Raw genomic sequence first — 57,671 nt, 5'->3', positions numbered from 1 at the left:
GTCGCGGGCCTCGACGATGTACTCGAAGGCGTGGAACGCGCCGTTCTCCGCCTCGGGGGTGCGCAAGGCGAAGCGCTCCGGCTCCTGGATCTCCACGTCCATCCCGTCCTGGGAGGCATACGGATCGGGGGACCAGGCGGCCTGCCCCTCGGGGGTGGCGATCGCTCGCCAGACCTGCTCCGGCGTCGCCTCCAGGACGACCTCCTTGCGGACCTCGAACTCCTTGGACATGGCTGTTCTCCTCATTGGTGGGTGGTAAGCGGTGCGTCAGTGGATGGGCGGGGCACTACGGTCGGCAGGCACGGCGGGGTGCGTCGCCACGACGAGGCGGTAGAGCTTCCCCTCTCCCCCACCCTCCGCAGGCTTTTCGCGGTGGTACTTGGCGACGAGGTCGGTGATCGTGGTCGTCAGCTCCTCGGTGAAGGCGGCACGATCCGCGGCCGAGGCGAAGCGGATCTCCCCGTCCATCGCGCAGGTCGCCACCGGCCTGTTCGCCCTCTGCGACCCCGTCAGCAGCGTGCCCACATCCCGCACGAGACGGGACGAGAGTGCCAGCAGCCAGCGGGCCGAGAGCCGGTCCGGCGAGCGTGCCGGATCCGGCTGCATGTCCCCCAGCGCGCCGGGAGAGATCACGTACGAGGCGGCCGATGCCTGGAGCACCCGTTCGGTGAAGTTGCCTCGCCGGCGCTCCTCGACGAGCTCGACCAGGCCGTGTTGCTCAAGCACGCGCAGGTGATAGTTGACCTTCTGCCGCGGCATCCCGAGCCGGGCGGCGAGCGTCGAGGCGGAGCCGGGCTCGCTCAGCGCCGCCAGCATCCGCCCCCGCAGCGGGTCCAGCGAGGCCTCCGCCGCGGCGGCATCGTCGATCGTCTCCACATCGTGCATGACCCTAGACTCCGCCCGACAAATTAATTTGTCAAGGCCCGTCGTCCCGTCGCGCTCCGAAAGGTTCCCCCTGGATGGAACCTTTCGGAGCGCGGCGCCCGAGCCGGCCGACAAGCCGCCTGAGACGAACCGCCGATGCGTGCTCCCGCGGTCAGCCGGCCGGGGTGGCGTCGGGGTCCACGGCGGAGATCTCACCGGTCACGGCGGTCGAGACCTCCAGCAGCGACTCCTCCTCATCCGGGTCCACGCCGGCGGCGAACTGCGACCAGTAGAGGCGGTGGTAGGCGCCCTCGGCCTCGAGCAGCTGCTCGTGGGAGCCCTGCTCGACGATGTCGCCGTGCTCCATCACCAGGATCACGTCGGCGTCGCGGATGGTGGAGAGGCGGTGGGCGATCACGAAGCTGGTGCGGTCGGTGCGCAGTGCAGCCATCGCCTCCTGGACGAGGACCTCGGTGCGGGTATCGACCGAGGAGGTGGCCTCGTCGAGGATCAGCAGGGCGGGGTCGGCGAGGAAGGCGCGGGCGATGGTGATCAGCTGGCGCTCCCCGGCGGAGATGTTCGCGCCCTCGTCCTCGATCGCCGTCTCGTAGCCGTCGGGCAGGGTGCGCACGAAGCGGTCCACGAACGTGGCGGTCGCCGCGGCGATCACCTCGTCGTCGGTGGCGTCGAGCCGGCCGTAGCGGATGTTGTCCATGATGGTCCCGCCGAACAGCACCGCGTCCTGCAGCACCATGCCGATCTGGCTGCGCACGGCCCCGCGGTCCAGGGCGCGGATGTCCACCCCGTCCAGCCGGATCTGGCCGGCGTCGATCTCGTAGAACCGCATGATCAGGTTGACCAGGGTGGTCTTGCCGGCGCCGGTGGGGCCGACGATGGCGACGGTCTGGCCGGGCTCGGCGGTCAGCGAGAGGTCGGTGATCAGCGGGGCGTCCGGAGTGTAGGAGAAGGCGACGTGGTCGAACTCGACGTGGCCGCGGGTGGGGGCGGCCAGCTCGGCGCGCTCGATGCGCTGGGTGGCGGGTTCGCCGTCGGGCCCGGTGACGGTGGTGGTGATCTCCCCGTCGGCCTCCTGCTCCTCGGCGTCCAGCAGCTCGAAGATCCGCTCGGCGGAGGCGACGCCGGAGATCAGCATGTTGGCCATGCCGGCCACCTCGCCCAGCGGCGCGTTGAACTCGCGCGAGTACTGGATGAAGGCGGTGACCTGGCCCAGCGACATCTGGCCGGCAGCGATCCGCAGCCCGCCCACCACGGCAATGCCCACGTAGCCGAGGTAGGTCACCCACTGCATGATCGGCATGATCATCCCGGAGTAGAACTGCGCCTTGAACGACGCCTCCCACAGCTCCTCGTTGCGGGTGTCGAACTGCTCGCGCATGCTGTCCTGCCGGTCGAAGACGGTGACCAGGTCGTGCCCGGTGAAGGATTCCTCGACGTGGCCGTTCAGCCGTCCGGTGTGGCGCCACTGCGCGGTGAACAGCTTCTGGGACTTCGAGCCGATGAAGCCGATGACCACCCCGGAGATCGGCAGGGCCACCAGGGCGATGAGCGCCAGCTGCCAGGACAGCCAGAACATCATCGCGGTGATGCCGATGATGGTCAGCACGGCGTACACGAGCGAGGCGAAGGCCTGCTGCAGGGCCTGCTGGACGTTGTCGACGTCGTTCGTGGTGCGCGAAAGCAGGTCGCCGCGCTGGCGGGTGTCGAAGTAGCTCAGCGGCAGCCGGTTGACCTTGACCTCGATCCGCTGGCGCAGCCGGTAGACGATCCGCATGACGATGTCGTTCAGCAGCCGGCCCTGCAGCCAGTCGAACACCGAGGCGATGACGTACATGCCGATCACGATCAGCAGCAGCCGGCCCAGCTGCGGGAAGTCCACTCCCCCGTCGCCGAAGGCGCCGTCGGCGATGACGTCCATCGCGTTGCCGAGAATGGTGGGCGCCCACACGCTGAGGCCGGTGGAGATGAGCCCGAAGACGAGCACCACGGTCAGGGCCAGCTTGTGATCGCTGAACGTGCCGACCAGGCGCAGGGTCGAGGGCCAGAAGGCCTTGGCCTTGCGGGGCGCGGACTCGCCCCACTCGCTGCTGACGGAGTCCTGGAGCTCCAGGATCTCGTCCTCGGTCAGCTCCGAGCCGACGGCGGCGGTGCTCGAGGCGACGGCGCCGGGGGCGTTCTGGGGGGCCGACGGGGAGCTGGACACCGGCGGCTCGCTGTTCGCGGTCCGGCTCTCCTCGACCTGGCCCTCATCCTCCGGCCGGTCCTGGTTCTCGGGGCTCATGCCGGCTCCTCCGCGGTGATCTGGGAGTCGACGATCTCCCGGTAGGTCTGCGAGCTCTCCAGCAGCTCGTCATGGGTGCCGCGGCCGACGATCCGGCCCTGCTCGAGCACGAGGATCTGGTCGGCGCCGGTGATGGTGGAGATGCGCTGGGCGACGATGATCGTGGTCGCGCCCCGGGTGCGCTCGGCCAGCCCTTCGCGCACCTTGGCGTCGGTGGTGACGTCGAGGGCGGAGAAGGAATCGTCGAAGACGTACACCCGCGGCTGGGCGACCAGGGTGCGGGCGATGCACAGCCGCTGGCGCTGGCCGCCGGAGACGTTGGTGCCGCCCTGGGAGACGGCGGAGTCCAGTCCGGTGCGGGCCTGCTCGCCCTCCCCCGTCGTCCGGGCGGCGACGAAGTCGGTGGCCTGCGCGGTCTCCAGGGTGTGCCAGAGCTCGGCGTCGGTGGCGTCAGGGTCGCCGAAGCGCAGGTTGTGGCCGATGGTCCCGGAGAACAGGTACGGCTTCTGGGGGACGAGGCCGACGGTCCGAGAGATGGTCGCGCGCGAGAGGTCGGTGACCGGGACGCCGTCGAGCAGCACCTGACCGGTGGTGGCGTCGTGCAGCCGGGGGATCAGATTGACCAGCGTGGTCTTGCCGGATCCGGTGGAACCGATGATCGCCGTGGTGCGACCGGCCTCGGCGGTGAAGCTGACGCCGTCGACGACGGGAGCGTCTGCCCCTGGGTAGGAGAAGGTGACGTCGCGGAACTCGACGGTGGCGCCGCCGCCGCGGGCCGGCAGCTTGACCGGCTCGGTGGGCTCGGCGAGGGTGGGGACGGTGTCGAGGACCTCGGCGATGCGGCGCCCGCTGATGATCGCGCGCGGGAACATCATGAACATGAAGGTGCCCATCATGACCGCCATGAGGATCTGCAGCAGGTACTGCATGAACGCGGTCAGCGAGCCGACGTCGACCAGGCCGTCGGCGACCCGGTGACCGCCGAACCAGAGCACGGCGGCGGTGGCCAGGTGCAGCACCACGGTGATGGCGGGGCCCATGATCACGAACAGCCGGCCGATCCGCACCGAGGTGTCGGTCAGGGTGGCGTTGGCGTCGGTGAAGCGCTGAGTCTCGTGGTCCTCGCGGACGAAGGCGCGTACGACGCGGATGCCCATGATCTGCTCACGCATCACGCCGTTGATCGAGTCGATGTTGGCCTGCATGCGCTGGAACAGCGGCATGAGCTCCTTGATCAGCAGGCCCACGATCACCATCAGCACCGGCACCGCGACCCAGACCAGCCAGGACAGCCCCGGGTCCTCCTGGATCGCCATGATGATGCCGCCGATGGACATGATCGGCACCATGACCATGAAGTTCAGGGTCATCAGCACCAGCATCTGGACCTGCTGGACGTCGTTGGTGCCGCGGGTGATGAGGGTGGGCGCCCCGAAGCGGCCCATCTCCTCGGTGGAGAAGCGGTCGACCCGGGTGTAGATCGAGCGGCGGATGTCGCGGCCCATGCCCATGGCGACGCGGGCACCGAACCAGACCGACGCGATCGCGGTGACCAGCTGGATCATCGCCACGCCGAGCATGACGCCGCCGACGCGCCAGATGTAGTCGGTGTCCCCCGTCGCCACGCCCTGATCGATGATGTCGGCGTTGAGGCTGGGCAGGTACAGCGTGGCCAGGATCGTGGCCAGCTGCAGGATCACCACGGCGATCACGTGGGGCACGTAGGGACGGAGGTGGCGCCTGATCAGCGTCCAGAGCATGGAAGACCTTCGAAGTTCGTCGGGGATCGTCGCGGCGGCATCACCGGATGACCGTATCGGCGGGGGCGGACAGATCGTGACCGGCCGGAACGTCGACCGGCCGCGGAAGACTCGTGACCGTGGGGAGGCCTCTCCCTGCCCGGTCGAGCGGGTCCTGACCGGACGAGCGGGAGGAGAAGACAGCGGCCCGACTCATCCTGCCCCATCGACCCTGGGATCGACATGGGGTTTTCCCCATGATCCGCGAACCGCCCCGCACACTCTCGAGCCACGGTCCGCGATCGCCGGGAGGCGGCCCCGCGTGGACCGGACCGTGGACCAGACTGGGGCCATGGAGACCTCGCTCGACCCTCGCCGCCGTGCCGCATCCAGGTGGTGGCACGGAACCGTCGCAGCAGTCGTCCTCGTCGCGCTCCTCATCCAGTTCGCGCTGGTCCTCACCGGCGGTCAGGACGCGAACTCGGGCGACAGCGGCGAGCAGGCGGGCCTGGCGGTGCGGCTGGGGCGCTTCTTCAGCTACTTCACCGTCGAGAGCAACATCGTGGTCGTGGTCGTCTCCGCGCTGCTGGCGATCGATCCGCTGCGGCGCGGCGCGTGGTGGGAGGTCGCCCGGCTCTACTCGTTGCTGGCGATCACCATCACCGGTGTGGTCTTCGCTCTGGTGCTCGCTCCGCAGCTGGAGTTGGAGGGCTGGTCGAGCGTGGCGTCGTTCGGCCTGCACACGGTCTCGCCGGTGCTGACCGTGGTGGGCTGGCTGGTCTTCGGCCCTCGTCGCCGGTTCCGCTGGTCGACGGTCGCGGGCGCGTTCGCGGTGGCCGCGGTGTGGCTGCTCTACATCTTCGGCCAGGGCAGCATCACGCACTGGTACCCGTACCCGTTCCTGGACGCGGCCCATCTCGGCATCATTCCGGCCGTGGTCAACGCGCTGCTCGTGGTGGCGGTGGCGGCGCTGCTGGCCGTGGTGATCCGCGCCGTCGACAGGGCCGTGCCGGCGATGCTCCGGGAGAACGGGCCGAATGCGGCGGACTCAGGCACAGCAGCCTCCAGCGGCTCCCTGAACAGCCATGGCTGACCTGGGTGCGTGAGGGAATCGCCGCGGGGGCTCTTTCGGCGCGAGCCCTCCAACCGCGCGGGCCCGGCAACCACGCGCCTCCGCCGAGCGCGCGACACCCGCAGCTCAGCGAGCCGCGCCCCGCAGCTCCTCCAGCAGATCCTGCACGCGGGCGTCGATGTCGTCGCGCACCAGGCGCATGCGCTCGATGCCGTCGATGCCGCGCTCGGAGGGTTCGTCGGTGCGCCAGGTGGTGATGGTGCCGCGCATCCCGGGCACCGGTTCGACCACGGCCTCGTCCCCGAGCACGATGACGCGATCGACGCGGGCCAGGAGCTCGGGATCGATCGGCTTAGGATTGCCTGCCGACATATCGGCCCCGGCTTCGGCGATGACCTCTGCCGAGAGCGCGTTGATGCCGCTGCCGGGCTTCGTGCCGGCGGAGTGGACCTCGACCTCGCCGTCGGCGCGGGCATCCATGAGGGCGGCGGCCATCTGCGACTTGCCGCCGTTCTTGACGCAGACGAACAGGACGGAGGGCGTCGCCCCGGCGGGCGTCGACCCCGAGGTGGCGGCCGTCGAGCTCGCTTCCGTGGGCGTCGGGTCGGAACTGTGCTGGCTCATGCGGAGACCTCTCGAGCGGTGCGGGCGGGGACGGTGGGGTCGTCGGGGAACAGGTGCCTGCCCGCCCACAGCGAGGCGTAGACGAGGGCGACCAGCACCGGGACCTCGATCAGCGGACCCACGACGCCGGCCAGGGCCTGCCCGGAGCTGACGCCGAAGGTGCCGATGGCGACGGCGATGGCGAGCTCGAAGTTGTTGCCGGAGGCCGTGAACGCGACGGTGGTCGAGCGGGCGTAGTCCATGCCGACGGCGCGGCTGAGCAGCAGGGACCCTGCGAACATCACGACGAAGTAGGCCAGCAGCGGCAGCGCGATGCGCGCGACGTCCAGCGGGGCGGAGAGGATCGCGTCGCCCTGCAGCGTGAACAGCAGCACGATCGTGAACAGGAGGCCGTACAGCGCGAACGGGCCGATGCGCGGCAGGAAGCGGTTCTCGTACCAGTGGCGTCCCTTGGCGCGCTCACCGAGCACGCGGGTGAGGAAGCCCGCGAGAAGGGGGATCCCGAGGAACACGAGCACGCTGAGCACGATCGCCCCGACGGAGAACTCGGCCGACGTGGTGGCCAGGCCCAGCCAGGAGGGCAGCACCTGGAGGTAGAACCATCCCAGCGCCCCGAAGGCGATCACCTGGAAGATGGAGTTGACCGCGACCAGCACCGCCGCGGCCTCCCGGTCCCCGCAGGCGAGGTCGTTCCAGATCAGCACCATGGCGATGCAACGGGCGAGGCCGACGATGATCAAGCCGGTGCGGTACTCGGGCAGGTCGGCCAGGAAGATCCAGGCCAGCGCGAACATCAGCGCCGGCCCGAGCAGCCAGTTCAGCACCAGCGAGGTGACCATCAGCCTGCGGTCCGCGCCGATGCGCCGGGTCTGGTCGTAGCGGACCTTGGCGAGGACGGGGTACATCATCACCAGCAGGCCGATGGCGATGGGCAGGGAGACACCGGCGATGCTCACGGATTCCAGCGCCGGGCCGATGCCGGGGACCAGGCGCCCCAGGGCCAGGCCGCCCACCATCGCCAGCAGGATCCACGCCGGCAGCCACCGGTCGAGAAACGACATCTCCCGGGCCACACCGGACGGTGCGGCGGGGGCGGTGGTCGTCGTCATGGGCGGCCTACCTGTTCCTATAGACGGTCATCGATGAGTAGAGTAGCCTTCACATAGATGACCGTCAATGTCAGACGGTGCACGCCGACCCCCACGCCCCCGTCTCGAGTCAGGTGAAACCATGAGTTCCACGACCGCACGCGATCCGGTCGACCTCTCGTGGCCGCAGTCGGCCGCCTCGGCCGATGATGAGTGCCGCTCGCCGGCGGGCGCGGACGACTGCTGCTCACTGGCCACCGGCCCGATCGAGGCCGACGACGCCGAGCGGCTCTCGGCACGCCTGAAGGCGCTCTCGGATCCCACGCGCCTGCAGCTGCTCTCGCACGTCGCCGCGGGCGGCTGCCAGAGCGTCTGTGTCTGTGACCTCGGCGAGGGCCTGGGCATCTCGCAGCCCACCGTCAGCCACCACATGAAGAAGCTCGTCGAAGCCGGTCTGCTGACCCGGGAGCAGAGGGGCCGCTGGGCTCACTACGCCGTCGTGCCGTCGGCCTTCGCCGAGCTGCGCGCCTTCCTCGACCTCTCCTGACCCGCGCCCCGCACTCCGCCACGATCCCCTTCAGCCACGTCTGCGTCACCAGGAGCATCCATGAGCGATCGTCCCAGTGTCCTGTTCGTCTGCGTTCACAACGCCGGCCGCTCCCAGATGGCCGCTGGCTGGCTGCGCCACCTCGCGGGAGAGAAGGTCGAGGTCCGCTCCGCCGGGTCCGAGCCCGCGGACTCGATCAATCCCGCCGCCGTCCAGGCGATGGCCGAGGAGGGCATAGACATCTCCGCGGGCCGGCCCACGATCCTCACCCCGGACACGGTCCAGCAGTCCGACGTCGTGATCACCATGGGCTGCGGCGACGCGTGCCCCATCTTCCCCGGCAAGCGCTACGAGGATTGGGAGCTGCCCGATCCCGCCGGCCAGGGCCTCGAGGCCGTGCGCCCGATCCGCGACGACATCCGGGCCCGCGTCGAGCAGCTCATCGCGAGCCTCGAGGTCTGACCCGGGTTCACCGCTCGATGGTCGACCAGCACGTCGTCGGCACTCGCCTTCGTCAGCCGGCGGGGGTTGTGACCGGGCCGTGGCTCCAGCGGCCGTCCTCGCGGCGGTAGCCGACCCGGGTGTGGTTGCGGTCGTGCCGCGACTGGGTGAACTCGACCAGGTGCGGTTGCAGCGCGTAGACCTGCCACTCGGGATTCGGGCGCCCGTCGGAGGTCGGCCGGGTGAGCCAGTCGGCCTGTGACACGTCCTCCCCGAGGGCGACCACGTCACCGATGATCTGCACCTGCCGGCCGGACTCGCGCCAGAAGAACGTCATCGCGGCCCGCGGGTTCTGCTCCAGCTGCCGGGCTTTGCGGGAGGTGTTCCGGGTCGAGACGTGGTATCCGTTCTCGTCGACGTCCTTGAGGATCAGGGTGCGGCCGACGGGAGTGCCGTCGGCCAGGACCGTCTGGAACGTCATCGCGTGCGGCTGGCGGACACCGCTGGCGATCGCGTCGTCCAGCCACGACAGGAACAGCTCGTCCGGATCATCCGGGACGTTCTCGGGGTCGAGGACCGGCATCTCGTCCGGGAAGGCGGGCAGTGCGCGGAGGCGGTCGGCGAGGTCACTCATGGCGTCATCCTGCCATCGGCCATGGACTCACTGCAGCCACCGCGGTTCCTCACGGGTCGATGAGGCCGGTGCGGTAGGCGGTGACCGTGGCCTGGGTGCGGTTCTCGGCGCCGAGCTTGCGCAGCACCGAGGCGACGTGGGTGCGCACGGTCTCCGCCCCGAGGACGAGCTCCTGGGCGATCTGGGCATTGGTCGCACCACGGGCGACGGCCGCGAGCACCTCGAGCTCACGCGGGGTGAGGGCGGGGCCCGTGTAGCCGGCGGAACGTGCGCGAGGGCGCAGCAGCGATCGGACAGCCTCCGGGAACAGCAGGCTGTCGCCGTGGGCGATGGTCCGCACCGCCTGCACCATCTCCACCGCGCTCGCACGTTTGAGGAGGAACCCGGAGGCCCCGGCCAGCAGCGCGTCGAGCACGTACCCGTCGTTCTCGAACGTGGTCACCACCAGCACCTTGGGCGGCTCGGGCAGGCGCAGCAGGAGCTCGGTGGCGCGCAGCCCGTCGATCCCCGGCATCCGCACGTCCATGCAGACGACGTCGGCCGGGGCCCGCCGTGCCAGGGCGAGCGCGTCAGCGCCGTCCCCGGCCTCGCCGACCACCTGGAGGTCCTCCTCGGCCTCGAGGATCATGCGCATGCCCTGCCGCACCATCGGCTCGTCGTCGACCAGCAGCACGCGTACCGGCGACGGGGCGGAGTCCGTCCGAGCGGTCATGGCAGGGGCCTTTCCGAGAGGATCGGGAGCACGGCGCGGGCACTCCAGGTGCCCTCGCCAGGGCCCGCCTCCAGCGTGCCACCCCACAGAGCGAGCCGCTCCTGCAGTCCGTGCAGCCCTCGCCCGCCGGAGGGCGCCGAGTCCTGGGCAGCCTCCCGGGCGCTGAGGGGATTGCTCACCTCGAGCACGACGGCCCCTCGCCGCCCCGAGTCCTCGCCGTGCCCGAGCCGGAGGTGGACGGGCCCCTCGCCCCCATGGCGGTGAGCGTTGGTCAGCAGTTCACCGAGGATGCGCGTGAGGTGCTCCTGCTGCGCTGCGGGCAGGGCCCCGAGCACAGCATCCGGAACCTCCCTGTGCATTCGGAGGTCCATGCCGGCCCGGATCTGGTTCTCGGCCAGGCCGTCGATCCGCTCCGGAAGCGAGAGGAGGCGCGGAACGGCACCGCCGCCCGCCTCCGCCGTGGCGGTGTCGGTGGCGATCCGGCCTGCTCCGTCGGCGTGCTCGTCCCGAAGGTCGGCGAGCACGCCGTCGAGCTCCTCGAGGGCCTCGCGTGCCGTGCGCTCGATCCTCTCGAGCGCCTCCCGGGCAGCGCCCGGGTCCCGTTCCAGGACGCGCCCGCCGGCGGCGGCCTGGACGCTGACGACGGTCAGTGCGTGGCCGATGCCGTCGTGGAGGTCGCGGGCGATGCGGGTGCGCTCGGCCTCCTGGGAGACCCGGGCCAGGGCCACATCCAGCCGGTCCCTCGCCGTCGGCCCCAGCAGCGACGGCGCGAGGGCGGCCGCCAGCCCGCCCAGCGGCCACGCCGCGCCGAGCGCGAGGAGCACCCCGAGCAGCGCCACCACCGCGAGAGCGACCCGCCCCGCGGGCGCGCCGGGGACGGTCAGCACCGAGCCGCCGCCACCCGTCGCCATCTCGGCGAGCATCAGCAGGGACGCCGGCAGCAGCATCGTGAGGCACACCGCCGCGAGCAGGCCCAGCAGCAGATGCAACTGCACCCACGCGATGTCCTGGATGCGGTGGACGAGGCCGGGCCGGCGCGGCACCACCAGCTCCGCCCGCACACCGAGCATCGAGCGGGCGGCGGTCACCTCGAGCTCCCGCACCCCGGGGACCAGCCCCAGCAGGCCACCGACGGCCACCGCCGCCGCCACGACCAGGACGGTGCGCCCCGGGGCGAGCAGAAGATCGGCCGAGCCGGGCACGAGCAGGGCGAGGGCGAGCACGACGGCGGTGCCGATCGCCGCGCCCGTCATCAGCCACGCGAAGCGGCGGCCGTGCCGTCGGATGTTCACGCCCCCATCCTGGCCGAGGGCAGGGTGCCGGGGCGAGCGGAACCCACTGAGCGGCGCTCCAGGACGTAACCCCACACGGCGAGCGCGAGCGTCGGCCCCCAGAACCAGCAGGGGAAGACCAGGGCGAAGGCGATCATGCTGCCGATCCCGCCCTGGGCGGCCCCGAGGATCATCGGCGCCGCGGCGAAGCACAGCAGGGCCGCGACGGTGAACCCGGGCACCGCTGCCGTCGCCACGGGCACGGTGCGGCCGCCGACGACGGGAAACCAGCGCGGGAATACTTCACCCCATGGCCGGATCAGGCCCACGGTCAGCACCACGCCGGCCCACGCCCCCGTGGACAGCGCCAGACCCCACACGCGCCCGGTGAGATCCCCCTCCACCGCGGCCCCTCCGAACAGCGGCCACGGGGTCAGCCAGGTCAGGCGCGCGAGGGCGTAGGGCAGGGGCCCGCAGGCGGCGAGCAGCGTGAGAGCCCGGCGGTGGCGCAGCGTCCACGCCTCCAGCCGTTCCAGCGATCCCCTGCGGCGCAGCGCGAGGAGGGTGATCACGGCCCAGAGGGTGCCGGTGATCACGAAGTGCGCGGTCGCCAGCATGTTGCCACCGACGGCGAGGAACGAGGGGATGAGCTGCCCGAGGATCTCGGCGATCAGACCCCACCCGGCGACGGCCGCGGCGGCCAGTGCGACGAGGAGGGGCACCCCCGCCGCCCACCGGAGCCGTCCACGGTGACGCACCAGAGCAAGAGCGATCATGACCAGTGCGAACGGCACGGCGAAAGCGATCAGGTACCCGGCATGGGCGAGGGTCGCGAAGCTGCCGAAGCCGAGTCCGAACAGGGCGACCTGGAGGATGCCGGCCACGGCCAGCAGATGGACCGGCCACCGGCCGCCGGCACCCCGCTGGTCCCGGCCCGATCGGGCCAGGGCCACCCCTGCCGCGACGGCACCGAGCGATGCGGCGACCAGCTGCAGCCAGTACGTGGGGAGGGGCCCGATCACGCCCAGCAGCAAGGGTGCGTCGGCGGCGTCGGCGTAGAGCGCGGCCGACGGCGCCAGCAGCCAGCGCAGGCCCAGAGCGGCCGTGATCAGGCTGGAGAGCGTTGCGAGAGTCAGCAGCAGACGCAGCCGACTGTGAGCGCCCGTCCGATCGCGGTCAGCGGTGCCCGACCGGGAATCGAGCCGGGTGGCGGACGGTGTGGTCGAGGAGACGGAAGGTCGGGACTGTGTATTCATGCCTCGAGCGTCCGCTCCCGGGCGCGCCGCACCCTCCCCCATACGGGGGAGCTGCCTCCCCCGGTGATCATGACGAAGGGCGACATCTCACGGCGCGGGCGCCCGAGGGGACGCAGGCTCCCGACGGGCGCACGCCGCGCACCTGCACCGTTCGCCGGCGGTATCAGCCCAGGAAGATCCCGTTGCCGGGTCCCAGCGGCAAGTCTAAGAAGAAGAACACCGCCAGCAGGATCGTCCACACCAGCCAGAACGGCACCACGAACGGCAGCATCCGGGACATCAGCGTGCCCAGGCCGGCCTCGGGCTCGTACTTCCGCAGCATCCCCAGCAGCACGATCATGTACGGGTTCATGGGGGTGATGACCTGGGTGGCGGAGTCACCGACGCGGAACGCGGCCTGAGTGAACGCGGGCTCGTAGCCGATCAGCGAGAACATCGGCACGAACACGGCGGCCATGATCGCCCACATGCCCGAACCGGAGATGATGAACAGGTTCAGGCAGCTGGCCAGCACGATGAAGCCGAGGATGGCCGCGAAGCCCGTCAGCCCCGTCGCCTCCAGACCGTTCGCCCCGGTCACGGCGATCCACGTGCCGATGCCGGACCAGTTGAACAGGGCGATGAAGTTGCCGAGGATGAAGGCGAGGACGACGAAGGGCAGCATCTCCTTGAGCGCATCGGACATCATCCGCACCGCATCCCGGCTGCTGCGCAGGACGCCGGTGACCACGCCATAGGCAATGCCCAGCACCATGAAGTAGCTGACCACGATGAACACGATCGAATCCAGCAGCGGGGACTTGGGCAGGAAGCCGCCGTCCTCGTTGCGCCACGGCGAGCCGGGCAGCAGGAATGCCAGCAGGAAGAGCGCAGTCAGCACCACGGCGCTGAGAACGGCGATCAGCAGACCCCGGTTCTCCACGGAGGTGAGGGCGGCACGCATCTGCTGGGCGTCGTCGGCCGGCTCCTCCCCGTCCACCGCCGTCTCGTCGACGGGCACACCCTGGCGGGACAGTCGGGGCTCGATGATCCGGTCGATGATGAATCCGGCGACGAAGCCCAGGATCAGCGAGGAGACGATGTTGAAGAACCAGTTCGAGATCGGGTTGACCGGCGTGAACTCGTAGCCGGGCAGCGCACCCATCACCGAGGTGGTGATCCCGGCGAACAGCGCATCGAGGCTGGTGGGGAATATGTTGGTGGAGTACCCGGCGCCGGCGGCCGCGAACCCGCCCAGCAGGCCGGCGACGGGGTGGCGACCGGCGGCCTTGAACACGAGCGCGGCCAGGGGCGGGACCACCACGAAGGCGGAGTCGGCCATGATCGAGGAGACCACGCCGACGAACCCGACCACGTAGGGCAGCATCCACGCCGGTGAGGAGCCGAAGGTCTTGCGGATCGCGGCGCCCAGCAGCCCGGAGTGCTGGGCGATGCCGATCGCCAGCAGGATCGGCAGCACGGTCACCAGCGGCGGGAAGCCGATGTAGTTCTCGCCCAGGGTGGTGGTCAGCCAGGTCAGGCCCTCCCCGGTGAACAGCCCCTTGATGGCGGTCGGCTCGTCGGCGCCGGGCACCTCGACGACCACGCCGGCCATCGCCATGGCCGTGGAGACCACGCCCGTGATCAGGAACAGGATCACGAACAGCATGAACGGTTCGGGCAGTTTGTTGCCCGCTCGTTCGACGCCGTTGAGGATCCGGTCGGTCAGCCCGGCCTTGGCCGGGGTGTTCGGTGCAGTGCTCACGGGGACTCCAGTCGGATCGGGGTGGCGAGGAGGCGCGGGGGTCGGTCAGTCGAAGTAGGAGGGGACGTCGATGGCGCCGCCGGCCTCCTCGAACTCGGTGGCGACGGCCCGGGCCAGCTGCGGGTCGTGGAGGGCGTCGAGCACGGTGGCAGCCAGGCCGTAGGCCCCGTCGGCCGCGGCGGAGCGGGCCTGGTCGGAGACCGCCCAGGTCGCGAACTCACGGGTGTGCAGCGCGACCTCGGAGGGAGCCACCTTGATGACGGGGTGGATGCCGGGGATGCGGTAGCTGACGTTGCCGAAATCGGTGGAGGCGGCCAGGATCGGGGAGACCACGCCGAAGGGCAGCGGGTCGCGGCCGCGGCGGCGCTGCGCCTGCACCCAGCGACCGGTGAGGGCCTCATTGGTGCGCACCGGCAGCGACGGCGGGTGCTGATCCCAGCCGACGGTGACGCCGACGCCCGCCATCAGCGCCGCGCCGCGAGCGGCATCCTCGACGCGCCGCGAGAGGTCCTTGAGCGTCTCGGGCCGCTGGGAGCGCACGTACATGTCGAGCTTGGCGTAGTCGGGGATGACGCTCGCGCGGTCCCCGCCCTCGCGGATCACGGCGTGGATGCGGTCCGACGGCGGGGTCTGCTGTCGCAGCAGCCCGATGCCCTGGTACAGCAGGTTCGCGGCGTCCAGCGCGTTGCGCCCCATGAACGGCTGGGCCGAGGCGTGGGCGGTGTGCCCGTGGTACTCGACGGTCAGGGTCCGGCGGCCCAGCCAGATCTGGTCGGCCAGGTCGTACCCGTAGGGGTGGGCCATCACCGCGGCGTCCAGCCCCTCGAAGGCACCCTCGCGCGCCATGAACTCCTTGCCGGTGTGACCCTCCTCGGCGGGCGTCCCGAGGAACACCACCCTGCCGGGCACGGCCGACGGGTCGGTGGCAGCAAGCTCGGCCAGGGCGAGGAAGGCACCCAGGCCCATCACGGCGATGACGTTGTGGCCGCAGCCGTGGCCCACGCCGGGCAGCGCGTCGTACTCGGAGAGGATCGCCAGCGTGGGGGCATCCTCGGCGTCGCCGCCCTGCCCCACGATCTCGGCGCGGATCGCAGTGTCCAGCCCGTGCACGCCCACCTGCGCTTCGACGCCGTGGGCTGCCAGCACGTCGGCGATGGCCCGGGCGGAGCGATGCTCCTCGAAGGCGACCTCGGGATGCTCGCCGAGATCCAGCATCAGAGCGGCCATCTCCCCGGCATCACGCTGGACGAGCTCCTCGAGCCGGTCGTGCAGGGCGGTCGCGGCGCCCTCGAAGGCGGAGCCCGGATGGGACGCGGTGCGCATGGCCAGCTCCCGCTCCTCGTCCAGCTGCTGGAGATAGGCGGTGGAGACCTCGGAATGCTGAGCGCCGGGGCGCGCGGACGGCTGAGAAGACATGGATCGAGGATAAGCATCCGCACCCGCGACCACGTACCCTCGGGGCCGCACGCGTGAACCGCTCTTCTCCGCCCGAGGACGCCCCATGTCTCAGCTGACCGCTCTGATCGACCCTGCCGCCATCCGGCTCGACGTCCCCGCCGCCGACTGGCGCGAGGCGATCCGCCTGTCCGGCGATCTGCTGGTCTCCAGCGACGTCACCGATGCCGCGTACACCGAGGCGATGATCCGCACCGTCGAGGAGCACGGCCCGTACATCGTGATCACCCCCGGATTCGCGCTCGCGCACTCACGACCCGACGAGTCGGTCCACCGCACCGGAATGTCCTTCGTGCGCCTGGCCGAGCCGGTCTCCTTCGGCCACGAGACCAACGACCCGGTCCACCTGGTGATGGCACTGGCCGCCGCCGACAGCTCCGCCCACCAGTCGGCCCTCGCCGCCCTGGCCGGAGTCCTGGCCGACCCGGCCGGACGCACGGCGCTGGAGACGGCCTCCTCCCCGCGACAGGTCCTGGCCGCGCTCGGCGGCGAGAGCGTCGGCACCGCCCCGGCCGACGCCGCACCCGGAACCGCCACGTCGGGGGCCGACGACGTCGAGCGTTCCGCGTCGGACCCCGGACCCGCCTCACCGGATGCCGGTGGCACCGCAGCGGGCGCGGGAACGTCAGCACCTGCCGCCGACGCCACCGAGGACACGGTCCCCTCGAAGAACCTCCTGTTCACGGTGTGCGGCAACGGCCTGGGCACCAGCCTGTTCCTGAAGAACACCGCCGAGCAGGTCCTGAGCCGCTGGGGCTGGTCCTCCCACCTCAGCGTCGAGGCGACCGACACCATCTCCGCCAAGGGAAAAGCGAAGGACGCCGACGCCATCCTCACCTCGGGCGCGATCGCGCAGACCCTCGGCGATGTCGGCGTACCCGTCGAGGTGATCGAGAACTTCACCTCCCAGACCGAGGTCGACGCGGCGCTGCGACGCCTCTACGCCGTCTGACCCACCCTTTCCCACCTTCCACGGAGCAGCCCCCATGAACGTGCTCGTCGCGATCGCCCAGTTCCTCGTCAACGAGTTCCTGAGCGTGCCCGCCTATCTCATCGGCATCATCACCGCCGTCGGCCTGATCGCCCTGCGCAAGACAGCCGGCCAGGTGGCGGGCGGTGCCATCAAGGCGGTCCTCGGCTTCCTGCTGATCGGAGCCGGCGCCACTCTCGTCACCGCCTCCCTCGCCCCGCTGGGAGTCATGATCCAGGGCGCCCTCGGTGCCCAGGGCGTCGTCCCCACCAATGAGGCGATCGCCGGCATCGCCCAGGAGGAGTTCGGCGCGCAGGTCGCGTGGCTGATGATCCTCGGCTTCGTGGTCGCGATCGGGCTGGCCCGCTTCACCCCGCTGCGCTACGTCTTCCTCACCGGCCACCATCTGCTGTTCATGGCAACCCTCATCACCGTGGTGATGGCCTCGGCCGGGATGCCCACGGCGATCGTCGTGGTCCTGGGCGCGGTCCTGCTCGGGATCCTCATGGTCTCCCTGCCGGCTCTCTCCCAGCCCTGGACCCGACGCATCTCCGGGGACGACTCGATCGCCATCGGCCACTTCGGCACCGCCGGGTACATCGCCGCCGGCACCGTCGGCCGCCTGGTCGATCCGCGCGGACGCAGTCGTTCCACCGAGGACCTCAAGGTCCCCGAGTCATTGCACTTCCTGCGTGACTCGATGGTCGCCACCGCCCTGTCGATGGTGCTGATGTACCTGGTCGTCGCCGTCGTCTACCTCGCTCGCGCCGGGCAGGCCACGGCCTTCGAGGCGTTCGAGGGCGGCGCGACCGACGTCGGCAACTACCTCATGCAGTCCGTGACCCAGGGCCTGCAGTTCGGCATCGCCGTGGCCGTGATCCTGTTCGGCGTGCGCACCATCCTCGGTGAGCTGGTGCCCGCGTTCCAGGGCATCGCCGCCAAGGTGGTCCCCGGCGCGATCCCCGCCCTCGACGCCCCGATCGTCTTCCCCTACGCGCAGAACGCGGTGCTGATCGGGTTCCTCTCGAGCTTCGCCGGCGGCCTCATCGGACTCCTCGTGCTCGGCGTGTGGCTCGGCCCCGTGCTGGGACTGGCCCTCATCCTGCCCGGGCTGGTCCCGCACTTCTTCACCGGTGGCGCCGCGGGCGTCTACGGCAACGCCACCGGTGGGCGTCGGGGCGCCGTGGCCGGCGGCTTCGTCAACGGCCTCCTGGTCACGTTCCTGCCCGCCCTGCTGCTCAAGGTGCTGGGTACGTTCGGCTCCGCCAACACCACCTTCGGCGACACCGACTTCGGCTGGTTCGGCATCCTGATCGGCTACGGCGCCCGCACCGGCGTGGTCCCGGGCGTGGTGCTGCTGGCCGTGATCGGAGCCCTCATCCTGGGCTCGGCCGTACTCGTCCAGCGCCGCGTGGTCGACGCCGGCTGGGATCCCGCACCGGCACGGCCCGGGGCTTCTGCGGCGGCCGGTGCCGCGACGGCCGTCGCTGACGCTGCCGGTGGGAGCGGTGCGCCGGCCGGGCAGCAGTCTTCCGCCGACGCGAGCACCCGGCGCTACCCCCGGGTAGCCCCGCCGAGCGGGGCCCCTGCCCCTCCGCCCCCGCCGCGCGGCTGACTCAGCACGGCCACGCGCCCGCGCCCGCGCCAGGCAGGCACCCGTCCGGCTGCGTGCCCGGAACACCCTGCTGCGAATCCGCCGCCGCCCCGCTCCCGCGGCGGCCTCGTGCCGCTGCGGGCTCGCCCGGTGCCATGCCGGAGGTCACGGCTGCATGTCCATCCCCCGCGTGCGGTGTCGCAGGCTCCGTCGGCCGCGTATCATCCCAGCACGATGCGCGGCCGCCCACCCTGCTGGCCGCGCCCTGTCAGCCAGCGCTCGGCCGCCGCGATCCGGCGGGCCGTCGATGGCTCGGTGACCCCCTGGGCACATCCTTGTCCTTCCCCACCCTTCTTCCGCCGCTCCTCGGCGCACACTTCGGAGGCGAACTGTGAGTGCATCGACCCCCTCCCCCGGCACGACGGGCCGGAGAGCAGACCGCGGCGCCTTCGCCGGGCGCGCCGCCTTCATCTTCGCCGCGATCGGCTCGGCCGTCGGGCTCGGCAACATCTGGCGATTCCCGGCCGTGGCCTATGAGAACGGCGGCGGCGCCTTCATCCTTCCGTACCTGGTCGCGCTGCTGACGGCGGGCATCCCGCTGCTGTTCCTCGACTACGCGATCGGGCACCGCTGGCGCGGCTCCGCCCCGGCCGCGTGGCGTCGCTTCACCCGCTGGACCGAGTTCATCGGCTGGTGGCAGGTGCTGATCGCGACGATCATCGCGGTCTACTACGCCCTGATCATCGCCTGGGCCACGAACTACACGGTCTTCTCGGTCGACCAGCGCTGGGGCGACGACCCGGCCGGCTTCTTCGGCGAGTACACCCAGGCCCTCGGCGGTCCCGACGTGGTCATCAGCTTCGACATCGTCCCGGCCGTCATGATCTCGATGGTCCTGGTCTGGCTGGCGGTGATCGCGGTGATGTGCCTCGGCGTCCACGGCGGCATCGGCCGCAGCGCGATCGTGTTCATCCCGCTGCTCATCGCCATGTTCCTGATCCTCGTGGTGCGCGCCCTGTTCCTGCCGGGCGCCGTCGACGGTCTGGACGCCTTCTTCCGCCCCAACTGGGCGGCGCTGCTGGATCCCGGCGTGTGGGTCGCCGCCTACGGGCAGATCTTCTTCTCGCTCTCGGTGGCCTTCGGCATCATGCTCACCTACGCCTCCTACCTCAAGAAGAAGACCGACCTCACCGGTTCCGGCCTGGTCGTGGGCCTGGCGAACTCGAGCTTCGAGATCCTCTGCGGCATCGGCGTGTTCTCCGCACTGGGCTTCATGGCCCAGGCCCAGGGCGTGCCGATCGGCGAAGTGGTCACCGACGGCGTGGGGCTGGCCTTCATCGCCTTCCCCGCGATCATCACCGAGGCTCCCGCCGGCGCCCTGATCGGCGTGCTGTTCTTCGGGTCCCTGGTGCTGGCCGGGTTCACCTCGCTGATCTCGATCGTCGAGGTCGTCATCGCCGCGATCCAGGACAAGTTCGGCCTGGCCCGCATCCCCGCCACCCTCGGGGTGTGCCTGCCGCTGGCGATCGTCTCGGTGGCGCTGTTCTCGACCACGATGGGTCTGCCGCTGCTGGACGTGCTGGACAAGTGGGTCAACGAGTACGGCATCGTCGCGGCCGCCCTGGTCTCCACGATCGTGGTGACCTACATCGTGCGCGGCCTGCCCACGCTGCGCGACCACCTCAACCACCAGGGCACCTTCCCCGTCGGCCGCATCTGGATGATCGCGCTGGCCGTCATCGCCCCCATCGTGCTGGGCATCTCCCTGATCTCCAGCACCCTCACCCTGCTGACCGCCGAGGGCACCTACGAGGACTACCCGGGCTGGTTCGTGCTCGTGTTCGGCTGGCTGATGGCGATCGCGCTGGTCGTCATCGCGATCGGGCTCTCCCTGCTGCCGTGGCCGGCCGGATCGAACCTCCACAAGGCCGACTCCGAGGGTGACGAGATCGCCCCCGAGGCGGTCGCCGGCCAGGGCCTCGGCGGAGACGTCGCGACCCCGCACGAGCTGCGGTCCACGCCGGCGCGGTGAGGATCGGGCCTCGCGGCGGGGACACTCTCGCCGCGGGCCCGCCTCCCGGCCGGCGACGCCCCCGTCCCGCGACAGCTCGACCAGCAGCAGAGTCATCCCAGCATCCCGACCGATCGGAGAATCCCGTGTCCGTCTCAGCCATCATCATGATGATCGTCGCGATCGTGACCGTGTGGGGCGGCCTCGCCGCCGCCATCGTCAACCTCGCGCGCCACCCCGAGCAGAAGGACTGACCGCGCGAGCGTCACCCCCGGCATCCCTGGGTTGAGCACCGGCTCCGGCATCCCTGGGTTGAGCACCCCCTCCAGCGGGCCGGAATGAGCTTCCGATAACGGCCTCTCGGAGAGGGTGCCCGGCCGGCAGCGCCCGCGCCCCGGCCTCAGTCGCGCACGGCGGCGCTCGCCTCGATCTCGACCAGCTGACCGGGGTAGCCCAGCACCGTCACGCCCATCAGGGTGCTCGGTGCGGGATGCTCGCGGAAGGCGTCGCGGACCACGTCCCAGGCGCTCACCAGATCGGCCTGCTCGCTCGAGGCCACCAGCACCCGCGTGCTGACCACGTTCTCCAGGCTGGCGCCGGCCTCGGCGAGGGCGACGATCATGTTCTCCACGCACTTCGCGGCCTGAGCGGCATGGTCGCCCGGGGCGACGACGTCCCCGGCCTTGTCCAGCGGGCAGGCCCCGGCGAGCACTACCAGCCTCGCGGGAGGTTCCACCGTCGCCGAGTAGCAGTACTGGACGGTGTCGGTGAGGATCGCCGAGCTGTTCAGGGTGACGGCGTGGGACATGAGACAGCCTTTCGAGACGCGCTGAGCGGTCGACGGGGAGTCTGTCACCGATGGATCGGGAACTGCGCCCCGGTCCAGTACGCGAGGACCACAGCGACCACCGAGCCGGCCAGCACCACGATGTCCCACGAGGTGATCTTGAGGTACGCCAGGCGCAGCGTCCGCCCGGCGCGGTGATGTGCACCGTAGGTGAATCCCCGGGTCTCCAGCGCCTCGACCGTCGTGCGCACGTTCTTCGCGGTGTTGAGCATGATCGGGTAGAAGGCCGTCACCGCGAGCGTGCTCCACCGCAGGATCACCCGCCACCCCAGCACCCCTCTGCGCTCGACGGGGGCGTGACGCAGCAGCTGACCGTCGAAGACGGTCACGTACTCGTCCACCAGGATCGGCAGCATCCGGTACCCGTAGCTGACGCCGAAGGCCAGAAGCTCCGGCGCGCGCAGTGCCAGCAGCGCGTCGGAGAGCTTCTCCGGCTCCAGTGACACGAAGGCCGCCATCGAGGCCATCGAGACCGCGCCCAGTTTGAGGTTGAGCTCTCCCAGGGCGACGAGCGTCCCGAGATCACCGCCGAACACGAATGCGGCGGCGAACAGGCCGACCGCGTTGCCGATCAGTCCGACCAGGAACAGCCCCAGGACCAGGGGGCCCACCCGAGCGAGCACGACGGCGACCGCGCCCATCACGAACAGGATCATCAGCACGGTGAGGTTGTGCGTGAACCACGGCGCCAACGCGGCCAGCACGTACCAGGCCAGCACCATGCGCGGATCCATTCGGGCGAACATTCCCCCGCGTGTCGAGTACGCGGTGCGCAGCAGCTCCAGGCGCACCCATTCCACGCTCAGGACGTCTCGGGTCTTGCGGGCCATCAGCGCTCCTCGAGGGTGGTGCCCGCGGCAACGGCCGGGGCGGGGACCGCGCCGGCCGCCGGCTGCGGGACGAGGGACGATGCCGTAGCGGTTCCGAGCCGGGCACGCAGCGCGGCCGCGGTCAGCGGCAACGGCTCCAGGCCCAGTTCCCGGGCGATGCGGGCGGCCTGCGGCGGCACCAAGCGGGCCCGGGCGGTGATCTCCGGCGCGGAGAACAGCTCGCGCGGGGTGAGGTCGGCCAGGACCCGGCCCTGGTCCAGCACGAGCACTCGACTGGCCCAGCTCGCGACGAGTTCCATGTCGTGCGTGGCCACCACGGCGCAGCGGACCGACTCCGATAGAGAGGCGAGCATGCCGGTGACGTCGTCCCGGGATCGGATGTCCAGGCTCGAGGTCGGTTCGTCCAGCAGCAGCAGCTGCGGGCGCATCGCGAGGCCGATGCCGATGGTGGCCCGGCGCTGCTGGCCGCCGGAGAGGGTGCGCCCGTCGCGGTCTGCGAACGGGGCCAGCCCGACACGGTCGATGACCTCCTCGACCATGGCGTGCGCGCCGGGAACCTGGCGCCCCTCGGGGAACAGCGCGATGTCGGCCCGCACGCTGTCCTTGAGGAACATTCGCTGCGGCTGCTGGTACAGGTAGGAGACGTGGTCGGCGAGCTGTGCGGCCGAGCGGCTGCGGGTATCGACGCCGTCGACGGTGACCGTGCCCTGGCGCGGGACGATCAGACCGGTCAGCAGTTTCATCAGGGTGGTCTTGCCGGCGCCGTTGGTACCGACCAGCGCGATCCGTTCCCCGGCGGACAGGGTCAGGTCGATGCCCTGCAGCACCGGGGTCAGCGCGCCGCTGACGCTGCGGTAGCCGTGCTCCACGGCCCGCAGCGAGGCGACGACCTCCGCGGGCGCTCCCGCGGAGCCGAGCGTGTGGTCGGGGCCGGGCGCCTGCTCGGGCTCTGCTCCGGTCCGACCCGGACGGACGTGCGGTCGCAGGACGCGGGCGGCCGAGGGGACATCCAGAGCCACGGGCCGGGCACCGACCGCCGCGGAGACAGCGACGGCATCCGGCGCGGGAATGCCGTGGGCCTCGAGGTCACCGTGGCGGTCCATCGCCTCCTGGACGGGCAGATGCCACACCGGGGCACCGTCGGCCATCAGCACCACGGAGCGGGCGAACTCGGCGATGAACTCCGCGTGGTGCTCGATGGTCACCACCGTGATCCCGTGCTGCTCGTTGAGCTCACGCAGACGCAGATAGATCTCCCGGGCCCGCGCCGGGTCGAGCTCGGCGACGGGCTCATCGACCACCACCACTTCGGGGCGCATCGCCAGCACCGCAGCGAGCGCGACCAGATGGGACTGCCCGCCGGAGAGCTGCCAGACGAAGCGATCGAGAAGGTGGGAGATGCCGAGCTGCTCGAGGGCCTCCTCGGTGCGCTCACGGTGATCGGCGCGTCCGAAGTTCAGAGGGCCGAAGGAGACCTCGTCGCGCACCGTCGGCCGCACCAGCTGGTTCTGGAAGTCCTGGTAGACGTAGCCGACGCGGCTGGAAAGCTCGGCGACGGATGAGTCCCAGGTGTCCTGGCCGTCCACGTGCACCGAGCCGGCGAAGTCCCCGTTCCAGTAGTGCGGGACCAGGCCGTTGAAGGTCTTGCACAGGGTGGTCTTGGCGGATCCGTTGCCCCCGACCACCGCGACGAAGTCGCCACGGGCGATGGTGAGATCGACGTTGCGCAGGGTGTCGCGATCGGTGCCGGGATAGCGGAAGGACAGGTCCTTCACGCGGATCACCGCATCGGTGTCCACCGGATCGTCACGGTCGGTCGGGGTGGCGGTCTGCACAGGGAGCTCCTGGTCTCGGATCCTGATCAGTTCTCGGTGCCGGTGGGCCCGGGAGCGCCGGTGTGCGCGGGTGTGCCCGAGCGGCGGAACAGCAGCACGGAGACCGCCATCACGACCACGATCGCGGCCACCGAGACCCAGAGGAACCCGTTGCCGAAGCGGTCCAGGAAGTCCGGTTCCCAGGCACCGGCGCTGAGGTCGAACGCCTCGAGGAACGCGAAGCCGAAGGAGGCGATGCTCAGCAGCACCACCGCGCCGACGAACAGCGGGCCGCGCGGGGTGTCCCCGGGGATGGGCTCGCCGGGCACACGGGGCCGCAGACCCATGAGCGGTTCGATCTTCCCGTACAGGGCGGGCACCAGCCACATGGCGGGGATCGCCCCGAACAGGATGCCGCTGATCACCACGTCGGTGACCAGACCGACGGTCTCGACGGCGATGATCGACTGCGGCAGCCCGGTGACGTACTCGGCGTCCTCGACCCCGATCCAGACCTTGGCCATGTCCACGACGGCGGAGAGCACCTTGTCGATGAGGATGATGCAGACGGCGCTGACGCCGACCTGTGCGCGGCTGCGCGGATTGCGGACGAGCGAGCCGCCGATGTAGATCGCGAGGAACATCTGCACGTATCCCTCGACCTCGGCGAGGCCGGAGAAGTCGCCCATGAGCAGGTCGGTGAACACGATCTCGCCGAGCGGGGCACCGAGCGCGGCCCAGAACGGGGACAGCAGCCCGGCCATGGCGACGGGGATGAACATCATGTTCGAGATCGACAGGTCGATGGGTCCGATCGTGATGTCGGGGATGATCTCGAGCAAGATGTTCGACAGCCCGAACAGGGACATCGACAGGACGAAGATCATGAGCTTCTGCGAAGTGGTCAGGTGGGCCGAGCGGATGCCGTCGACGGCGCCGCGCAGGGTTCCGCGGCGCTGATCCTGGTCGGGTTCCGGCAGCGGTGAGGGCGTCTGGGTGGTCATGAGAACTCCTGTCGATGCGTGCGGGGCGAACGGACGGGGCGGACGGGTCGGGTCGGTGGAGCAGGCGCGGGCCGGGGTCAGGGACGGCCCGGGGCGAGTGCGGCGAGCACCTCGATCACCTGATCCGGCGAGTCGAGGACGTGATCGGCGAGCCCCTCGGCGAGGGCGGCTTCCAGCGTCGCGTCGGAGTCCTTGCCGCCGCGGAGCAGGCAGACGGTGCCGATCCCGGCGTCTCGGCCGCCGCGCCCGTCGTTGAGTGCCTTGTCGCCGACATAGACCACGTCGGCGCGGTCGCTCGGGAGGGCTGCGAGGGCGGCTTCGAAGATCGCCCGGCCGGGCTTGCGCACGCCGATCTCGTCGGAGTAGGCGGCCGGACCGATGCGGGCGGAGATCCCGTAGTCCTCGAGGATCTCGCGGACGCCGCGGCCCGAGATGGTGTTCGAGACGATGCCGACGACGATTCCTCGCTGTCGGCACCACTCGATCAGCGTGAGCGCGCCGGGACGCGGTGCCGGATGCGACTTGGCGCGGTGCAGCGCGAGGGACAGCTCGGCGGCCTCCAGGCGCAGGAGGGGGCGCAGCTGTTCGGGGAGGTCCTGCCCGATGAGGTCTGCCCAGAGCTCGGCCGGGTCGATCTCCTCGTGACGGTGTGCTGGATCCGGGGAGCTGTCCCGGCGCCGCTTGTGGGCGCGGTGGCGCTCCCAACCGGTCTCGAGGGCATCGAGGACGGTCTGCAGCTCGAGGTGGCACCCGGCTCCCCGGGCCAGCTCGACGATGCGTGAGCCGACACCGGAGAAGCGCTCCGGATTCGGCGTGGAGGAGGTGATGACCCCGCCGTGGTCGAGCAGCAGCGCCGGACGGCGGCGTGGTGCGGGCGGCGGCGGTCCGGCCGGCGCCGGTGCGCCGTCGATCGGGGTGGAGGCGCGACCCGTGCCCAGTGCGGTGCGCAGCGGGGCGATCAGTCCGCTCGGCTCCTCGACCACGAGGTCGGGGACGTCGAGGACGGGGAAGGGCGGGGTGTCGGTCCTGCGATCGCGCGTGATCATCACGGCGCCGACGCCGGCGCGGCGCCCCGCGGCGACATCGCGATCCAAGGTGTCGCCGACGTACCAGGCCGATCCGGGGTCGACACCGAGGGCCTCCGCGGCTCGCCGGATCATCCCGGGGTGCGGTTTGCGGATGCCGACCTCGTCGGAATAGACCTGCACGCCGAAGGCGTCGGACAGGCCGAGCTGATCGAGGATGCGGCGGTGGGCCCGCCCGGAGTGGGCGTTCGAGACGATGCCCAGGCGCACCCCGCCACATCGCGCGGTCTCCAGCAGCGCGGAAATGCCCTCACGCACACGGTGATCGGCGACCAGGCCGGCCATCCGCTCCAGCAGCTCGCCGGCCTCGAGCCGCATCGCAGCCCGGATCGGTGCGGGAAGGTCGGCCAGCAGGAAGTCCCCGACGATCTCGTAGCTGGTCAGCTCCCGCGGTTCCAGCCGACGGGAGGCGGCGTCCTTCCACAGCGACAGCGCCCGTCGGCCCGCGCGAAGCGACTGCTCGACGCCTTCGGGATCGAGGTCGCAGCCCAGCGAGCGCGTGCGCTCCACGATCCAGCCGGCCAGCTCGCGAGCCCAGTGCGCCCGATGCGTCGTGGTCACGACCACTCCGCCGAAATCCAGCAGCAGCGCGCTCGGAGCGGCGAGTGCCCGGGCCCCCTCCGCGGGGGCATCGAGTGCTTCGGGGGCAGTGGTCACGGGTCTCCTCGGGAAGCTGGTCCGGTCTCGCAACGGCTGGGCGTCGCACCGGCTCGGGGTCTGGATGGCTCGGGCCCTCAGGGCCTCGGGGTCTCGGGGTCTCAGGGTCTCGGGGTCTCGGGGGCTCGGGGTCCCGGGGCCTCGGGGGCTCGGGGTCCCGGGGTCTCGGGGTCACAGAACCTTGGCGTCCCGGTCTTCTGGTGGGGCCTCTCCGACGCTACGGAGCGCTGACGCCGGGGTCATGAACACCAGGTGACGGGACTGCCACAGCTCGGGGACAAGCCCTGAAAGATTTCAGCTCTCCAGGTCGTGACCGGAATCTCGGCTGATAGACCGAGCAGGTGACGTCCTCAGCGCGCCCCACCCTCGCCACCGTCGCCCGCGCCGCCGGGGTGTCCTCCGCCTCCGCGTCGATGGCCTTGAACGATCGGCCCGGCGTCAGCGCGGAGACCCGGCGGCGGGTGCTCGCAGCGGCCCGCAGCCTGCGCTACGGCCGTCGTGGCCGCGGCACGGGCCTGATCGGAGTGCTCCCGACGGATCTCGGGAACCCGTACCACACCGACGTCATCGCCGGGATCGAGGAGCGCACCGACCACGAGGGCCTGGAGGTGGTGATCGCCCACGGTCGACGGGACACCGCTCATCTCGCACGGGGGCTGCGGCGCCTGCTGGACCTCGGGGTCGACGGCGTCATCGTGATCTCGTCGTGGCTGGACCCTGCCGCGCTGGAGCAGGCGGCGCAGGTGGTGCCGGTCGTGGTGATCGGCCGCATGCAGGACCAGGTGCCCGGGGTCGACCACGTCCTGAACCACGACGAGGCCGGCGCTGCCCTTGCCGTGCACCATCTGGTGCAGTCGGGGCACCGGCGCATCGCGCACGTGACCCTGTCGGCCCGCCCCGGCCCCGCCCTGCGCCGGACCGGCTTCCTGACCGCCATGGAGCGCCATGGCCTGCGCGAGGTCGCCTCGGTGATCGGGCCGGTCCACCCGGATGACGGCATCGACCTGCTGCTGCGGGCGATTCGCCGCGGCGCGGAGGGGGCAGCCACGGCCGTCTTCGCCGCCAATGACATCGCCGCAGTGCGCGTCCTGCATCGCGCCGCCGATCTGCGGGTCCCGGTGCCGGAGCGCCTGAGCGTGGCAGGCTACGACAGCTCGGCGGTCGCGCTGACCGTCAGACCGCACCTGACCAGCGTGAACCAGCCGCGGGCGGAGATGGGGCGGCTCGCGGCACAGATGATCCGCGAACGGCTCGCAGGGCGGGCGACGGCATCGTTCAGCCGTGTCGAGCCGACCCTGCGGGTGCGGGACTCCACCGGGCCCGCGCCCCGGTGAGGTCCGGGAGCGGGCGCCGATGTGACCTGTGCCCGCACGGTTCGCGCCCACCTGGGCTCTCGGGTACGCTGTCCACTGCTCTTCGTGAGCGCTGGAGGATTCGCCTAGCGGCCTATGGCGCACGCCTGGAACGCGTGTTGGGTTAACGCCCTCGGGGGTTCGAATCCCCCATCCTCCGCCGACAGAAAATGGCTCCTGACCCAGGTCAGGAGCCATTTCCTTGTCCCGCTGGACGCCAGCGAGCCCGACCCGGCGGCCAGATCCGCGACCTTGTTGGTATGCGCGGGTCATTCCCACTCGGTCACGGATCTCGCTGCTGAGAGGGAGACGCTGAGAGGGAGACGCTGCGGGAGACGCTGAGGGGAGACGCAGAGATCCGCCGGGGACGCAGAAGGCTCTGCAAGCCCCCTAGAAGAGCGCGGGCTGCGGCGCGAGGTCGAGCGCCGACGGTGCCGCGGTCGCCCGCTGCGCCGCACCCGCGGCACGCCGCCGCTGCTCCGGCTGGTCCTCGTCCTCACGGGAGTTCAGACCGTGGCGTTGCAGCAGCGGCTCGATCCGTCGGGCGAGGTTCTTGCGGTACGACGCGGGCGCATACGAGGCGTGCTGGTAGAAGCGCCGATAGCCGGTGGCGAGTTCGGGGTGCTCCCGCTCGATCCACTCCAGGAACCACTCCTTGGCGCCCGGCCGCAGGTGCAGCGCGCCGTAGACCACCCGCGCGGCGCCGGCTTCCGCGATGCGCGCGAGCGCTTCGTCGAGCTGTGCATCGGAGTCGGTCAACCACGGCATGATCGGCATGAGGAACACCGAGACGCTGAAGCCGCGATCCGCCGCGGCCCGCACCGTCGCCAGGCGCGCGGCGGCCGAGGGCGTGCCGGGCTCGATGGCCTTCTGCAGCTCGTCGTCGAAGACGGCGATCGACATGGACAGGTCCACCGGGACCCGTTCGGCCGCCTCCGACAGCAGCGGCAGGTCTCGCCGCAGCAGGGTTCCCTTGGTCAGCACGGACAGGGGCGTGCCGCTGTCGGCGAGCGCGGAGATGATCCCGGGCATGAGTCCGTAGCGCCCCTCGGCCCGCTGGTAGGGGTCGGTGTTGGTGCCGAGCGCGACGTGGCTGCGGTTCCAGGTGCGCTTGCGGAGCTCGGCGCGCAGCACGTCGCCGACGTTGACCTTGACGATCACCTGCTGGTCGAAATCCGCTCCCGCATCGAGGTCGAGATAGCGGTGCGTGCTGCGGGCGAAGCAGTACACGCAGGCATGCGAGCAGCCGCGATAGGGATTGACCGTCCACTCGAAGGGCATCGAGCTCGCCGGCGGCACCCGGTTCAGCGCGGACTTCGCCGTCACCTCGTGGAAGGTGACGCCCTGGAACTCGGGAGTGCGGACGCTGCGCACGAGCCCGGAGAGGCCGACGAGAGCCGGAGCGTCCTCCTGACCGCTGGTCGTCTCGCCGCTGATCTCCTGCCCGCTCCACCGCATACCGAAAGTCGAACACCTGTTCGATGCGGTGTCAAGCGGCCGCGCCGCGACCGACTCCGCGTGAATCGTGACCCCGTCGAGATATCCGCACGGGCAGTTCCGGACGCCGCACGTCAGGGCGCCCGAGGATCGACGTCGCAGCCGGCGGAAGCCCGGGACCCGTCGGCCAGGACGCCGGCATCCCGTCCGCGGCGTCATCGCTTCACATATCCTGCGCACGGCGAGGACGTGACGGGGCAGGGGAGAGAGGCATGACGCACTCGGGACCAGGAGACCGACCCCCTCAGGGCGGATCGCACGGCTGGTATCAGCAGCGGACGTCGGGCCCCGCGGCTGGGGGCGGCCGGCGCGGCGGCCCGCCGTGGGCCGTGAGGGTGGTGGCCATGGGGTGCGTCGCCGCCCTCGCGCTCGTGCTCGGCGGCGGCGTCACCTACGTCGCGCTCAACCGCGGCGGAGAGGATCCCACCGCCGCGTCGACCACGTCGAGCCCGTCGGAGCCGGCGGAGGAGACACCGGAGACCCCCAGCGGCTCCGAGACCGAGGAGCCCGAGTTCACGGTGGTCTCACCGATCGACGTCCCGCCGGGTGACGTGGAGGAGCTCACGACCGTCATGGCCACCAGCCCTCTGACCGAGGGTTCCCTGCCCGACGTCGCCGACTGCGAGCTCCCGGCCACTCCGGTCGACCACGACACCGCCGAGCTCCAGGCGGTTCTCGATGCGGCCGCCGGGTGCCTGAACCAGGTCTGGGCCACCACCAGCTCGGACCGGGGCCTGCCGTGGGAGCCCCTGAGGGTCCAGGTCTAAACCTGGCCGGACATCCCCGCCTCCGAGTGCGAGTCGAGCAGTTTCGAGGAGGACTTCCCCCGCGTCTGCAGCCTCGATGCGACGGTCTACTGGCCGGCCGGCCATGGCCTGGGCGCCTCGCGGGATGACGCCGCGGACGTGCCCTCGGCGTACGTCTGGGACCTCTCGTACCTGATCATGATCTTCGTCGCGTGGAACAGCTCGCTCACCGCCTACTTCCTGGCGCTCTCGGAACAGATCTCCCCCGAGGATCCGCTCAGCTCGGAGGTGTGGCGCCGCTTCAACCTGCAGATGAGATGCCTGGCGGCGGCCTCGACCATGCAGCTGCCCTCGGCGGCGCGGCCGTCCGCCGAGCTGCGGGACCACCTGCTCGACGAGACGAACTGGGGCACCGGCGATCCGCCGCAGACCCTCGAACCCGCCTCTCGGGTGCGGTGGCTGACGGCGGGCTTCGAGTCCGACGGGGAGCTCTCGGCGTGCAACACCTGGAATGCTCCGGCCGAGGACGTCGCCCCGGCACCCTAGACGCCCGCCGGTTCCTGCGACCCTCGGCCGGACGACTCGGGCACTTGTGACCGCATCGGAACCTACGGCCGGAGCCTGCAGCGTCCCGCCCGGATATTCTGCGCCTGCAAGCACGCTGTGCAGCCAAGGGGGAAGAACGGATGTCGAGCGCAGGAACCGGCGGGAACGGGCAGGGACCGTATTACGGGGGGCACCACGGCGGCTCTGAGGGAGGCGGGTTCCCGCCGCCCCAGCCCCACGCCCAGCAGCCACAGGCTCCGTCCTTCGGTGCGGCCCCCGCGCAGCCCGGCATGGGCGGCCCCGCCGGACCCGGCGGCCCCGCCGGACCCGGCGGCCCCGGCGGACCCGGCGGACCCGGCGGACCATCGCAGTTCGGCCGGTCCCCCTCCCCCAAACGCCCCTGGGGACTGATCGCCGTGGCCTTCGGCTGCATCGCTGTCCTGGTCCTCGTCCTCGGCGGCGGCGTGGCCTTCTACGCCTTCACCCGGGGAGGCGATGAGGAACCCACCGCCTCCCCGGCCACGACCGACAGTGAGCCGACGAGCGACCCGGCCACCGAGGAGGACACGGCGAGCGACTCCGCGACGCCGAGCGAGGAGACCGAGAGCACCGAGAGCGAGGTGCCGGCGGAGAACGCCCAGTTCGAGGTGATCAGTCCGCTCGACACTCCGCCCGAGGACGCCGAGACCCTCCGGCAGATCCTGATCGAGAACCCTCTGACCGAGGGCTCGCTCCCCGACGTCGGCACGTGCGAGCTGCCCGAGACCCCGGTCGAGCACGACGTCGAGCAGCTGCAGTCACTGCTCGACGCCGCCTCGGGGTGCCTGAACCAGGTGTGGTCTCCTGCCAGCTCGGACCGCGGGCTCCCCTGGATCAGTCCCACGATCAAGGTCTTCACCTGGCCCGACGTCCCCTCTGACATGTCCTGCGACCCGGAGGACTTCACGGAGGACACCGCCCGGATGTGCAACCTCGACGGTGTGCTGTACTGGCCGATCGGGGCCGGAACCGGCGCCACCCTGAGCGACGCCGAGCACATCCCGCAGGCATACACGTGGGATCTCGCCTTCCAGTTCACCAATCCGCTGATGTGGAACAGCTCCGTGGGCCTCTACTACGCGGCCCTGAACGAGCAGCTCGCCGACGACCCCGATCAGCAGGCCGAGACGACCCGACGGTTCTTCCTCCAGCGGGAGTGCCTGGGGTCGGCCTCGACGATGCAGCTGCCCTCGAGCGCTCAGCTGGACTCCTCGCTCCAAGAGGCGCTCGCCGATCCGGCCACCTGGAACGACGGCGGCGACCCCGATGCCATCGACCCCGAGTCGCGTGCGCACTGGATCCAGGTCGGCTTCGAGTCGGGCGGAGACCTGAGCGTGTGCAACACGTGGGACGCTCCCGCCGAGGACGTCACCTGAGGGTGACCGGCGCGTCCCGTGTCACTCGGCCTGAGCGAACGTCAGCCCTTTCTCGCTCAATGCCTCGGCCAGGATGCGGATCGCCTTGGGGCCTACGCCGTGGATCGCCAATAGCTCCGCCTCCGTGCGCCTGCTGATCTTCTCGAGCGAGTCGATTCCTGCCGCCTGCAGCTCGCGCGGCGCGGTCTTGCCCAGCGCGTCCGGCAGGTCGCCCACCGGTCGAACATCCGGTGTCGCCATGGCCCTTCCCCTTCTCCTGGACGTGTGACCGAGCGTAATCCGGCGCATGCCGCAGTGCCAGGGTGTCCGCCCTCCCCCGCACTCGGCCTCGCCCGTACGCTGACGTCATGACCGCCGACGATCGAGGTGCCGCCCCCGGCCCGACCTCCTCGCCCCACCCCGAGGACCCTGCTCTCTACACGGCCCGCGCGGACAACATCCACGGCACAACGGGCGAGGTCCGCGTCCATGACGGCCCCGCCGCCCACCGGGCCGCGCTGCCCACCGGCGGACCGTCGACACCGCACCAGGGATTCACCCCGGAGCAGTTCCTCGCGATGGCCTGGAGCACGTGCCTCGGGGAGACGCTGCGGGTGGTGCTCGCCGAACGAGAGCTCCCGCACCAGAGCAGCGTGAGCGTCGAGGTCGAGCTGCATCGCGATCCGGCCGGCGGCTACCGATTCGCTCCGCGCGCCCTGGTGAGCATCCCGGACATGGCCGCCGACGAGGCCCGCACCATCGCCGACGCCGCGCACGCCCGGTGCCCCGTCTCCAAGCTCCTCACCGGCCAGGGCACGCCGCGCGTCGAGCTGCTGACGGCTGACGGCTGACGGCTGACGGCTGACGGCGAGGGTCGACGCCGCTGACCGGGGCCGCACGGGGGCCGTTCGTCTAGGTCGAACTGCGTAACCTCGCCCCGGCCGACGACGAGGACGGCATCGCGATGTCTACGACGACCCCGCCGCGCCCGGGCTGTCCTCAGCCCAGCGCCGCCGGAGCCTCCCAGTCCGTCCCGCGCACATGCTGGTCGAGGAAGCCGAGGAAGGTCTCGTACCAGACCTCGGCGTTGCCGCGGCCCATGATCCAGTGCCCCTCGTCGGGGAAGTAGAGGAAGCGGTGACGGGTGCGCCCCTGTGCATCGCGCGGGGTGGCGGAGAACTCGTGCAGGTCGTACCAGAGGGCGTGGCCCTGGGCGATCGGCACCCGGTAGTCCTTGTCGCCGTGGATGACCAGCATCGGCACCACGATCTCTTCGACGCTGTCCTTGGGGTTGTAGCGCCGGTTCTGGTCGCGCATCGGCCGTTCCCAGCTCGCGTTGTCGGTGGTGTGACCCATCGATTCGGTGTCCCAGAGGGAGGCGTGGGTGACGATGCAGCGGAAACGGTCCCCGGTGTGCCCGGCCACCCAGTTGGCCATGTAGCCGCCGTACGAACCACCGGCGAACGCGGTGCGCTCGGCGTCGATGTCCTCGCGCGCCACGGCGCTATCGGTCAGGGCCATGATGTCGGTGAACGGCGCGCCGCCGAGCTCGTGCTGGCCGCGGTCGATCATCGCCTGCCCGTAGCCGGTGGAGATCGCCGGATCGGGCAGCAGTACGGCGTAGCCGGCGTCGACGAAGGGCCCCGGGTTCCAGCGGTAGGTCCAGGCGTTCCACGAGCCCCACGGGCCGCCGTGGGCGAACACGACCAGCGGATGCGGGCCCTCCCCCGCCGGCAGGCGCAGCCAGGCCCGCAGATCGGTGCCGTCCTCCGCGGTGGCGGCCAGCTCCGTCAGCGAGCCGGTCTGCTCGATCGGATCGGCGGGATTCGGCAGCTCCCGCACGGTCCCGTCGGCCGGGTCGATGCGCACCGGGTGCGGGGCGACGGAGACCCCGGAGGCCGAGGCGACCACCGCGCCCCCGGCGACCGAGATCGAGGAGAAGGCCAGGTCCTGCTGGGACCCGCCCGCCAGCCGCCGCGGTGCGGGGTCCTCGAGGCCGCCGATCCACACGGAGCCGCGGCCGTGGTCGTCGCTCGCGGCGACCAGGGTCGCCTCGTCCAGCCATACCGGGTCGACCCAGTGGTCGAGCTCGGGCCACACCGTCGAGGACGATCCGTCGGCCAGGTCCAGCACCTCCACGCTCGAGCTGAGGCTCGTCTCGCGGGTCCAGTTCCGGCCGCGTCCGATCAGGGCACGGGTCCCGTCGGGGCTGAACTCGCCCGGGCTGTACTCGGCCTCGGCCGTCGGCTCGCGCAGCAGCCGCGGTGGCTGGGCGCCGATCAGATCGAGCAGGTACAGGCTCTCCGCGGCCAGCAGATCGCCGCGGGAATCGGCCATGGCCACCAGGGCGCGCGTGCCCTCGCGGTCCACGGTCCAGTCCACGAGACGCCCGGGCGGCATGGTCACGTGGCGGAAGTGCAGCACCTGCGGGCCGACGGGGTCCTTCTCGGCCGCCCCGCCCGTGGGCGCCCCGTCCGCGGCTACACCGTCCGCCGGTGCACCGTCCTGAGCGCTCGCGGGGCGAGTCGCCTCGGCCCAGGCGACGTCCTCCGGCAGCGCGGCGAGGGCGAGCACCGATCGGGCCGGGCCGAGATCGTGGTCCCAGTACCGGGTGGGGAAGCCGGCGTGGAGCGCAGCGGTCACCTTCGCCTCCTCGCGCTCGGCGGCCAGGCGGGCATGCTCGATCTCGTCGGACGCCTGCGAATGCACCTCGAGCTCGGCGACCAGCCGCGTCCCGGCGATCCTCAGTCCGCCGAAGCCGCCGGGGCGCGCTGCGACCTCGCGGGCCTCACCGCGAGCGGGCAGGGCCCACAGCTGGGCGTCGTCGGCCTCCTTGCCGTCCTCCCCGGTGCGCTTGGCGGTGAAGAAGGTGGTGCCGTCCTCCGCGGCGGCGACGGCGCCGACTGAGGCGGCGCCGCGCGTCAGCGGCACCAGGTGGTCACCCTCGATCTCCACCAGGGCGCTGCGGTACGCCGTGCCTGTGGTATCGAGCCTGGAGACCTTCGCGAGGATCCTGCCTCCGTCGGTCGTCTCCAGTCCGGCCAGCCGGGTCGCGTCCAACAGGGTTCGGGTGCTCGCTCGTGTCATGCCTCACCATCCTGCCAGAGGCGGCCGACGGGTCTTGCCCGCACCGCACAGGTAGTTTATTCTTGAACTATCTACAGGAGGCCGAGCCGGGACCGCCACGCACCGTTCCCTCCCGAGCCACGAGACGCGCTAGGAGCGATCATGCAGTTCGGAATCTTCACCATCGCCGACATCACTCCGGACCCCACCACCGGGAAGGTTCCCACCGAGCACGAGCGCCTGCAGCTCATGGTGGAGGAGGCCAAGCTCGCCGAGCAGGTGGGCCTGGACGTCTTCGCCCTCGGCGAGCACCACAATCCGCCGTTCGTGACCTCCTCCCCCACCACCACGCTGGCCTACATCGGCGCCCAGACCGAAAAGCTCATCCTCTCCACGGCGACCACGCTGATCACCACCAACGATCCGGTCAAGATCGCCGAGGACTACGCGATGCTGCAGCACCTCACGAACGGTCGCGTCGACCTGGTGATGGGTCGCGGCAACACCGGGCCCGTCTACCCGTGGTTCGGGCAGGACATCCGCAAGGGCATCGAGATCGCGATCGAGAACTACGATCTGCTGCGCCGGCTGTGGAGCGAGGACGTCGTGGACTGGGAGGGCCAGTTCCGCACCCCGCTGCAGCAGTTCACCTCCACCCCGCGCCCGCTGGACGGCGTGGCCCCGTTCGTGTGGCACGGCTCGATCCGCTCCCCGCAGATCGCCGAGCAGGCCGCGTACTACGGCGACGGCTTCCTGCACAACAACATCTTCTGGCCCATGAGCCACACCCAGCAGATGGTCCAGCTCTACCGTGAGCGCTACGAGCACTACGGCCACGGCACGGCCCGTCAGGCCTATGTGGGCCTCGGCGGCCAGGCCTTCATGCGCAAGAACTCCCAGGACGCGGTCAACGAGTTCCGCCCCTACTTCGACCACGCCCCCGTCTACGGCGGCGGCCCCTCGATGGAGGAGTTCACCCGCATGACCCCGCTGACGGTCGGCTCCCCCGAGCAGGTCGTCGAGCGGTACCTGACCATGGCCGACCACGTCGGCGACTACCAGCGCCAGATGTTCCTCATGGACCACGCCGGCCTGCCCCGCAAGACGGTCCTGGAGCAGATCGAGCTGCTGGGCACGGAGGTGGTCCCGGTGCTGCGCAAGGAGCTCGAGGCCCGCAAGCCGGCCGACGTCCCCGAGGCCCCCACCCACGCCGCGCGGGTCGCCGCCGCCGAGGCCGAGCGGGGCAGCTTCGATGACACCTACAAGTTCGAGACCGGTGACAACTGGACCGGCCTGCGCGCCGAGGACCAGCGGCCGTTCGACGCCCGCCGAGGCGCCTGACATGCTCTACTCGATGCTTCAGGGAGGATCCACCTCATGACCGGTCCCATTCGTCTCGTCGCCCTGTCCGCAGGGCTGTCCACGCCCAGTTCGACCCGCATGCTGGCCGACCAGCTCTCCCGCGAGGCGGCCTCCGCGCTCGGCCGGGACGGCGCCGAGGTCGACGTGCGCACCGTGGAGCTGCGCGAGTACGCCCACGACATCACCGACGCCATGCTCACCCGTTTCCCCGGCGAGCGGTTGTCGATGGTGATCGAGTCCGTGCGTGCGGCCGACGCGGTGATCGCCGTGACCCCCGTGTTCAACGTCGGCCCCTCGGGGCTGTTCAAGTCCTTCTTCGACGCGATCGACATCGACATCTGGAAGGCGAAGCCAGTGCTGCTGGGAGCGACCGCGGGGACCTCGCGGCACTCCCTGGCGATCGACTACGCGATCCGCCCGATGTTCGGCTACCTCAAGGCCGAAGTGGTGCCGACGGTCGTGTTCGCGGCCTCGGCCGACTTCGGGGCGGACGCCGACGCCCACGGTGACGAGCAGCCGCTGGCGGCGCGGGTGCGGCGGGCCTCTGCCGAGCTGGCCACCATGCTGCGTTCCGGGATCGAGGAGGCGGCCGGCGAGGCGGCCTCGGATCCGGCGGGAGCGACGGGTGCGGCGAGCGCGACGAGTGGGGCGGCCGATGAGACGCAGGGCCCGGCGCTGGACGCGGAGTTCTCCGACTTCGTCCCGATGGACAAGCTGCTCGGCGGGCGCTGAGGAACCCTCAGCGCGGCCACGGGCGGTGCACGCCGCGGGGTTCGTAGCCGAGGGAGCCGGCCTCGCCCAGCAGGTCGGCGAGGTACCAGGAGATGGCCAGCCACATCTCGGTGCCCTGCAGGCCGGGGCAGGCCGTGCCGCGGGCATCGGGGCGCTGTGCGAAGCCGAATCCTTCGCCAGGCCGCCAGGCTGCGACCAGCCGGGGCACCTGTCCTGCCGCCCACGCCGTGATCTCCTCGCCGCGGTGGGCGGTCTGCTGGCGGGCCAGCCACAGCGGATGGGCGATGTCCAGCACGTCGCAGGCCGTGGAGCGGCCCACCCCGAACCGGCGGTCGTCGCGCGCGTGGGCAAGGACCGTGTCGATCACCCGTTCCGGGTGCGGGATCGGGAGCCCGAACTGGGCGAACGTTCCGCGGCTGAGCCGGTAGAAGCCGTTGACCGGCTGACGCAGCCCGTCGGACGCCCGGGGCCGGCCCCACACCCCGGTGCTGCGGTCCACGGTCAGGTGCAGCCACCCGACGAGCGTCTCCAGATCGCCCGGCAGCTCGAACCACTCGCGGTTCCACGTCAGTGCTGTGCCGACCACGTCCACCCAGTCCCCCGCGCCCCAGGCGCGCTCGGTCCAGGGCTGCTGCTCGAGGGCGGCGATCAGATCCGGGCCCCGCAGGGTGTCGACGATGCCGATCGGATGGGGGAATCGGGCACCGAGCAGATCGAGGGCGTACCCCGCGCTGAGCACGTGATACCGCGCTCCCCCGCCGAGGTCGGCCGCGGTGGGCTCGCCCAGCTCGTGGCCGAGTTCGGGGATGAGCCCCGTGCGCGGGTCCTGGCGCGCGGTGAGCCGCTGGATCACCTCCGGGCGGTCGAGCTGCCGCAGCGCTGCGGGCTCCAGCAGCTCGGCGATCTCGACCGCGTCGCACAGGGCGCGCACGGTGGGTGCGGCGCCCGGAGTGTCGGTGAACGCGCGCTGGTCCTCATCCCAGCACCGCGCCAGAACGCTGGAGGCCTCCTGGCGGGCCCGGTCGGCGAACTCGCTCAGGTCCCGGGCCCCACGGCGCGCGGAGGACCGTCCGCCGGTCTCGCGGCGATCGCGGATGCGCCGTGCCGGGTTGCCGACCGTGACCGACCACTCCGGCACGTCCCTGGTGACCACGGCGCCGGCCCCGATGACGCTGTGGGCGCCGATGCTCACCCCGTCGACGACGGCGACGTGGGAGCCGATGTAGACATCGTCCCCCACGGTGATCCCGCGGCTGACCAGCGGCTGCTTGCGCACCGGCTGATCGGGCGCGAACTGGTGGTCGAACCCGAGCAGCGAGGTGTGGGCACCGATGCGCACGCCCTCGCCGATGCTGACAGCGCCGCGCACCACCACGTACGCGTTGACGGTCGAGTGGGCGCCGATCCGGACGTCTCCGGTCACGTAGCTGAACGCCGCGAGGTAGGCCCCCTCCCCGAGAACCAGGGTCTCCGGGAAGCAGGCGGCCCACTGCGAGACGACACAGCCCTCGCCGAGCTCGGCGCCGTCAGCGGCCAGCTCGGCCAGACGCTCCCGCTGAGCCTGCTGTGCCGCGTCGTCGGCCTGGCGCCAGAAGGACCAGGCGTTGAAATCCGGTTCGGCGTCGCGGAGTCCGGGGCGGTTCGGCGGCGAGCTCATCGACGCTCCTCGACGCCGGCGAGCGCCAGCTCCTCGCTGTAGTGGCAGGCCGCCACCTGGGTGCCGTCCGTGATCGGACGCAGCGGCGGTCGCTCGTCCGGGCAGCGCTCCTGACGGGCGTAGGGGCACCGGGTGTGGAAGGGGCAGCCCGACGGCGGATTCGCCGGGTCCGGCAGGTCGTCGGCGATGGCGAACCCCTGATGGGAGCCGCGCATCGCCGGATCCGGGATCGGGACGGCGTGCAGCAGTGCCTCGGTGTAGGGATGCTGGGGCGCCTCGTAGAGGTCCCGGGTCGAGGCGCGCTCGGCGATCCTGCCGAGGTACATCACCGCGACCCGGTCCGAGATGTGCTCGACGACCGAGAGGTCGTGACTGATGAACAGGTACGTCAGGTCGAACTGTTCCTGGAGGTCGCTGAGCAGGTTGAGGATCTGCGCGCGCACCGAGACGTCGAGGGCCGAGACCGCTTCGTCGGCGATCACCACCCGCGGGTTCGTGATCAGTGCCCGGGCGATGTTGATGCGCTGGCGCTCGCCGCCGGAGAACGCGTGCGGGTAGCGCTTGAGGTACTCCGGGCGCAGGCCGACGGTCCTCAGCATCTCGGCGACCCGATCGCGCAGCTCCGCCCCCTTGGCCATCTTGTTGTTGAGCAGCGGCTCCCCGACCAGCTGCTCAAGGTTCATCCGGGGGTTCAGGGAGGAGAACGGATCCTGGAAGATGACACGCACGTCCCGCCGGTACCGGGTCAGCTCGTCGCCCTTGATCGTGGCGACGTCGACCACGGAGCCGTCCCGGCGCCGGTACTCGATGCTGCCGTCGGTGGGGTCGAGGATCCGGGAGATGGTCCGGCCGAGCGTGGATTTCCCGCAGCCGGATTCGCCCACCAGTCCCAGGGTCTCCCCGGGGCGGAGATCGAGGGACACCCCGTCGACCGCGTACACGCTGCCGGTGGCGCGTCGGAAGGCACCCTTCTTCAGAGGGAAGTGCTTCGTGAGGTCCTGGATCCGCAGGATCGGAGCGGTCTCCTCGCTCTCTGCTCGCCGCCCCTCTGTGACGGGCAGCCGGTCCACGGTCAGGCGCGAGCCGTCTGCAGCCTCCTCCTGCTGCGGCTCGCCCGCCTGCCCGGTGGTCTCCGGTGGCCGAAGCCCGGCCTGCCCGGAGTCGGCGCCGGCAGCCGCACCGTCCTGGGTCGCCGCTGCGGTGGAAAGGGACGGCTCCGGCATGCCGGGCATCCCCAGTGAGGTGGCGCCGGTGGCGCCGGCGGTCGTGGCACCGCCGGCCGTCCCGTCGGCCGCTCGTGGCCCGTCGGCGGCTCCCGGGTGGATCCCGTTGCCCTGCTCGTCGTACAGGTGACAGTGCGTGAAGTGATCGTCACCGAAGCTCGTCCGCGCCGGGAACTCCTGATCGCAGACACCCTCGAGCGCGTGGTCGCAGCGATTGTTGAAGGGACAGCCGGCCGGGCGGTTCTGCGGGTGCGGGATCATGCCGCGGATCGCGGCGAGGGTCCTGCGAGGGCCGTCGGTATGCGCGGTGGGGATGGAGTCGAGCAGGGCCCGCGTGTAGGGGTGCTTGGGCGCGTTGAAGATCTGCTCGACCGTGCCGTGCTCGACGACGCGACCGAGGTACATCACGGTGACCTCGTCGGCGATCTCCGCCACCACACCCATGTCATGGGTGATGAACAGCATCGACATGCCGTTCTCGGCCTGCAGGTCGTGCAGGAGATCCAGGATGCGCGCCTGGGTGGTGACGTCCAGTGCCGTGGTGGGCTCGTCCGCGATGAGGAGCTTCGGGGAGCACGAGAGGGCGATCGCGATCATCACGCGCTGGCACATGCCGCCCGAGAGCTGGAACGGGTAGGCGTCGACCCGCTGCTCCGGCTTGGGGATCCCCACGGTGGCGAGCATCTCGATGGCACGCTCGCGCGCCTGGGCCTTCGACAGCCCCTGGTGGATGCGCAGCGGTTCGCACAGCTGCTCGCCCACCGTGTACATCGGCGACAGCGAGGCCAGCGGCTCCTGGAAGATCATGCCGATGTCCCCGCCGCGGAGCCGGGTCAGACGGGGATCCTTCGGGCCCAGCTCCGTCGCCTCGATGACCTCGTCCGACCCCGCGTCAGGACGCCACTGGATCGATCCGTCGACGATCCGGCCGGGGCGTTCGATGAGCTGCAGGATCGAGCGCGCGGTCATGGACTTCCCGCAGCCGGACTCGCCCACGACGCAGACCGTCCTGCCCCGCGGGACGTCGATGTCCACACCGTCGACGGCTTTGACGACGGCTTCATGGGTCTCGAAGTGGGTCTTCAGCCCGCGGATGCGCAGCAGCGGCGGGGCCGAGGTCTCCATGGCGGGACCGGGGTCGTCAGTTCTTGTAAGGGTCGGCGGCATCGCGAAGTCCATCTCCGAAGAAGTTGAGGGCGAGGACCGCGATCACCACGGCCAGGCCGGGGATCATGATCCAGGGGGCGGTGGTGATGACACGGACGTTCTGGGCCTCCTGCAGCAGCACGCCCCAGCTGACCACCGGGGCCTGCAGTCCCAACCCCAGCCAGGACAGCGAGGTCTCGGCCAGGATCATCGCGGGGATTGACAGCGACAGCCCGGCGATGATGTGGCTGGTGAACTGCGGGAGCATGTGGCGTCCGATCAGGCGTCCGCGGCTGGCCCCGTCGATCCGGGCCGCGGTGATGTACTCCTCCTCGCGCACCGACATGAACTTGCCGCGCACCTCGCGGGCGAGACCGGTCCACCCGATCAGCGAGAGGATCACGATGATCGCGAAGTAGCGCTCCAGCGGGCTCCAGGTCGCCGGGACGGCTGCCGCGAGCGCCATCCACAGGGGGATGGCCGGCAACGACATGAGGAACTCGATCACGCGCTGGATGATCGTGTCCGTGACGCCACCGAGCAGGCCGGAGAGCCCGCCGAGGACGATGGCGATGATCAGAGAGATCGCCACGCCCACGAGCCCGATGGTCATGGAGACGACCGACCCGTGGATGATGCGGGAGAGGATGTCGTGTCCGTTCTTGTCCGCGCCCAGGAGGTAGACCGGCTCCTGGGACGTGGGGTCGGTGGGTCCGAACAGGTGCCGATCGGCGGTGATGAATCCCAGCAGCGTGTACTCATCACCCCGGACGAAGAAGCCCACCTCGGTCGTGGCCGTCTCGTCCGTGGTCCAGGTCAGCTGGAGGGTCTCGGGGTCCTGCTCGGCCACCTGCGGGTGCACGTGCAGCCCCCAGTTGCCCTCGGCGTCGACCACCTGCAGCGCCTGCGGCGGCGCGTAGGCGTGCTCGGGGCTGTAGTACGACTTCGCGTACGGGGCCAGGAACCCGGCGAAGATCACCATCAGGTAGAGCAGGAGCGTCACCACGGCGCCCGCCATGGCGAGCTTGTGCCGTTTGAAGGACCACCAGGTCAGCTTCCACTGGGAGGCGACGGCGACCTCGCCGTCACCGGGCTCCCGGGTGGACGTCTCGGCACTCTCGTCCTCGGGCGTCTCTGCGAGCGGGTCCGACCCCGCGGGGAAATCCTGCAGCTTCTGGGCTTCGGTCATCATCGAAGACCCCTTTCTCACCGTCGGCCCAGCCGGACCCGCGGGTCCAGCCAGCCGAGCAACAGGTCGGAGATGAGCGTGCCGATCACGGTCAGCGTGGCGCTGATCAGGATGATCGAGCCCGCGAGGTACATGTCCTGCGATTTCAGCGAGTCCAGCAGCAGCGGGCCCATGGTCGGCAGGTTCAGCACCTTGGAGACGATCGCGTCGGCACTGATGAGACTGGCCAGGACCCACCCGATCGTGGAGAAGAATGGGTTCAGCGCCACGCGCAGCGGGTACTTCACCGTCAGCTTCGTCTCGGCCACACCCCGGGCGCGGGCCGCGGTCACGTAGGGCTTGCGGATCTCATCGAGCAGATTCGCACGCAGGATCCTGATCATGCCGGCGGTGCCCGCGGTACCCCAGACCACCAGCGGCACCCAGATGTGGCCCAGCAGGTCCAGCAGCTTGCCCAGGTTCCAGCTCGCGTCCCGCCACTCCGGGGAGAACAACCCGCCGGCCCCGGTCCCGAAGTACTGCATGCCCAGGTACATCAGCAGCAGCGCGATGAGGAAGTTCGGGGTGGCCAGGCCGATGAAGCCGATCAGCGTGAACGCGTAATCACCGATGCTGTACTGGCGCAGGGCGGAGTAGATCCCGATCGGGAAGGAGACCGCCCAGATGAACAGCAGCGTCCCGATCGAGAGCAGGATCGTCAGCGGCAGCCGATCGGCCAGCAGCTCGGAGACGGGCTTCTGCCAGGCGAAGGACTCCCCGAAGTCGAGGTGGAAGAGGATGCCGCTGATCCACTTCCAGTACTGCACGATCATCGGCTCGCCCACACCGTAGCGCGCTTCGAGCGCGGCGATGCGGGCCGCGTCGAGCTGGTCGCCCTGCGCGGAGTACTGCGCGACCAGCGTGGTCACGTAGTCGCCGGGCGGCAGCTGGATGAGGACGAACGAGGCGATCGAGATGGCGAACAGCGTCGGGATCATGATGAGCACCCGGCGCAGGAGGTAACGACCCATCAGCGATCAGGCATCCTCGCTGAGGAACCAGGTCTCCGGGTTGGCGTGACCCGGGGTGCGATACACCCAGGTGTCCGGCACGCCCTCGAGGACGTTGTGGAGCCGGTTCTTGACCACCCAGTACGGGTTGGGCGCGGTGCCGATGCCGATGCCCCAGAACTCCTCCTTGGCGATGGCCAGGACCTGGCGGAACAGCTCGTCCCGCGTGTCCGGGTCCGGCTCGTCGTCGAACTGCCACATGAGCTCGATCTGCTCCTTGGCGGCGGGGATCGGCTCCGGCCCCTCGCTGCCGCCGCTGTTGAAGTACTGGCCCCAGGGGGTCGCCCACACGGACTCGTCGCTGTAGGGCATGTACCAGCGCGGGTCGACCGACTCCACGGCGAGGCCACCGTCGCCGGCCCACACTCCGGCGTCGATCTCGTTGGCGCTGGGGATCTTCCGGTCGTAGAACAGGGTGCGATCGACCGTGTTCACGCTCATGCGGATGCCCACCTCCTGCCACATGTCCGAGATCATCGCCGCGGCCGTGGGCCACTCGGGGAACAGTGCCGAGGGCACGTCCAGGGTGATGGTCAGCGTGCCGCCGCCCGGCATGGTGCGGAAGCCGTCGCCGTCCTTCTCGGTGATGCCGGCCTTGTCCAGATGCTCGTTCGCCAGGTCGACGTCGAACTCGGTGTACTGCTTGGCGAACTCCTCGTCGTAGTACTCGGATTCGGCGTGCGGTGCCCACTGCCACGGCTCGCCCTGGCGCTGCCACACCGCGGTGATCAGCTCCTCGCGATCGATCGCATGGGAGAGGCCGATGCGGAAGTCCCGGTTCTGGTACAGCTCCGCCTTCTCCGGGTCCTTGTGGGCCAGGTTCAGGGCGATGCACATGGAGTTCATACTGGTGGCGGTGGTCTCGACGATCCGAGTGCCGGCCGCCTCGACGCTGTCGGCGTACACCGGCTTGTTCGCCGAGGTGTTGGCGTGGCGGTACATCAGGTCCACCTCACCGTCGGTGACCTTCAGAGTCATCACCTCGGGGTCCGTGACCACCTCGAAGCTGAGCGTGTCGATGTAGGGCAGCTGACGACCGTCGGCGTCGGTCTTCCAGTAGTAGGGGTTGCGCTCGAACACCACCGAGTCGCCCTCCCCGAGCGGGGTCGTCACGGTCCAGGCGTCGATGGTGGGCAGGTCCGCGTTCTTCCAGAATCCCTGATCGGCGATCTGGTCGTTCCACAGATCTGTCCACGCCTCCAGTCCGGCCTCCTCGACCTTCGCGTCCAGGTCGTCGTTGTAGGTGGGAAGGAAGTCCTGGGCGTAGTGCTTGGGGTAGTTGATGAGCTCCATGTTGCGGTTCACCTCGTCCTCGAAGCGCCCGGTGGGAGAGGCGAAGGTGACCTTGACGGTGGTCTCGTCGATCGCTTCGGCCGTGGCCTTCTCACCGTCGGTGGCGATCCAGTTGGGCGGGGTGGCGAACAGCTCCTCGTTGCCGAAGACGTCCTCGATCGCGAAGACGATGTCGTCCGCGGTGAAGGGCTCGCCGTCGGACCACTTCATGCCCTCCCGCAGGGTGAGCGTGTACTCCGTGCCGTCCTCGTTCATCTCCATACCGGTGAAGACGCCGGGGCCCACCTCGGTCAGCATGGGGTCCTTCCGCAACCCGGGTTCGTACCCGAGGATGCGGTCGGGGGACGCAGAGTCGCCCGGTCCGAGGGTGAGTGCGCGCCAGGTGCCGCCGAAGGTTCCGGGCTCAGCGGCCGCGACGACGAGCGGTTCGGTGGGCAGGCGCTCCTCGAGCGGGGGCAGCTCCCCGGCGTCGACCTTCTCGGTGAGCATCGGAGACTCCATCGCATCGTCGCCCCCGCCACCGCTGCCGCCCTCGGCGTTGGGGTCGGTGGAGAGGAACGAGCAGCTCGAGGCCGTCGCCGTGATCAGGCCGGCCGTCGCGCCGAGGGACAGGACGCTTCGACGCCGGAGGGACGTGGAGGGAATGGACTGGTTCATGGGAGCCTCGCTCATCTCTTCGCTTCATTGCGCGTGCAAGCGCTTGCCACCGTAGCGCAACAAACACCGGACGCACGATCTCGTTATCACTCTGTGACGTACTTCCAGATATCGCACAGGGGTACTCCGACTACCCGTGAATACACCCGTCATCCATGGGCGCCCTCGCCGAGTGAGAATCACGAGGAGTCGGGCGACGCAGGCACCCACCTCCGGCTGCACCGTAAGTGTCAGCCCCTGGGCTCCCGTGACGTCACGGATCAGACTCCTGTCGCGGCGACGATGACACGGACGGACTGTTGACGCAGGCCAGCGGGGAACTGTCGAGCTCGTGACCGCCTCCTCGTCAGTGAGCCCCCAGCGGGCCGCCGGGACGGCGCGATACGCGGAGATCTGGTGCGGCGACACACGAACGACACCCTGACGAAAATGCAGACGGAAAGCCATGATGAACCACCCGCCGGCGCACCCGGCGACAACGGACAGCAATTATCACCGCAACATCCTGAACAATCTCGGAGCGCATCAGGAAGCACGCCGAAATAATCAACCGGATACCGCGACGGCATCCTGGCAGATCTCTGCGCTCCATCGAGAAGAACAGGAATCGAGAATCACAAGGGACTGCGCGGACGCCGGCCTCGCGGGCCGCAGGACCGGTCCCCGCAGCAGTGCGGGCGGTGAAGCCTCCTCAGGCCGAGCCCCTCGACATCGAAGGGCGCCAGAAACGAACAGGAACAGTCAAGCCCAGCCACTCCGCTCCTGTCAAGCACCGTTTCGATCATTTACGAACAGTCATGGTCACTTGTGAGCTACGATGGCCGGGCCGGTACGGGCACGGACGGCGTCGAGAGACCGCGGTCAGGCCGCCCGAGTGCCGCGCCAAGGGAGAGGAACCACATCGTGACCAGTGAACTTCCGGCCAGCCGTCGGCAACAGATCCTCGACCGAGTGCGCCTGGACGGTGAGGCCCTGGTCAAGTCCCTCGCGGAAGATCTCGGTGTCTCCACCATCACCGTGCGCCGCGACATCGCCGCCCTCGCCGAGCAGAATCTCCTCGAGCAGGTGCGTGGCGGCGCCCGACGGCTCGAGGCATCGGCGGAGGCCGAGTCCTCCGACCTCACCGTCCCCTCCCATCCGGCGGCGAAGATCGCCATGGTGGTCCCCTCCATGCGGTACTACTGGCCGACGATCCTGCGGGGCGCGGGCGACGCCGCCCAGCGACTCGGAGTGGATCTGAGCATCCATGTCTCGATGGCCAATGCCGAGGCGAACCGGCTGGTGGTCGACCAGATCGCCGCGGACTCCGCGACCGAGGCCCTCATCATCGCCCCGGAGATGCGTGCCGGTGCCGCGAGCGAGCAGCTCGTCGAACGACTGGCCGAGCTCTCCATCCCGGTGGTTCTCGCGGAGCGCGGGATCGAGAGCCACGGGGCGCTGGATCGCGTCTTCGATACCGTGCGGTCGGATCATTCCTCAGGTGCCGCCATGGCCGTCCGCCACCTCGCCTCGCTCGGACATCGCCGGATCGCGTTCGAGGGCGACCCCCACAGCCCGACGAACCCCTTCGTCGAAAGCGGCTACACGCGCTGTGTGGAGCTGCTGGGACTCCGCGGGATCGCCGCCCCGAGCCATGTGCTGGATCCGCACGGCGCGCAGCCCTTCGAGCAGATCGATGCCGTCCTGGAGCACTATCGCGAGATGGGGACGACGGCGGCGCTGGTCCACTCCGATGTCGCCGCCACCCTGCTGGTCCAGCATGCGACCCGCCGCGGCTGGTCGATCCCCGGGGATCTCTCCCTGGTCGCGTACGACGACGAGCTCTCGGTGACCACGCGTCCCGCGCTGACGGCCGTCGCGCCCTCGAAGTATGCGCTCGGCGAGCGCGCGGTCGAGCTGGCCCTGCAGCGCCTCGAGGCCCCGGACGCCCCGATCGAGCAGGTCCGGCTGCTGCCTGAGCTTCGTGTCCGGGACTCGACCGCCGCCCTGGAGGACGCCCTGGTGGGCGCCTCGGGCCCAGACCCGGCGAGCACGACCGCAGCGGGACCAGCATGATCCGCCCCGGGCTGTGCTCCGTCAGCTTCCGGGAGCTGTCCGTCCAGCAGGTCGCCGGCCTCGCCGCCGACGCGGAACTGCGCTGCCTCGAATGGGGCAGCGACGTGCACGTCCCTGCCGGGGACCTGGCCGCTGCCCGCTTCGCGCGCGAGGTGACGCAGGCGGCCGGGCTGGAGGTGTCCGGCTACGGCTCCTATCTCCGGTGCGTCGGCTCCGCGGAGACCGTCTCGGCGGAGGCCTCAGCGCTGCTCGCCAGCGCCGAGGAGCTGGGTGCGCCGCGCCTCCGCGTCTGGGCAGGTACCCAGGGTTCGCGCGAGACGAGCGCCGAGGATCGCCGGATGATCGTCGCGCGCCTGCGTGAGACGGCCCGCTGCGCCGCCGAGGCCGGGATGGAGCTGGGCCTGGAATGGCACGGCGGCACCCTGACCGACGAGATCGGCTCGACGCTGCAGCTGCTGGAGGAGATCGGCCACCCTGCCGTGCGCACGTACTGGCAGCCTCATCAGGATCAGCCGCGGCGGGAAGCGGTCGCGGACCTGCGCACCGCACTCCCCCACGTCTCCACCGTCCACGTGTTCTCCTGGTGGCCCGCTGCGCATCGGCAGCCGCTCGCGCAGCGCGCCGAGCTGTGGCGCGATGCCTTCGAGATCCTCCAGGCTGACGGGCGCGACCATGACGCCCTGCTCGAATTCGTGCCCGGCGACGACCCGGCACTGCTGCGGCGCGAGGCGGACACCCTGTACGAGCTGCTGCCTGCGACCCTCGAGGAGCCCGCATGAGAGCCCTGCTCGCGATGTCGGAGACCATGGCCGGCCTCTTCTTCGACGACGCCCGCCGCCGCCGGCTGGACGACCTCGTCGACCTCGTCGGGCACGGCCCGGTCACCGACCTGTCCTCGATCCCGGAGTCGGAGCTGGCCACGGCGGACGCCGTCATCACGGGGTGGGGCTCGCCCAGGATCGATGCGTCCGCCCTCTCGCGGATGCCCCGGCTGCGCGCGGTCGTGCACACGGCCGGGACGGTGCGCAGCGTCGTCGGTCAGGCGGTGTGGGAGGACCCCTCCATCACCGTCACCACCGCCGCGCAGGCCAATGCGGTCCCGGTCGCCGAGTACACGCTCGCCCAGATCCTGCTGGCGGGAAAGCACAGTCTGCGGCGCGAAGCGGAGCACCGTCGCCACCGCGGTGCGCACGACGCATGGAGCCTGCACGACGGCGGGAACAACGGCGCCGTGGTCGGGCTCGTGGGCGCCTCCCGCATCGGGCGGCTGGTCGCCGAGCTCCTGCGCCCGTTCGACCTGACGGTGCTGATCAGCGACCCCTATGCCTCCGAGGCCGAGATCTGCGCGCTCGGCGCCCGGAAGGTCTCACTGGCGGACCTGTTCGCGGGCTCGGACGTGGTCAGCCTGCATGCGCCGGATCTGCCCAGCACCCGGCACATGGTCGATGCTGCGCTGCTGGCACGGATGCGCGACGGCTCGACCTTCGTCAACACGGCCCGGCCCGCCCTGGTCGACCTCGATGCTCTGCGCGCCGAGCTGGTCTCCGGGCGACTCAGCGCCGTGCTGGACGTGCATGACGACCTCGCGCCGGACGACCCGCTGTGGGAGGTGCCGACGGTCTCTATCACCCCGCACATCGCCGGCTCCCAGGGGAACGAACTGCTGAGGATGGCCGATCACGCGCTCGAGGAGCTGCGCCGTCTCCGCGCGGGCGAGCCGCCGCGTCACCCCGTGGACAGGTCCGCACTGGCCATCACGGCCTGAGGCCACGGCTCGAGCGCCACGCGCACCTGCTCGCCGTCGCTCCAGCTCACCTGCACGGTCCCCTCGGCACTGATGTCGACGGCCGCCGCCGGTCCCTGCGGGGCGCTCTGGCCACGCAGCACCACGCTCGCGGCCACGATCTCCCCGGCCCGCAGCGGCCGCCCGTGCAGCTGCGGCACGGCGAACCGCGGACCCAGCGGTGTCACGTCCCGCTCGCGGTGAAGGGCCGGTGACCACGTGCCGCGCAGGGCCTGGATCTCGCTGACCAGCGCCGGCTCCCCGCTGCGCGCGAGCCGTGCCCCGATCGCCGCAGCGGTCCCGGTGCCCGCGGGGCGGATCTCCTCGATCGCGCCCGAGCCCGACAGCGGCCATCCCCCGATGGCGACCGGGAGGACCGTCTCCTCCTCGGCGCGCACGATGCGCACCTCCTGCGCTCCGCGGACGATGCTCGCCACGGTCAGCAGCGCTCCCGGCGTGACGGAGCCCTGACGGCCGCGCCCGTGATCGGCGGCGTGCGGATCGAGCTCGACCCAGTGGCACAGCTGGCGGGAGAGGGCGATCCCGACCTGCTCCCCGCCGCCCACCACCTCGGTGCGCAGCTCCACCCGGTCGAAGCCGGAGCGGTGGCTCCAGCCGTGCTCGGGATGGATCAGGCCGACGGTGCCGTCGCGGGGATCGGTGACTCCCGGTCCGCTCAGGGCAGGGCAGGTCGCCGTCGAGTAGGTCAGCCGCGCATACAGCGGGGAGTCGGTGGTCAGCACGCCGGGCAGCCCATGGTCGGTGCCGTGGTTGACGACGCGGACGATGCCGTCCTCGCTGGTGCGGGAGACCAGCCAGCCGGGAGTGGGGATCGCGCCGACGGCGGACTCGACCTCCACGGGCAGCGGCTGCTCGGGGGCGGTCCACACCGGGTGATCGGCGGGCAGGATCAGACCGAGGAAGCCCTTGGACGCCCAGTACGGGGAGCCCGGGCCGGAGTAGGTCTGCGCCATGTCCTCGAAGGCATGGAACCAGCCCAGGCTGAGCAGTCCCCGCTCGTCGGGCACGCCGTGGCGCAGGAAGTGGGCGAGCTCCCCGGAGGCGGCGCGGCGCAGCCGGCCCGGGTCCAGTCGCGGGTCCTCACCGCCGGCCAGGCCGGCGAGCGCCGCGCTCCAGAAGGGCGCGGCCGTGGCCATGCGATAGATGAGGCTGCGGCCCTGGATCAGCGGGGCTCCGTCGGCCCCGACCAGCCCGAGCGCGTCGTCGGCGAACGATGCCACCCGCTCGCGGTGGCGCGCCCGGTCGGCACCGGTGATCAGGCCGTCGGCCTCGAGGTCGCGCGCACCGCGCATGCGCAGCCACAGGATCGGCAGCACGGCGAAGGCCCACGTGTTGTAGTGATCGACGCTGCGCTCGGGGCCGTCGAGGAACCAGCCGCCCTCGCGGGCGCAGCTCTCATGGATGCGCAGGTCGTGGGCGAGGTCCGCGCGCAGCGCGGAGGCGTCGGGACCGGAGGCGAAGCGGTCGTCGACCGAGCGCAGGAACGTGAGCACGATGATCCGGAACCACACCCAGTTCACGGGCGGGTAGGGCGTGCCGATCACCTCGGCGAACCAGTCGACCAGGCGCTCGCGGGTGGTCTCGTCCAGCCGGTCCCAGATCCACTCCCGGGTGAGATCGAGGGCGAGCGCCACGGAGCAGGCCTCGACCTTGGCCTGCGGCAGCTTCGCGGGACGCGGCCACGGGTTCGCGCCCTCCGGGTCCACCCCGGCTGCCAGCCCGCGGGCGTACAGCTCGGCGTGGCCGTGCGGGTCCTCCCCATCGCGGCCGTGCTGGGCCATGGCGGCGATCAGGAACGAGCGGGCGAAGCCCTCGAGCCCGTCGGAGTCCCTCCCGCTGTGGCTGGCTCGCCCGGGCGGATGGAACTGTGCTCCGTCGGCAGCCGCATATGGGCGCAGTGCCAGCAGCAGCTGGTCGGCCACGCTTTCCCAGTGGGCGCGGGTGATCCCGGTGCGGGCCGACGTGGAGTGGTCCAGGGTCGGCAGGGCGAGCGTGGGGTGCTCCACGGGGCGCGGGGCGGGCGCGGTCGTCACGGGTGGCTCCTGGTGGTCGTCGTCGGGCCAGGGATGCCCTGTGCCGGAGCGGGACGCGTCCACCACCCCGCAAGGCAATCGCTTTCCGCTGCAGTTTATCCTCCTGGCCAGCAGCGTGAGAACCGCGACCGTGATACCTACCGTGAGCGGCGGACGTGAGAGGCTCGCTGGTCGTATCCTGAGCGGACCCGGACAGCGTTTCCCCGCAGGCCCGCGGTCCGTTCCCGATGTCCCGCACCCCTCGCCCCGAGCACCCCGTCACGAGTAGGAGCCCCGATGCCCGCAGTGCGTCTCAGCGACGTCGCCCAGGATGCCGGGGTCTCCCTGGCCACCGCCTCCCGCGTTCTCAACGGCTCCTCCCGCATCCCCGGCAAGGCGGTCGCGGAGAAGGTCGAGGCCTCCGCGGCGAAGCTCGGGTATGTGCCCAATGCGCAGGCGCAGGCCCTGGCGCGCTCCCGCTCCGGGCTGATCGGCCTGGTCGTCCACGACATCGCCGATCCCTACTTCGCGACCGTCGCCCGCGAGATCCAGCAGCAGGCCTTCGCCTCCCAGAGCCAGGTGCTGCTGACGCAGACCGACCGCGAGATCGACACCGAGGTCAGAGCGCTGCGGTCGCTGATCGCCCAGCAGGTCGATGCCCTGGTGCTGGTCGGCTCCCACCGCTACGGCAACGACTCCGACGCCGCGATCAGCACGCTGCTGGAGGGCTTCGCCCGCAACGAGGGCCGCGTGGTGGGCATGGGCCAGTCCCTCGGCGTGGGCCGCACCATCGTGCCGGACAACGCCGCGGCCGCTCACGAGCTCGCGACCTCCTTGGTGGTCGAGGGCCATCGCCGCTTCGCCGTCGTCCAGGGCATCGAGGGCATCCCCTCGGCCGGGGACCGCACCGGCGGGTTCGTCGCCGCCCTCACCGAGGCCGGCATCGAGCCCGAGCTGAACATCGGTGCCGGCCTGACCCGGGACGGCGGCCACCTCGCCGCCGAGCAGGTCCAGGAGCACCTGGAGGCGGCCTCCCCCGCCGAGGACCTGCCGCTGTGCCTGTTCGCCCCGGCCGACGTGATGGCCCTCGGTGCGCTCGGCGAGCTGCGCCGGCGCGGGATCGACGTGCCGGGCCAGGTCGCCGTCGCCGGCTTCGGCGGCGTGCCCGACGGGGCCGACGCGAACCCCTCCCTGACCACCATCGCCCTGCCGCTGCACGACATGGCGCGCCAGGCCGTGGAGTGGGTGCTGGAGCTGCCGGGGGACGCCGACGGGAATGGCACGACCGGCGCAGCCGAGACGGCCGGCGGGAACGGTGCCGATGGCGCCGACGGGCCGACCGACACCGCGGACGTCAGCGAGGTGCATGTGCGCGGTGACGTGCTGCTGCGGGAATCCACCGCTCTGACCACCCGGGCCTGATCGCCCGTGCTCACACGGAGCCCCGCTCGATCAGAGTGAATCGGCCGGAGTCGCTGTCGGCTCGCTCGTCCGGCTCCCCCACCTCCTCGCCCAGCAGGGAGAGTCCCCGGGCGAAGAGTTCTCGGGACAGCTCCGAGACGTCGAGGTTGATCGTGGTCAGCGGTGGCTCGAGGAACGCGCCCATCGGCTCGTCGTCCATGCCGATCACCGAGACGGCGTTCGGCACAGAGATGTCCTCGTCGCGGGCGGCGCGCAGCAGAGCGGCCGCCCAGACGTCGTTGTAGCAGGCCACCCCGTCGACGGGCTCCGGCTGGCTGGTCCAGGCGCGAAGGATGCGCTGCAGTTCAGCGCCCGTCCGGGGCGTGCTGCTCATGGTGACGGCCGCTGTCTGCGGGAGCGGCAGGCCGAGCTGCGCGCAGGTGTCGGTGACACCAGCACGCCGGGCCTCCTCGAAGACCCGCAGATCGTCCTCCGCCGCTCCCAGGTATGCCAGGCGAGACCGTCCGGCGGCCGCGAGCGTCTCGACCTGGAGCCGTGCCGCCTGCCCGTCGGCTCCGCCCCGGATCTGCCACCCGTCCACGACGGGGATGCGGAGGCGCTCGAGCGCCTCGAGGTCGGCGGGCTCGAGCGGGAGGATCGACAGCGCCAGCCGGGGCCGCAGATGAGCGAGGGTCGCCTCGAGCGAGTCCGGGGTGTCGGCGTGCTGGGTGACCAGGGAGCATCCGTAACGGTGGGCGAGTGCTGTCAGCTCGTCGAGGATGCCGCCGATGTTCCGCCCGAACGGCACCGGGCGCAGGATCACGAGGATGATCGGTGGCTGCTTGCCCCGCAGCGCCCGCGCACTGTGGTTGGGCACGTATCCCAGGTCGCGGGCGGCCGTGAGCACCCGTTGCCGGGTGGTCTCGGGGAGCGAGTGCCCCGGGCGCTCGTTGAGCACATAGCTCACGGTCGCCCGGGAGACTCCGGCCTGCCGTGCCACGTCGGCGCTGGTCGCGGCCCTTCCCGGCATGTCGCTCATCCTCCCGCTCGGACCGTCACCCGGCGTTGACCGTATCCAGGAATCGCTGGATCTGCTCGTGGCTGTATCCGCCGAGGCCGGTGAAGCGGCCGACGGGGATCTGCTCTGCCATCTTGCGCATCTCGGGATCGTTGAACAGGGGCGAATCCGCCATCAGGGCCTCGAGCTTCTCGCGGCCACCGGGGATCTCCATGATCTCCAGCATGGTGCTGGAGACGGTGGCGGTGGGCACCGGCTCATCGCCGGCTACCTCGACGTCGATGCTGAGACGCAGGTCCCGGCTGGAGGCGCCGAGCTCCAGGTGGTAGGTGCCGCCCTCGACCAGCCACGCACCCTCGCGAACGCTCCAGTACTGCAGGTCGGCGAGCGGGATGTCAATCCGCATGCGCTCGGAGGCGCCCGGCTCCAGTTCGACGTCCCCGAAGCCCTTCAGCTCCCGCGGCGCACGGGTGATCCGCGAGCCGGGCAGGGACGCATAGACCTGGACGATCTCGCGGCCGGTCCGCCCGCCGGTGTTGGTCACGGTCAGCTCCACGGCGATCCCGTCGGCCGTGGCGGTCGCCGAGGCGTCGGAGTACTCGAAGCTGGTGTAGCTCAGGCCGTGACCGAAGGGGTAGGCGACCTCGGTACCGCGCGCGTCCAGCCCGCGGTAGCCGACGAACAGCCCCTCGCCGTAGGTCACCCGCCCGTGCTCACCCGGGAAGTGGAGGTAGGAGGGGGTGTCCTCCAGGCGCAGCGGGATGGTCTCGGCGAGCTTGCCGGAAGGGTTTGTGAGGCCGAAGAGCACCTCCGCCGCGGCCTCGCCGCCGGCCTGGCCGAGCAGCCAGGCCTCGAGCACGGCGGGTGCCGAGCGCAGCGTCTGCGAGAGGCGGATCGCCGAGCCGTTGGAGAGGACGACCACGACGCGGTCGTTGACGGCCAGGACCTCCTCGAGCAGGCGCTCCTGGGCTGCGGGCAGCTCCATGTCGGTGCGGTCGTAGCCCTCGGACTCGACATCCTCACCCAGGCCGAGGAACAGCACCACGGTCTCGGCGCGACGGGCGAGGTCGACGGCTTCGGCGCGCAGGGCCTCGTCCTCCTCGGAACCGCCGGGCGTGAAGCCGCGGGCGAAGGGCACGTCCCCGGCGATCCCCCGGATGGAGTCCAGGGCCGTCGTCAGACGGGTCGGGTTGACGTGGGAGGAGCCGGCGCCCTGGTAGCGCGGGGAGGCGGCGAAGTCACCGATCACGGCCAAGCCGCCGTCGCGGCCGGCGGCGCCCGCTTCCAGCGGCAGCGTGCCGTCGTTGCGCAGCAGCACGATCGCGCGGCGGGCGGCCTCGAGCGCCACCTGATGATGCGCGCCGACGTCGTAGCTCGCGGACTCATCACGCTGGGCGAGGCCCTTGCGGATCAGGTCGAGCACCAGGCCGGCGGCCCGGTCGACGTGCTCGGGCGAGATGCTCCCCTCGGCCAGCGCCTCGGCGAGGGCCTGCTGGGCGCCGGGATCGGCCGGCATCTGCAGGTCCAGCCCGGCGGCGACGGAGCGGGGCCGGTCCACCACCGCGCCCCAGTCCGAGACCACCAGGCCTTCGAAGCCCCACTGCCCGCGCAGCACGTCGGTGAGCAGGAAGGAGTTCTCGGAGACCAGGGTGCCAAGCACGGAGTTGTAGGAGCACATCACCGTCCACGGCTGGGCGCGGGTGACGACGGCACGGAAGGCGCGCTGGTACATCTCGTGCAGCGTGCGCTTGTCGACCTGGACGTCGACGCGCATGCGGTCGGTCTCCTGGTTGTTCAGCGCGAAGTGCTTCACGGAGGTGCCGACGCCGCGCTCCTGCATGCCGTTGACGTAGGCGACGGCCATCTCACCGGTGAGGATCGGGTCCTCGGAGAAGTACTCGAAGTTGCGGCCGCACAGCGGGGAGCGCTTGAGGTTCATGCCCGGGCCGAGGACGACGGAGACGCCTTCGGCCAGCGCTTCCTCGCCGATCGCGGCGGCGACGGCGGAGGCGGCCTCCCGGCTCCAGGTCGCGGCGAGGCCGACGGCGGGCGGGAAGCACGTCGCCGGCACGGAGTCGTTCAGGCCCAGGTGATCACCTTCTGCCTTCTGGACGCGCAGGCCGTGGGGGCCGTCGGCGACCATCACGCCGGGCAGATCCTGCGAGGGCACGCCGTGGGTGTGCCAGAAGTCGGCGCCGCCCGTCAGGGCGACCTTCTCGTCCGGGGTCAGGTCGGCGGCGGGTGCGATGTCATCAGCCATGGAGTTCCTCCTCGAGCGTCCGGATGGACTGGATGGGATCAAGTTACACGAGTAACCAACGGGCCGACAGGGCACGGGCCCTCCCCGGCCGGTCCTCACACCGCGCGCAGCACCACCGCTAGCACTCCGGTCCCCGTCTCTGGATCGGTCGTCGTCCCCAGGCACAGTCGATGCACCGCCTCGCCCCAGGACCGCTGCAGCAGGGGGTCGTCGATCTCGCGTCGCTCCAGGTCCCCCGTTCCCAGTTCGGCGTCACAGCTCAGCTCGGCGATCGCCCCGGAGAGCGCCCGCACCTGCAGGCTCCCGGCGCGATGATCGAGCACGTCCCCGGCGAGCACGTAGTGGGCCTCCACGCCGTCCCCGAGCGTCGACCCGCCGCGCGGCTCGAGCTGCCAGTGGTCCTCGATGCGCACCGCAGGGGTCGATCCCCGCTCGAGCGCGACCCGCCGCTGGTAGCTGCGCACTCCCGCCTCGGCCGGGTAGGCGCCGGCCAGGTCGAGGGTCAGCGAGGACCCCTCCGCGCGCACCCCCTGCGCCGCATACTCCTCCCCCACGCCCTGCTCGCAGCCGCGGATGGTGGGCAGCGTGTGCCAGGAGCTGGTCATCGTCCAGATCTCGTAACGCCGCTCGCTGAAGGTCTGCGCGGTGTAGGTCGGCTGTCCCAGATCGATGAGCACAGGGCTCGCGCCGAGCGCGACCATGACGGAGCCGACGTCGAGGTGGTTGTGGGCCTCCGCGTTGTGGCCGCCCTTGACGGCGAGCGCCAGCCCGGCCTGATCGCCGGCTCGCTCGCGGGCCACCAGCAGCTGCACCTCGGGCAGCCAGGTCTCGGCAGGCAGCGGCGAGCCCGTCGGACGGCCGGCACGCCACTCCTGGTCCCCGACCGCCCACAGCACCCGCCCCAGGCCCAGCTCCGGCCGCACGGGCGGCGCCGGGTCGTCACCGCGGTGGGCGAGCGCACCGGCCACCACGTCCCCGTCCCCGAGCGCGCGACCCCACCGATGCAGCACCTCCCAGGGCTGGGGGTCCTCGGGCCGGGCCGGCCCGTCAGCCACGTTGACGAACCAGCCGTCCCCGAGCTCCATGCGATGCGGGAACCGTGCCAGCTCCGAGATCACGGGGATCTCGAGCACGGCCTGGCGCGAGAGCATGCCGCCGGAGGCCGTGCTGAGCAGGTCGATCGCCTCCAGCAGGCGGCAGGCCCCGTTCCAGAAGTAGGAGAAGCCTTCGTCGATGCCGCCGTCGGGAGGGAACGAGGCGAGGTAGCGGTCCAGCTGGGCGATCGCGAGGCAGAGCACGGCATCGCGGTCGGCCCGATCCTCCTCGCCGTCCAGCAGGAACAGCGCACCGGCGATGAGGTGCTGGTGGATCCAGCCGGTCCAGTTGTGGGCCCGGCCGTGCAGCCAGTGCCAGTCGCGGCGCGCGAGGTAGGGCTCGAACACCCGGCGGCGGGCCTCGCGGCGCATCCGCTGACGGAGGCCCGGCACATGCTGATCGAGCACATCGGCGAGGGCGACGTCCGCCCACGCCAGGACGTGCAGGGTCTGGCCGGCGCCGAGGTCGACCACGGGCGCGTCGGGATCGGGCACCACCCAGCCGCGCCGGTCGTGGGACTGCTCATGGGCCACCCAGCACCAGGTGGACATCTCGCACA

At 71.0% G+C, this 57,671-nt stretch carries 47 protein-coding genes and 1 tRNA gene (2 of these 48 cut by a window edge); 19 read left to right on the top strand and 29 right to left on the bottom strand.

Annotated elements, in window-relative coordinates:
* The 4 genes from AC5020_RS00475 to AC5020_RS00460 all read right to left on the bottom strand — a co-directional run.
* Window positions 1-231: the 5' portion of an SRPBCC family protein gene (locus tag AC5020_RS00475; protein WP_464986776.1), read on the bottom strand. Its footprint begins 486 nt before the window's first position; 231 of the gene's 717 nt are visible here — the first part of the coding sequence; it begins with the start codon at window positions 229-231; its stop codon lies off the left edge, out of view.
* Between the two features lie 36 nt (window positions 232-267).
* On the bottom strand, window positions 268-885 hold the full coding sequence (locus AC5020_RS00470) for an ArsR/SmtB family transcription factor (protein WP_464986775.1): 618 nt from the start codon (window positions 883-885) through the stop codon (window positions 268-270).
* A gap of 151 nt (window positions 886-1,036) precedes the next feature.
* Window positions 1,037-3,163 (bottom strand): ABC transporter ATP-binding protein, encoded by a 2,127-nt coding sequence (locus tag AC5020_RS00465; RefSeq protein WP_464986774.1) that lies wholly within the window; start codon window positions 3,161-3,163, stop codon window positions 1,037-1,039.
* Entirely contained in the window at window positions 3,160-4,923 is a 1,764-nt protein-coding gene (locus tag AC5020_RS00460) for an ABC transporter ATP-binding protein (RefSeq protein ID WP_464986773.1), read from the bottom strand. Before AC5020_RS00460 ends, AC5020_RS00465 begins: the two co-directional genes overlap by 4 nt.
* Window positions 4,924-5,254: 331 nt before the next feature.
* Between AC5020_RS00460 and AC5020_RS00455 the strand changes: the two genes are divergently transcribed.
* Window positions 5,255-5,995: a Pr6Pr family membrane protein gene (locus AC5020_RS00455; RefSeq protein ID WP_464986772.1), complete on the top strand. Its 741-nt coding sequence runs from the start codon at window positions 5,255-5,257 to the stop codon at window positions 5,993-5,995.
* 105 nt (window positions 5,996-6,100) lie between these two features.
* Here the strand turns inward: AC5020_RS00455 and AC5020_RS00450 are convergent, their stop codons facing one another.
* Window positions 6,101-6,598: an arsenate-mycothiol transferase ArsC gene (locus AC5020_RS00450; protein ID WP_464986771.1), complete on the bottom strand. Its 498-nt coding sequence runs from the start codon at window positions 6,596-6,598 to the stop codon at window positions 6,101-6,103.
* Window positions 6,595-7,707, bottom strand: coding sequence for an ACR3 family arsenite efflux transporter (gene arsB / locus AC5020_RS00445; RefSeq protein ID WP_377018540.1), 1,113 nt, complete (start codon window positions 7,705-7,707; stop codon window positions 6,595-6,597). Before arsB ends, AC5020_RS00450 begins: the two co-directional genes overlap by 4 nt.
* Window positions 7,708-7,828: 121 nt before the next feature.
* On the opposite strand from arsB, the gene AC5020_RS00440 reads away from it, so the two are divergent.
* Together AC5020_RS00440 and AC5020_RS00435 are read left to right on the top strand one after the other, a co-directional pair.
* The gene (locus tag AC5020_RS00440; protein WP_377018538.1) at window positions 7,829-8,233 is read left to right on the top strand and encodes an ArsR/SmtB family transcription factor; all 405 of its coding nucleotides are present in this window, start codon (window positions 7,829-7,831) and stop codon (window positions 8,231-8,233) included.
* A gap of 60 nt (window positions 8,234-8,293) precedes the next feature.
* Window positions 8,294-8,695 (top strand): arsenate reductase ArsC, encoded by a 402-nt coding sequence (locus AC5020_RS00435; RefSeq protein ID WP_377018537.1) that lies wholly within the window; start codon window positions 8,294-8,296, stop codon window positions 8,693-8,695.
* Window positions 8,696-8,747: 52 nt separating this feature from the next.
* Here AC5020_RS00435 and AC5020_RS00430 read toward each other — a convergent pair whose 3' ends face one another.
* From AC5020_RS00430 to AC5020_RS00405, 6 genes are all read right to left on the bottom strand, one after another.
* Complete coding sequence (locus tag AC5020_RS00430) at window positions 8,748-9,308, bottom strand: pyridoxine/pyridoxamine 5'-phosphate oxidase (protein ID WP_464986770.1); 561 nt, start codon at window positions 9,306-9,308, stop codon at window positions 8,748-8,750.
* Between the two features lie 49 nt (window positions 9,309-9,357).
* On the bottom strand, window positions 9,358-10,020 hold the full coding sequence (locus AC5020_RS00425; protein ID WP_464986769.1) for a response regulator transcription factor: 663 nt from the start codon (window positions 10,018-10,020) through the stop codon (window positions 9,358-9,360).
* Complete coding sequence (locus AC5020_RS00420) at window positions 10,017-11,312, bottom strand: sensor histidine kinase (RefSeq protein ID WP_464986768.1); 1,296 nt, start codon at window positions 11,310-11,312, stop codon at window positions 10,017-10,019. Before AC5020_RS00420 ends, AC5020_RS00425 begins: the two co-directional genes overlap by 4 nt.
* Window positions 11,309-12,547: a hypothetical protein gene (locus tag AC5020_RS00415; RefSeq protein ID WP_464986767.1), complete on the bottom strand. Its 1,239-nt coding sequence runs from the start codon at window positions 12,545-12,547 to the stop codon at window positions 11,309-11,311. Before AC5020_RS00415 ends, AC5020_RS00420 begins: the two co-directional genes overlap by 4 nt.
* Before the next feature lie 163 nt (window positions 12,548-12,710).
* A complete protein-coding gene (locus AC5020_RS00410) occupies window positions 12,711-14,291 on the bottom strand; it encodes an AbgT family transporter (RefSeq protein WP_464986766.1) in 1,581 nt (526 codons plus the stop codon).
* A gap of 45 nt (window positions 14,292-14,336) precedes the next feature.
* Window positions 14,337-15,707: a M20 family metallopeptidase gene (locus AC5020_RS00405; protein ID WP_464986765.1), complete on the bottom strand. Its 1,371-nt coding sequence runs from the start codon at window positions 15,705-15,707 to the stop codon at window positions 14,337-14,339.
* 85 nt (window positions 15,708-15,792) lie between these two features.
* Between AC5020_RS00405 and AC5020_RS00400 the strand changes: the two genes are divergently transcribed.
* The 4 genes from AC5020_RS00400 (at window position 15,793) to AC5020_RS00385 (ending at window position 20,575) form a co-directional block, all read left to right on the top strand.
* Complete coding sequence (locus tag AC5020_RS00400) at window positions 15,793-16,698, top strand: PTS sugar transporter subunit IIA (RefSeq protein WP_464986764.1); 906 nt, start codon at window positions 15,793-15,795, stop codon at window positions 16,696-16,698.
* Between the two features lie 34 nt (window positions 16,699-16,732).
* Complete coding sequence (gene ulaA, locus AC5020_RS00395) at window positions 16,733-18,331, top strand: PTS ascorbate transporter subunit IIC (RefSeq protein ID WP_464986763.1); 1,599 nt, start codon at window positions 16,733-16,735, stop codon at window positions 18,329-18,331.
* Between the two features lie 370 nt (window positions 18,332-18,701).
* On the top strand, window positions 18,702-20,342 hold the full coding sequence (locus AC5020_RS00390) for a sodium-dependent transporter (RefSeq protein WP_464986762.1): 1,641 nt from the start codon (window positions 18,702-18,704) through the stop codon (window positions 20,340-20,342).
* Between the two features lie 125 nt (window positions 20,343-20,467).
* Window positions 20,468-20,575 (top strand): methionine/alanine import family NSS transporter small subunit, encoded by a 108-nt coding sequence (locus AC5020_RS00385; RefSeq protein ID WP_377793740.1) that lies wholly within the window; start codon window positions 20,468-20,470, stop codon window positions 20,573-20,575.
* 146 nt (window positions 20,576-20,721) lie between these two features.
* Here the strand turns inward: AC5020_RS00385 and AC5020_RS00380 are convergent, their stop codons facing one another.
* The 5 genes from AC5020_RS00380 to AC5020_RS00360 all read right to left on the bottom strand — a co-directional run bounded on the left by AC5020_RS00380 (window position 20,722) and on the right by AC5020_RS00360 (window position 26,558).
* The gene (locus AC5020_RS00380; protein ID WP_464986761.1) at window positions 20,722-21,129 is read right to left on the bottom strand and encodes a Rid family hydrolase; all 408 of its coding nucleotides are present in this window, start codon (window positions 21,127-21,129) and stop codon (window positions 20,722-20,724) included.
* A 44-nt stretch (window positions 21,130-21,173) separates the two neighbouring features.
* Window positions 21,174-21,998 (bottom strand): energy-coupling factor transporter transmembrane component T family protein, encoded by an 825-nt coding sequence (locus AC5020_RS00375; protein WP_464986760.1) that lies wholly within the window; start codon window positions 21,996-21,998, stop codon window positions 21,174-21,176.
* Window positions 21,998-23,833, bottom strand: a complete 1,836-nt coding sequence (locus AC5020_RS00370; RefSeq protein ID WP_464986759.1) for an ABC transporter ATP-binding protein — start codon at window positions 23,831-23,833, stop codon at window positions 21,998-22,000. Before AC5020_RS00370 ends, AC5020_RS00375 begins: the two co-directional genes overlap by 1 nt.
* A gap of 26 nt (window positions 23,834-23,859) precedes the next feature.
* A complete protein-coding gene (locus tag AC5020_RS00365; RefSeq protein WP_464986758.1) occupies window positions 23,860-24,816 on the bottom strand; it encodes a DUF8171 family membrane protein in 957 nt (318 codons plus the stop codon).
* Window positions 24,817-24,893: 77 nt separating this feature from the next.
* The gene (locus AC5020_RS00360; protein WP_464986757.1) at window positions 24,894-26,558 is read right to left on the bottom strand and encodes an HAD-IA family hydrolase; all 1,665 of its coding nucleotides are present in this window, start codon (window positions 26,556-26,558) and stop codon (window positions 24,894-24,896) included.
* Window positions 26,559-26,899: 341 nt separating this feature from the next.
* On the opposite strand from AC5020_RS00360, the gene AC5020_RS00355 reads away from it, so the two are divergent.
* Window positions 26,900-27,892 (top strand): LacI family DNA-binding transcriptional regulator, encoded by a 993-nt coding sequence (locus AC5020_RS00355; protein ID WP_464986756.1) that lies wholly within the window; start codon window positions 26,900-26,902, stop codon window positions 27,890-27,892.
* A 93-nt stretch (window positions 27,893-27,985) separates the two neighbouring features.
* Window positions 27,986-28,070, top strand: a tRNA-Ser gene (locus tag AC5020_RS00350).
* A gap of 230 nt (window positions 28,071-28,300) precedes the next feature.
* Here AC5020_RS00350 and AC5020_RS00345 read toward each other — a convergent pair.
* Window positions 28,301-29,368 (bottom strand): Rv2578c family radical SAM protein, encoded by a 1,068-nt coding sequence (locus AC5020_RS00345; RefSeq protein WP_464986755.1) that lies wholly within the window; start codon window positions 29,366-29,368, stop codon window positions 28,301-28,303.
* A 383-nt stretch (window positions 29,369-29,751) separates the two neighbouring features.
* Between AC5020_RS00345 and AC5020_RS00340 the strand changes: the two genes are divergently transcribed.
* The 3 genes from AC5020_RS00340 (at window position 29,752) to AC5020_RS00330 (ending at window position 32,114) form a co-directional block, all read left to right on the top strand.
* A complete protein-coding gene (locus AC5020_RS00340; protein WP_377018520.1) occupies window positions 29,752-30,174 on the top strand; it encodes a hypothetical protein in 423 nt (140 codons plus the stop codon).
* Window positions 30,175-30,312: 138 nt separating this feature from the next.
* Window positions 30,313-30,699: a hypothetical protein gene (locus AC5020_RS00335; RefSeq protein WP_377018519.1), complete on the top strand. Its 387-nt coding sequence runs from the start codon at window positions 30,313-30,315 to the stop codon at window positions 30,697-30,699.
* A 140-nt stretch (window positions 30,700-30,839) separates the two neighbouring features.
* Window positions 30,840-32,114, top strand: a complete 1,275-nt coding sequence (locus AC5020_RS00330; protein WP_464986754.1) for a hypothetical protein — start codon at window positions 30,840-30,842, stop codon at window positions 32,112-32,114.
* A gap of 21 nt (window positions 32,115-32,135) precedes the next feature.
* On the opposite strand, the gene AC5020_RS00325 is transcribed toward AC5020_RS00330, so the two are convergent.
* Entirely contained in the window at window positions 32,136-32,354 is a 219-nt protein-coding gene (locus AC5020_RS00325; RefSeq protein ID WP_464986753.1) for a helix-hairpin-helix domain-containing protein, read from the bottom strand.
* A 107-nt stretch (window positions 32,355-32,461) separates the two neighbouring features.
* Here AC5020_RS00325 and AC5020_RS00320 point away from each other — a divergent pair, with 107 nt between their 5' ends.
* Window positions 32,462-32,944, top strand: a complete 483-nt coding sequence (locus AC5020_RS00320) for an OsmC family protein (RefSeq protein ID WP_464986752.1) — start codon at window positions 32,462-32,464, stop codon at window positions 32,942-32,944.
* 148 nt (window positions 32,945-33,092) lie between these two features.
* Here AC5020_RS00320 and AC5020_RS00315 read toward each other — a convergent pair whose 3' ends face one another.
* Window positions 33,093-35,180 carry a S9 family peptidase gene (locus AC5020_RS00315; protein ID WP_464986751.1) on the bottom strand — a complete coding sequence of 696 codons (2,088 nt, stop codon included), beginning with the start codon at window positions 35,178-35,180 and terminating at the stop codon, window positions 33,093-33,095.
* A gap of 141 nt (window positions 35,181-35,321) precedes the next feature.
* Here AC5020_RS00315 and AC5020_RS00310 point away from each other — a divergent pair, with 141 nt between their 5' ends.
* Window positions 35,322-36,500, top strand: coding sequence for an LLM class flavin-dependent oxidoreductase (locus tag AC5020_RS00310; RefSeq protein WP_464986750.1), 1,179 nt, complete (start codon window positions 35,322-35,324; stop codon window positions 36,498-36,500).
* A gap of 36 nt (window positions 36,501-36,536) precedes the next feature.
* Window positions 36,537-37,253, top strand: coding sequence for a CE1759 family FMN reductase (locus AC5020_RS00305; protein WP_464986749.1), 717 nt, complete (start codon window positions 36,537-36,539; stop codon window positions 37,251-37,253).
* A 7-nt stretch (window positions 37,254-37,260) separates the two neighbouring features.
* Here the strand turns inward: AC5020_RS00305 and AC5020_RS00300 are convergent, their stop codons facing one another.
* From AC5020_RS00300 to AC5020_RS00280, 5 genes are read right to left on the bottom strand one after another with little or no spacing between them, the layout of a single operon-like run.
* Window positions 37,261-38,910, bottom strand: coding sequence for an acyltransferase (locus tag AC5020_RS00300; RefSeq protein ID WP_464986748.1), 1,650 nt, complete (start codon window positions 38,908-38,910; stop codon window positions 37,261-37,263).
* Entirely contained in the window at window positions 38,907-41,300 is a 2,394-nt protein-coding gene (locus AC5020_RS00295) for an ABC transporter ATP-binding protein (RefSeq protein ID WP_464986747.1), read from the bottom strand. Before AC5020_RS00295 ends, AC5020_RS00300 begins: the two co-directional genes overlap by 4 nt.
* Window positions 41,275-42,471: an ABC transporter permease gene (locus tag AC5020_RS00290; RefSeq protein ID WP_464986746.1), complete on the bottom strand. Its 1,197-nt coding sequence runs from the start codon at window positions 42,469-42,471 to the stop codon at window positions 41,275-41,277. Before AC5020_RS00290 ends, AC5020_RS00295 begins: the two co-directional genes overlap by 26 nt.
* 14 nt (window positions 42,472-42,485) lie before the next feature.
* Window positions 42,486-43,478: an ABC transporter permease gene (locus tag AC5020_RS00285; RefSeq protein WP_377793716.1), complete on the bottom strand. Its 993-nt coding sequence runs from the start codon at window positions 43,476-43,478 to the stop codon at window positions 42,486-42,488.
* A gap of 6 nt (window positions 43,479-43,484) precedes the next feature.
* The gene (locus AC5020_RS00280) at window positions 43,485-45,482 is read right to left on the bottom strand and encodes an ABC transporter substrate-binding protein (protein ID WP_464986745.1); all 1,998 of its coding nucleotides are present in this window, start codon (window positions 45,480-45,482) and stop codon (window positions 43,485-43,487) included.
* A gap of 888 nt (window positions 45,483-46,370) precedes the next feature.
* Here AC5020_RS00280 and AC5020_RS00275 point away from each other — a divergent pair.
* Genes AC5020_RS00275 through AC5020_RS00265 form a run of 3 tightly spaced genes read left to right on the top strand, consistent with a single transcriptional unit; the run spans window position 46,371 to window position 49,287 of the window.
* Window positions 46,371-47,522, top strand: coding sequence for a LacI family DNA-binding transcriptional regulator (locus AC5020_RS00275; RefSeq protein WP_464986744.1), 1,152 nt, complete (start codon window positions 46,371-46,373; stop codon window positions 47,520-47,522).
* A complete protein-coding gene (locus AC5020_RS00270; protein WP_464986743.1) occupies window positions 47,519-48,301 on the top strand; it encodes a sugar phosphate isomerase/epimerase family protein in 783 nt (260 codons plus the stop codon). The genes AC5020_RS00275 and AC5020_RS00270 overlap by 4 nt, the downstream gene beginning before the upstream one ends.
* Window positions 48,298-49,287 carry a hydroxyacid dehydrogenase gene (locus AC5020_RS00265; protein WP_464986742.1) on the top strand — a complete coding sequence of 330 codons (990 nt, stop codon included), beginning with the start codon at window positions 48,298-48,300 and terminating at the stop codon, window positions 49,285-49,287. The genes AC5020_RS00270 and AC5020_RS00265 overlap by 4 nt, the downstream gene beginning before the upstream one ends.
* On the opposite strand, the gene AC5020_RS00260 is transcribed toward AC5020_RS00265, so the two are convergent.
* A complete protein-coding gene (locus tag AC5020_RS00260; protein ID WP_464986741.1) occupies window positions 49,248-51,359 on the bottom strand; it encodes a DUF2264 domain-containing protein in 2,112 nt (703 codons plus the stop codon). The two genes, AC5020_RS00265 and AC5020_RS00260, sit on opposite strands and share 40 nt — an antisense overlap.
* A 276-nt stretch (window positions 51,360-51,635) precedes the next feature.
* Here AC5020_RS00260 and AC5020_RS00255 point away from each other — a divergent pair, with 276 nt between their 5' ends.
* Window positions 51,636-52,760 (top strand): LacI family DNA-binding transcriptional regulator, encoded by a 1,125-nt coding sequence (locus tag AC5020_RS00255; protein WP_464986740.1) that lies wholly within the window; start codon window positions 51,636-51,638, stop codon window positions 52,758-52,760.
* 10 nt (window positions 52,761-52,770) lie between these two features.
* Here the strand turns inward: AC5020_RS00255 and AC5020_RS00250 are convergent, their stop codons facing one another.
* The 3 genes from AC5020_RS00250 to AC5020_RS00240 all read right to left on the bottom strand — a co-directional run.
* A complete protein-coding gene (locus AC5020_RS00250) occupies window positions 52,771-53,769 on the bottom strand; it encodes a LacI family DNA-binding transcriptional regulator (protein ID WP_464986739.1) in 999 nt (332 codons plus the stop codon).
* Between the two features lie 25 nt (window positions 53,770-53,794).
* Complete coding sequence (locus AC5020_RS00245; RefSeq protein WP_464986738.1) at window positions 53,795-56,017, bottom strand: glycoside hydrolase family 3 C-terminal domain-containing protein; 2,223 nt, start codon at window positions 56,015-56,017, stop codon at window positions 53,795-53,797.
* A 95-nt stretch (window positions 56,018-56,112) separates the two neighbouring features.
* Window positions 56,113-57,671, bottom strand: the 3' portion of a protein-coding gene (locus tag AC5020_RS00240) for a heparinase (RefSeq protein WP_464986737.1). Its footprint extends 433 nt past the window's final position; 1,559 of the gene's 1,992 nt are visible here — the last part of the coding sequence; its start codon lies off the right edge, out of view; the stop codon is at window positions 56,113-56,115.

It is taken from the genome of Brachybacterium sp. SYSU DS0246, from assembly GCF_059391765.1.
The sequence above is the reverse complement of the archived record's forward strand: the minus strand, read 5'-3'. Positions and strand labels throughout refer to the sequence as shown.

Coding starts and splice junctions, on each gene's coding strand:
- AC5020_RS00255 (WP_464986740.1), top strand. CDS start 51,636: ATGCCCGCAGTGCGTCTCAGCGACGTCGCCCAGGATGCCGGGGTCTCC.
- AC5020_RS00405 (WP_464986765.1), bottom strand. CDS start 15,707: ATGTCTTCTCAGCCGTCCGCGCGCCCCGGCGCTCAGCATTCCGAGGTC.
- AC5020_RS00400 (WP_464986764.1), top strand. CDS start 15,793: ATGTCTCAGCTGACCGCTCTGATCGACCCTGCCGCCATCCGGCTCGAC.
- AC5020_RS00450 (WP_464986771.1), bottom strand. CDS start 6,598: ATGAGCCAGCACAGTTCCGACCCGACGCCCACGGAAGCGAGCTCGACG.
- AC5020_RS00290 (WP_464986746.1), bottom strand. CDS start 42,471: ATGATGACCGAAGCCCAGAAGCTGCAGGATTTCCCCGCGGGGTCGGAC.
- AC5020_RS00460 (WP_464986773.1), bottom strand. CDS start 4,923: ATGCTCTGGACGCTGATCAGGCGCCACCTCCGTCCCTACGTGCCCCAC.
- AC5020_RS00380 (WP_464986761.1), bottom strand. CDS start 21,129: ATGTCCCACGCCGTCACCCTGAACAGCTCGGCGATCCTCACCGACACC.
- AC5020_RS00455 (WP_464986772.1), top strand. CDS start 5,255: ATGGAGACCTCGCTCGACCCTCGCCGCCGTGCCGCATCCAGGTGGTGG.
- AC5020_RS00280 (WP_464986745.1), bottom strand. CDS start 45,482: ATGAGCGAGGCTCCCATGAACCAGTCCATTCCCTCCACGTCCCTCCGG.
- AC5020_RS00365 (WP_464986758.1), bottom strand. CDS start 24,816: ATGACCACCCAGACGCCCTCACCGCTGCCGGAACCCGACCAGGATCAG.
- AC5020_RS00295 (WP_464986747.1), bottom strand. CDS start 41,300: ATGCCGCCGACCCTTACAAGAACTGACGACCCCGGTCCCGCCATGGAG.
- AC5020_RS00345 (WP_464986755.1), bottom strand. CDS start 29,368: ATGCGGTGGAGCGGGCAGGAGATCAGCGGCGAGACGACCAGCGGTCAG.
- AC5020_RS00270 (WP_464986743.1), top strand. CDS start 47,519: ATGATCCGCCCCGGGCTGTGCTCCGTCAGCTTCCGGGAGCTGTCCGTC.
- AC5020_RS00470 (WP_464986775.1), bottom strand. CDS start 885: ATGCACGATGTGGAGACGATCGACGATGCCGCCGCGGCGGAGGCCTCG.
- AC5020_RS00330 (WP_464986754.1), top strand. CDS start 30,840: ATGTCGAGCGCAGGAACCGGCGGGAACGGGCAGGGACCGTATTACGGG.
- AC5020_RS00300 (WP_464986748.1), bottom strand. CDS start 38,910: ATGAGCTCGCCGCCGAACCGCCCCGGACTCCGCGACGCCGAACCGGAT.
- AC5020_RS00440 (WP_377018538.1), top strand. CDS start 7,829: ATGAGTTCCACGACCGCACGCGATCCGGTCGACCTCTCGTGGCCGCAG.
- AC5020_RS00245 (WP_464986738.1), bottom strand. CDS start 56,017: ATGGCTGATGACATCGCACCCGCCGCCGACCTGACCCCGGACGAGAAG.
- AC5020_RS00415 (WP_464986767.1), bottom strand. CDS start 12,547: ATGAATACACAGTCCCGACCTTCCGTCTCCTCGACCACACCGTCCGCC.
- AC5020_RS00320 (WP_464986752.1), top strand. CDS start 32,462: ATGACCGCCGACGATCGAGGTGCCGCCCCCGGCCCGACCTCCTCGCCC.
- AC5020_RS00465 (WP_464986774.1), bottom strand. CDS start 3,163: ATGAGCCCCGAGAACCAGGACCGGCCGGAGGATGAGGGCCAGGTCGAG.
- AC5020_RS00430 (WP_464986770.1), bottom strand. CDS start 9,308: ATGAGTGACCTCGCCGACCGCCTCCGCGCACTGCCCGCCTTCCCGGAC.
- AC5020_RS00315 (WP_464986751.1), bottom strand. CDS start 35,180: ATGACACGAGCGAGCACCCGAACCCTGTTGGACGCGACCCGGCTGGCC.
- AC5020_RS00310 (WP_464986750.1), top strand. CDS start 35,322: ATGCAGTTCGGAATCTTCACCATCGCCGACATCACTCCGGACCCCACC.
- AC5020_RS00435 (WP_377018537.1), top strand. CDS start 8,294: ATGAGCGATCGTCCCAGTGTCCTGTTCGTCTGCGTTCACAACGCCGGC.
- AC5020_RS00340 (WP_377018520.1), top strand. CDS start 29,752: ATGGGGTGCGTCGCCGCCCTCGCGCTCGTGCTCGGCGGCGGCGTCACC.
- AC5020_RS00250 (WP_464986739.1), bottom strand. CDS start 53,769: ATGCCGGGAAGGGCCGCGACCAGCGCCGACGTGGCACGGCAGGCCGGA.
- ulaA (WP_464986763.1), top strand. CDS start 16,733: ATGAACGTGCTCGTCGCGATCGCCCAGTTCCTCGTCAACGAGTTCCTG.
- AC5020_RS00375 (WP_464986760.1), bottom strand. CDS start 21,998: ATGGCCCGCAAGACCCGAGACGTCCTGAGCGTGGAATGGGTGCGCCTG.
- AC5020_RS00325 (WP_464986753.1), bottom strand. CDS start 32,354: ATGGCGACACCGGATGTTCGACCGGTGGGCGACCTGCCGGACGCGCTG.
- AC5020_RS00305 (WP_464986749.1), top strand. CDS start 36,537: ATGACCGGTCCCATTCGTCTCGTCGCCCTGTCCGCAGGGCTGTCCACG.
- AC5020_RS00285 (WP_377793716.1), bottom strand. CDS start 43,478: ATGGGTCGTTACCTCCTGCGCCGGGTGCTCATCATGATCCCGACGCTG.
- AC5020_RS00425 (WP_464986769.1), bottom strand. CDS start 10,020: ATGACCGCTCGGACGGACTCCGCCCCGTCGCCGGTACGCGTGCTGCTG.
- AC5020_RS00265 (WP_464986742.1), top strand. CDS start 48,298: ATGAGAGCCCTGCTCGCGATGTCGGAGACCATGGCCGGCCTCTTCTTC.
- arsB (WP_377018540.1), bottom strand. CDS start 7,707: ATGACGACGACCACCGCCCCCGCCGCACCGTCCGGTGTGGCCCGGGAG.